The sequence below is a fragment of the Flavobacterium omnivorum genome (assembly GCF_900099915.1).
GTDB lineage: Bacteria > Bacteroidota > Bacteroidia > Flavobacteriales > Flavobacteriaceae > Flavobacterium > Flavobacterium omnivorum.
Map to the genome: position 1 here is coordinate 57672 of NZ_FNDB01000006.1, position 57671 is coordinate 115342.

Genomic DNA, 57671 nt, shown 5'->3' on the forward strand with positions numbered 1-57671 from the left:
GTAATCCACCAGGATTTGTTATTTCTAAGCGGTCTTGATATACTCTTATAAAAATATCGCCCGAAATGGTGTAGCTTTTGTGTGCTATTGCATTGATGAGTAATTCTCGAATTAATCGGGCATCATAATGCCTGATTTTATTCCGAAATAATCCCAAAGGAAATTCGTCGTAGTAAGTTAACTCGATTGCTTCTTTCTCAATTTCTAATAGTAATTCTTTAGGATTTTTAGAATAATCCTGCCAATCTTCCTTTCTTACCTTTTTTTCTAATTCATCATAAACAATGTATTGCACCGTTAAAGGATACACTAACCGGCTTCTTTGTGCCGCTGTTCCCAACCATAAAACACCTAAATTGGTTAACTTTCCTTTATCAATAAGATTGTAATGTTCAATTATTTCAATATCCGATAATTCTTTGATATTTTGTTTTACCCTGTCTGATTTTCTGATTTCATCTGCAAACCATTGTATATTCATTTCAGGAATTTCTGCATAAGAAAGGTTTCTAATTTGAAGTTCCCATTGAAAAGCATCTTTCTCACTTGCTAGACGAACTATGTCTTCGCTTCTTGCAGGTTGGCATTGGTCTCCAATTCGAATATAAATTTTCCCATCAGCGGTAGTAGCAACTGACTTTAAAGTAGGGTAAACCGTAATGCTAAAAAATTGACTTCCATTAGCATGGGTTTCAATTTCACCAAGCTGAAATCCAACATTGAAACACAAAGATTTTAAGCGAGTAACTGTTTCATTTGCAGTTTTAACATTGATGCTTTGATTTAATGGTGGTTGCTTGTCTTTGTCTTCAATACCAATAATAATTTTGCCGCCATGTACGTTCGCAAAAGCAACACTAGTTACTGCGAGGTCTCTTAATCCGTCGGATTTAATTTTCCCTACCGTATCTAATACTTTTTTTAAGCTTTTATAATCAATGCTTATTCCCTCTTCCATCAAAATTAACCAATTAGTTATAATTCATTTTCTAATTATTTTGTATTTCTTCTTAATGCACTTTTTATTTTTCCTGAATTTTCTTCATCAAAATGATTCATAACTTCAAAAGCGTCCGATTCTTCTGCTACCCATTTTCCGTTTTTAAATTTAAAAGAATAAGTGAATGGTTCGTGAAAATTTGGAGCATTATTATTAATAACAATTTCCAGAAGGTCTTTTGCTTTAAACGTTAGCGGAACATCAAAAGCATCGGGTTCATTTAAACGATTTAATAGAGTGTTTTGGTTTTCTTCAAAACTTGAATCCAACATGCTTGTTGGCATCATTGGTTCTCCCATACAAAATACATCTTTATCTTTAGAATATCGATATAGAACCCAATAATGTTTTAGCTTTTCAACTGAACCATTAGTACAAGTACAGAATTTGATTTTATCTGATATAATACACATTACGCTTTTCGGTACAATTCAATTTCTAATTCCTTTACTGCTTCAAAGTATTTTGCTTTGCTTCCAAATATTCCATTTACAATTTCATAAGCGGAACCATAGATATCAAATGGTTTTACTCTTAAAACATCAATGTTTTCAATATTTTCCACACCTTCATCGGCATATTTATCTAACAAAGTTTCCAAGACTTTTTTTGCTTGTTCTCCATATTTCGTGAAGTAGTTGCGTTTTTTAACGTTATTGGCACGTTCCTTTCTAGTTAATGGCGGTTGGTCGTAGGCTACATGGCAAATTAAATCAAATAAATCGACTTGTTTATCCACTGCATCATATAATGCTTCGACCATAATTCCTTGTTCCTCCAATTCTTTAATGATTGCTTCTTTTTTGTCAGCTTGGTTCCATGTCGACAGGAAATCATCTAAGGAAGCATATTTTCCATTGATTATTTCTTTGGTATGGTCTTTTAGACTGATGGTGATTGGTTTTCCGTTGGAATCAAAAAACAATTCTCTACTCACTAGTACAGATACATTCACCCCATTGATATATTGTTTGGGTCTTGCTTTATATTCGGAATCTGGTTCGTTTAACGGATTTCGTATTTCTGGTTTAACAATAATAATTTCAACTCCAGTTACTTCATCTATTATTGGAGTTTCGTCCTCAATCTCTTCATCCTCAATTCCTGTTAAGTCAATATCCTGAGTGATGGGTTTTACTCGTAATGGGTCTCCATCAAAAGCAGGGTCAGCAAAATTGTCAGTAGCATTTCTAAAATCTAAAATAGTAAAATAAAGTTTATCGAATTCTTCATTTATTCGGGTCCCACGACCTACAATTTGCTTGAATTTAGTCATCGAATTAATGTTGGCATCTAATACGATTACTTTGCAGGTTTGGGCATCGACACCAGTTGTCATTAACTCAGAAGTGGTAGCAATAACAGGGTATTTTTCTTCAGGATTAATAAAGTTATCTAGTTCCCGTTTTCCTTCATCATTGTCACCCGTTATTTGCATCACATATTTGTAATTCACGGCAACCAAATCGGCATTATGCCTCGAAATGGCATTTCTCATTCTTTCTGCGTGATCAATGTCTACGCAAAAAATAATAGTTTTTGCGAAGCGGTCTAAACCTTTTAAATATTCTGTTACTTTTTGAGCAATAATATCGGTACGTTCATCAATAACCAGTTTCCTGTCAAAATCTTTTCGGTTGTAGATACGGTCCTCAATTTCAACTCCATCTTTGTCTGTTTTCCCCTGTTGTGGTCGATACCCTTCGGAATCAATATTCAAAGCTACGCGAATCACTTTATACGGAGCTAAAAAGCCATCATCAATACCTTGTTTTAAAGAATAAGTATAAACAGGTTCTCCAAAATATTCTGTATTACTTGTTTCCTTCGTTTCTCTAGGAGTAGCGGTCAAGCCAATATGTGTTGCGTTCTTGAAATAAGTCAGGATTTCTCTCCAAGCACTTTCTTCATTGGCACTACCACGGTGGCACTCATCAATAACAATCAAGTCAAAAAAGTCAGGTGAAAATTGTTTATATGCATTGGCCTCTTCATCTGAGCCAGTTAAACCTTGATATAGAGCCAAGTAAATTTCATAACTCTTGTCAATCATTCGGTGTTTAACTACCGTCATTTTATCTTTAAAATGTTTGAAATCACCTCTTTTAGTTTGGTCAATCAAAGCATTTCTGTCAGCAAGGAAAAGGATTCGCTTTTTGGCTCCACTTTTCCAAAGTCTATGAATAATTTGAAAAGCAGTATACGTTTTTCCGGTACCCGTTGCCATTACCAAAATGATTCTGTTTTGTCCATTTGCAATAGCTTCAACGGTTCTATTTACGGCAATTTGTTGGTAGTATCTCGGTTTACGTCCTGAACCATCTGAGAAATATTTTTGTAAAGCTATTTTCTCTCCATTTGGAGTCACGATACCTTTGTATTGTTTGTATCTATCCCATAAAGCTTCGGGAGAAGGAAATTCATCGATCTGTAATTCCGTTTCAATTGTAGCGTCAGTAGCGGTTCTGTCATGAAATAGAAAACCATCTCCATTACTACTAAATACACAAGGAATATCTAAAGTAATTGCATAACCAAGAGCTTGTTGAATTCCAGCTCTAACAGAATGGTTATTGTCTTTTGCTTCAATTACTGCAATTGGATTATCCTGATAATACAGAATATAATCGGCTCGTTTACGTTCGCCTCTTGCCGTTAACTTACCTCTTACATAGATTTTACCATCTGTAAAGAAAACTTCTTCTAATATCTGTTTGTGTAAATCCCAACCTGCTTTCTGAAGAGCAGGAGTTATGAATTTAGTACAGATATCTCTTTCAGATAATTTTTTTTTACTCATTAGGTTTTATTTATTGTAAGACGTAATTGTCGCTAAGGTATTAAAAAATAAATCTTATAAAATGAGGAAAACCGTAAAGCGATTACTTATTTTGTATTTATCACATACCGTTCAACTGATTCGAAATTCATCTGTGTAAATAAACGATGTTTTGTAGAATTTTACCATACCCACTTTTGGTGATATTGCTAAAAAAACATGCATTACTTCCTAATGGATATTTAGACACGTTAACGTACACGTTCACGTGTACGTTAACGTACTTTTACGGATTCACGATGTAGTATTCTTACATATAACAATGATTTGACCATGTAAACCGAAAACCGTTAACGGGGATTTTTTTTCCGTTAACGTGATCCTAATTACCAACTGATATTATACCATTGAGTTTATAAGCATATATATTATCTGAATTAACAATTTGCTTTTTTTGCATATTGTTTTTTTCATACTATTTCATCGTCTAAATATATGGAAATAAAGCATTGATTTCTTTTAGATAGTTGCAAAGCTTTTGCGACGGCTTTATAAAGGCACTCTTAATATTTTGTATTTATAAACACATTTTTGGCCAATATTAATGTTGTTCGCAAAAATTTTTGCGAAAATATTCTATTCCTTTGCAAAGCTTTTGCAAATAGCTTTGTAAAATAAATAACTCAAAATTAGATCTAGTGTTTTACAAAATACCAATTGCAAAAGTTTTATATTCCTTAAAAATCAAGTTCAAGGAAATTAAAAATTTCTTTGATTTTTCTTACTGGAATAATCTTTTCTTTAAAGTCGGTTTCAGCATGAAACTGTAAATATTCCTTAAAAAAAACTTCACCTCTAAATGATGCTTCTTCAATAGTTAATTGATTGAAAATACTTTTATTCAAATCTGTATCAAAAGCATTTTCCAAATCTGTATTAGTCGGCACTTCTTTCTTGATGTTTGTTTTAAATCGTTTATCAAACTCTATTGCTCCAGTTATAAAATCTGAAGGATCCTTTTTCTCAATCATCGCAATTAGATCTGCTTTCAATTGGTTTTGAACGGTACTATTTTCAGAAATATTTAAATCTGATTTTTGTCTTGCCAAATCACAAATAATCAAGAATAATTGTTGCGCAATTTGTCTATTATTTATCAACCGGTTAAACTCTTTTAACTCTCGTTCATACTTTTTAACTCCTTTCTGAATAAATGCGTTTTGCTGTTGAGGCTTTAACGATAATGATTTAAGAAATAACCCCTTTATCATTCTATCATAAAAAGGTTCATTCTTAACTGGTTTTCGTCTTTGTCTCAACAACCCTGTACACAACAAATTGAATTTTGTAATAATTGCATAATTCAATAAATTATTACGTCTATGTCCTTTAATTATGACTTGATCCAAATAACCGTAATCATCATTTATGATTCTTTCCTGCATTAAGCAAAATAGGTCATAATAATTATTAGTAGTATTTACAATCTTTTCCGCTTCATTCCTTGCCAACAAAAAATCAAGTGTTTTCTTAAACACCATTAATTCAATAGTTCCATAATTTCTTTCTTTAATCGTAACCAAACAAGGTGAGTTTTCAAATTTAATAACCCTTAAGGACAAAGCTTTCACATTAAAAACATACTGACTATTTGCTCTAATATGTTGTAAAATGAGATATATGACTTCGGGTTTAGTTTGTTTTTTATTCAAAAACTTCAACGAACTTAACATTGTTTTTATTCTAAGAAGAAACGTGCTGTAATCCGCATTAAAATCATTTATATTAAAAACTGCATTAATATATTGATACATTTCTTTATAGAATATAAAACCATTTGCCACACCCTTAACTTCGGGTTTACTAGCTTCATGCGTCATAACCAAATTCAATCCCTTTGGAATACTGCTAACATATGCATACCTTAAACGTTTGTCAGACAAACTAAAACTTTCTCTATAAACGGGTCGATTTAGTTCCTTACACCCGAAATCACAATTTGGATTCACTTTAAAAATCTGCGGCTTTATTTTATTGTCAATAAACAACACTGCATCATGCAAACGTCCGCAACGCTTCAAATCATTAATAAAAATAAAATGCTCAATTGCCGCTCTTTCATACTCCGTCATAAACGAATAAAATTTTCTTTTCGGATTGTGTGTCAAAGTCAAAAGATGCTCACATTCAGTTCGAGTATATCCACAATCTACAAAGAATGCTTTAGTTTCTTCTTTGCTTTTGTACTTTCCGCTATTACAGACAGAAACAAATAATATTTTTGCTTTTCCCCTAGTTATTCCTTCAGACAACATCAAATTATTATAAATATGATCTTTTAATTTTGCGCCAGTTTCAATATCTAAAAATGTAGGGAACGCACTTTTTATATCACATTCAATAATTTTAAATGGCGCCAAACTCCTTAATTGTCGTGATGTTTTCGTGATTGGATTAAATTCTCTATTATCACTCTGTGAAACAATAAAATGTGATACTGGCAATTGCAGTTCCTTACATACTAGAAATAAAATCCCATAATACCACTGACTAACTAATGTAAAGCCATTAATAGGTAAGTTTTTGATCTTTGCTTTATCTATAGTATTGTACCTCTTATCTAGATAATCTTGATCGAAATTATATTGCTCAATTGGTAACTTTTCGCCTGTTGCTAAATAGTGATTTACATAGTCAATATGCTGATGGTGTCCAAAATACTCTGAATTAAAATACCAAGCACTCTGAATAATTAACCAACAATGTCTGAATAAGGATGCATCGTTTAATTTATAAAATTTTACATCAATTTCGTGAATTGCGGTGTATGATGTTAGGTTGTTTGCATCTAAAAAACCTTTTACCATTTCTACTGAATAGTAACTATCCTTTATTTTATCCCTGAAAATATCTGAGTAAAAATAAGCCAATGCCAAACGTACTATTTGTGAAAAGTTTTCGCCCGTTCCCATATCTCCTTTAATACCGTTTAAAGCTTTTTTAAAGTCGCTTTCGATAGTAACTGAAATACGATTTTGTATATCGGTTTTTAAATTAGAATTATTATCGAAATCTAATTTAGTCCATTCAGGTATGTAGTTTTTTGGCAGGGCTATTGGTGTAGCCGAATTCAAAACCGTTAATGATTAATTGGTCTAACGGCTTCCAAAACTTCATCCCGTTTGTAATATACGCGATTACCCAAGCCATAACTTTTCAGTTTACCACTCTTGGTATGCTTCCAGAGGGATGTCCTTTTACAAGATAAAAGTTTACATACTTCTTCCGGTGTAAGTAAATCATTTGGTAATTGTGATTGTCCCGCTGGTTGAAGATTTAATTTTGGAGCGAGTGCTTCGGCTAACTGTTCAAGTGTAATGCCGTTTAAGAAAATTTGATTCATTGTGAATTCATTTTAAATGAATTACAATGATATCTTGTCACTTACGGAGGCTACAATGGATCAAAATGGTATTTTTATGGTATAAAAATGGTATGTATGGTATATTGAATTATTTTAACTCTTTTTATTTCGAAAACTACTTTCAAGTGTGTTCAAAATAGACTTTTCATCGTCATGATATCGCTCCGATTTAGCAAATTTCTTTATTTCAATTTTAAATTTTGTTTTTATTATTTCCTTAAAATCAAGTTGCTTTATGTTGAAAATGTACAACTCCTTATTAGCATCATTTTTTAAATAGTGAAGTATGTTCACAAATTTTACGCTCGTTTTTTCATCAGGTCTATAATATTGGATTAAAAAATCGAATAGTTCATTTGCCTTTTCGTTTGATGATTGCCCTAAATAATCATAAGTAGTTGTTGAATCGTTTAAATCTATTTCTTCTGAGTCAAAAACTTCTAGTTGTACATTTTTAACTATAATTTCTAATGGTTTTGGATATAATTTTGCATGCAATATCTTAAAATTCGGATAGTCCTCCAAAGCTAAATTCCCGTAAACTTTAATTTCAAACTTATCAAATTCGTTTAACTCATAAACCATTGCATGAAGTCTTTCATGATTTGAAAATAATCTTAGGATTTGCCGAACGGCTTCTATTAATGCAACTTCTTTAATAAATTGATGATATGTATAATTGGCTGGAAGGTCCGCCGTATTAATTTTATCAAATTCAATTTTTATTTCATTTTTATAAATCTCTTGTACTTCATCAATGAAATAAATACTTCCACGTTTACCAAAAATCCGATATGCACATTCTAAATTTTCATTAGCGTATAAGTTATGCTTTTTAACAAAATCATTACTTAAATAATGGACCACCTCATTATATGAATTCCCAAACGTTTTTTTTTGGCTGTGTCTTTTGACTAAAAAATTTTTAATCAAAAATTCTACTTTAGAATAATATTTAAAATAATATCCCTCATATATACTCTCGTAATTCATTGTTGTATTGTTAATTTGCATAATAAATCAGTCCTTTAATTTGAGCTTTCAGTTACGGGTTTAAGTTTACTAAAATATTCTAACATTTGATACGCATTATCATAAGTAGATTTCCCGATATATGATAAAAACATTTTCTCGGTGCTATGAGCAGTTATATTCATCAAAACTGATGTTGGAATTTTTCCATAAAAATTAGTTGCAAAAGACCGTCTGCAAACATGAGAACTTATAACTTGCCATTTTTTATAATGTCCAGATGTTAAGGTTCTTTTATCATCGATACGCATCTTGCCTTTTACAATTGTATCAATTTCTGCAATTTCGCAAATATCTTTACTGTATTTATTGAAATGTTCTAAACTAATTTTATAAGGCAATCCGTCTTCAATGATTTCGAGTGCTTCAGGCAATAAGGGAATTGCAACTAGTTTACCAGTTTTTTGTTGCTTTAATTCTATTATTTTAAAACCTTTTATATCTTTTAGATTTTTCACGGTTATATTCAACAAATCCCCAGCTCTTTGCCCAATAAGACAACCAAGTAAAAGCCATTTCCGTGCGTTAATATGTGATTCACGTTTTAAGGTTGAATCTTTAATAAGCAACTGTTCAGCTTCAGTCAATACAATGATCTCATCAGGATCTTTGAGTTCTTTAATCGCTTTTATTTGTTTAAACTGTGGATGTATGGGAATACCGCTTAATGAGGCCTTATTAACAACTGCTCTTAATATTGAAATGTAAGTACCAACATAATTTATGGAACGTCCTTTACTCTTGTGATACTTTTTAAAAGCATCAATAAAATTTAAATCAATATTCCTAATCAGAACCTGCTTTCCATTCAAAGCATCGTTTTCATAGTTAACTATAAACTTTTTAAGATTGTCTAAGTTTTTTATCGAACCGCCCGTTAAATTATCGCCTTTATCAATGTACGCATCTATGGAGTTGGTTAATATATCCAAGTCAATAACAATAATTTTATTATTGAATAAATCAATTTGAAGCTGTAACCAGTCAGCGGTAAATTCTATTCCTGCGCTTATTCCATTATTATAAGCATCGTTAATGAAGACCGCTAATTTGTCTAGCTTGGATTTAATCGCTTTTAATTCTTCATTTCTCTGAATCGGTAGTGCTTTATCTTCACTCCAATCTTTTGGATTAATAACAAAACCTGTCTTACGTTTCCAAACTAAGTTTCTGTTTATTGAATAACGAACGTAAATATTTGAATTATCATTTTTACTTTGAAGTAAGTATTTTACTGTGGCCATTATTTTGCTTATTTGAATCATTCAAATATAAACAAAAATTAATTCTAGACAACCATTAGTCAACCAACTGCGAAAAAGAATAAAAACAAATAAACATGAATCATTCAAAAACCCAGTAAAATAAGGGGTTTATTGTTTTTCATGTTCATCTGTTTTCGTGTTTTTACATATTTCTTCTATATTGCCCACCTACTTCAAATAAAGCCGAAGTGATTTGCCCCAAAGAACAAACCTTAGTTGCTTCCATTAAATGTTCAAATAAATTTTCATTTTTAATGGCAGCCTCTTGAAGCGTATTTAAATGTTCATTTACCAAATCCTGATTTGCCTGATGTAAATGACTCAACATATCAATTTGATATTGTTTTTCTTCTTCTGTTGCACGAATTACCTCGGCTGGAATAACAGTTGGCGAACCTTTAGAGCTCAAGAATGTATTGACACCAATAATTGGGAATTCACCTGAATGTTTCAAGGTTTCATAATACAAGCTTTCTTCTTGAATTTTACTTCTTTGATACATCGTTTCCATCGCACCAAGTACTCCGCCTCGTTCGGTTATTCGGTCGAATTCTAGTAAAACTGCAGCTTCGACCAAGTCTGTTAATTCTTCGATGATAAATGCACCTTGAATTGGATTTTCATTTTTGGCTAGACCTAATTCTTTATTGATAATCAGCTGAATCGCCATAGCACGACGAACAGATTCTTCGGTCGGTGTCGTAATTGCTTCATCATACGCATTAGTATGCAATGAATTACAATTATCGTAAATAGCATATAAGGCTTGCAATGTGGTACGAATATCGTTGAAGTCGATTTCCTGTGCGTGCAAGGAACGTCCTGATGTTTGAATGTGGTATTTCAACATTTGCGCTCTTTCGTTAGCGCCATATTTATTCTTCATGGCTTTCGCCCAAATTTTACGTGCTACACGTCCAATAACTGCATATTCTGGATCAACACCATTCGAGAAAAAGAACGATAAATTAGGTCCAAAATCATTGATGTTCATTCCACGACTCAAATAATATTCCACGTAAGTAAATCCATTTGAAAGTGTGAAAGCCAATTGCGTGATTGGATTTGCTCCTGCCTCAGCGATGTGATAACCAGAAATAGAAACCGAATAGAAGTTTCTAACATTCTTGGTAATGAAATATTCCTGAACGTCACCCATTAAGCGCAACGCAAATTCAGTAGAAAAAATACAGGTATTTTGTGCCTGATCTTCTTTCAAAATATCCGCTTGAACGGTTCCACGAACTTGTGATAAGGTTCTTGCTTTTATTTCATTATAGATTTCTAAAGGTAATACCTGATCTCCGGTAACGCCTAAAAGCAATAATCCCAATCCATTATTTCCTTCTGGCAAATCGCCTTGATAATGTGGTCTTTCGACTCCTTTTCCTTTATATATTTTATTTATTTTAGACTCTATTTCTTTTTCAAGATGCTGTTCTTTAATATAAAACTCACATTGTTGATCAATCGCCGCATTCATGAAAAAGCCTAATAACATAGGCGCAGGTCCATTAATAGTCATACTAACCGAGGTCATAGCATGCACTAAATCGAAACCAGAATACAATTTTTTTGCATCGTCTAGACAACATATAGAAACTCCTGCATTACCAATTTTTCCATAAATATCAGGACGTACATGTGGATCGTTTCCGTATAAAGTTACGCTATCAAAAGCCGTTGACAATCGTTTTGCAGGCAATCCTGCACTCACATAATGAAAGCGCTTGTTCGTTCTTTCTGGTCCACCTTCTCCTGCAAACATACGAGAAGGATCTTCTCCTTCACGTTTAAAAGGATACAAACCTGCCGTAAAAGGAAATTCTCCAGGAACGTTTTCCTGCAAACACCAACGTAAAATATCACCCCAAGCTTTATACTTTGGTAATGCTATTTTCGGAATTTGAGAATGCGAAAGCGACTCTGTATGCGTCGCCATTTTTATTTCTCTATCGCGAACTTTGAACGTGTAAACTGGATTTTTGTACTTATTTACTTTTTCGTCCCAAGTCAAAATAATTTCCCAATTGTAGGGATCTAAATCCATCTTTACGTTATCGAATTGATTTAGTAAAAGATTGAGGAATATTCTATTTTCGGCTGCACCTGATTTTTCAGATTCTAAAGCGGTTGGTAAAATTGAATCGTCATCAATCCCAGTTTTATTGATTAAAGGTACTTTCCCCGAGACAGTTTCTAATGTTTTGAAAATCCCATATAATTTCTGAGCCACTTGTTCTTGACTTACCGCAGTAACATCATATTTTCGGTTGCTTTCGGCAATTTCAGACAAATAACGTGTTCTATGTGGTGGAATGACAAAAATTTTCTCGCTCATTTCACGAGTGATTTTAAAAGTCGATTTCAAATCTGAATCAGTTTTTTCAACAATCTTATCCATGATCGATTTATACAACGTATTCATTCCCGGATCATTAAATTGAGAGGCAATAGTCCCGAAAACTGGCATGTCATCTGGACTTGCATCCCATAAATTATGATTGCGCTGGTATTGTTTTTTGACATCACGAACGGCATCTAATGCACCACGTTTATCGAATTTATTTAAAGCGACCAAATCAGCAAAATCTAACATATCGATTTTTTCCAATTGAGTTGCTGCTCCAAATTCTGGTGTCATTACATACAAAGAAACATCAGAATGATCCATAATTTCGGTATCAGATTGACCAATTCCAGAAGTTTCAAGAATTATAATATCATATTTTGCAGCTTTTAACACTTGAATCGCTTCGGCAACATATTTAGATAAAGCTAAATTTGATTGACGAGTTGCCAACGACCGCATATAAACTCTAGGATTATTGATAGCATTCATTCGAATTCTATCTCCCAATAATGCTCCTCCTGTTTTACGTTTTGAAGGATCGACAGATATTAAACCAATGGTTTTTTCTGGAAAATCGATTAAGAAACGACGTACTAACTCATCTACTAATGATGATTTTCCTGAACCACCTGTTCCTGTAATTCCTAAAACTGGAATTTTTGAGGTTTCGTTATTTTTATGAATAGTTTCAAAAACTGGTTTTGCTATTTCAGGAAAGTTTTCTGCAGCAGAAATTAATCGAGCAATTGCTGTTGGATTTTTTTCTTCAATACGGGATAATTCTCCGTTTAGTTTGTCTCCAATAGGATAATCCGATTGTTGCACTAAATCATTTATCATCCCCTGCAATCCCATGGCTCGACCATCATCTGGAGCATAAATACGGGTAATCCCGTACGCTTGTAATTCTGCTATTTCTGTAGGTAAAATTACGCCGCCACCGCCTCCAAATATTTTAATTTGTCCCGCTCCCTTTTCTTGAAGCAAGTCGTACATATATTTAAAATATTCGTTGTGTCCACCTTGGTAAGAAGTTATTGCAATGGCATTTGCATCTTCTTGAATTGCAGTATTAACTACTTCTTCAACGCTACGGTCGTGACCTAAATGAATTACCTCAACACCTGTAGATTGAATAATCCTACGCATAATGTTGATTGCGGCATCATGACCGTCAAAAAGTGCAGCTGCTGTAACAATTCTTACTTTATTGTTAGGGATATACGGTTTTTGTTGTTCCATTTTTATTTAAATGTCGATTTTAGGACTGCAATTTACGAAAATAATAAAAATTAATTGTTGAAAATTTCAATTTTAAGACTGTATTTTTTGAATTTTATAACAGGCAACATAAATTATTTCTAATTTTTTTCAGCCCACTGGTTGCATCTGGTAGTCTGTTGCAATAAATCATATTATTTATCTGTACAACAGTTTAATTCCTCTTTTTAATTTAACACATAAATTAGATTTTTAATTTATTACTTGTTCAAATAGTCCTCAACTTTTTACCAATAGAAAAGGCGAGTTGGTAGCTATTTATAGTACGCCAGCGAAGTGCTTTAATTTAAAAAAACAACAAGGAAGTATTTCACGTAGCTCATTCTCATCCAATTCAAATTGGTATTCTTTAGAAAAAATAAGAGCAATAAGGTAAAAGAGAAATTTACGCACATTTTAAATATTTTTTTGTAATTTTAATACAGATTGTGTAATTCCAGATAGGGTAGCAATAATAGTTACCTTGAAAAGTTATGCAGTTGGAAATAAACTAATAATTGAAGTTAACAGGACTAATTTCTACAAAGTAATTTTTTATTTCTCAATTTAACTGATCCTATTTATCTAAGGAGTTATTTAGCTTAAGCGCAATTATCATTGGAACTGGAGCACACTCATTCATACTTCAAGAAAGAAAATCCGATGATTAAATTTCATCACAATAGTTTTCTTTTAGATCAATTTAGAAATACAGGCTCACTAGAATTAAAAACTAATACGACTTTTCGTTACTTAAATACACAACGCTGAACTATTTCACTTTAAAAATGAATCTATGCGAGTTCCTGTTATTCGAAAAAATATAAAATTTTTGCCTGATTGCAGTAGAGTCGTTGCCAGGTATTTTATGAATGGTGATTCTAGAACTCAAAAAATGGTAAGCCATATTATAGTTTTGAGCGAAAAACAAGTTCAAGAAACATTAGAGCATATATTGCGTCAGTTTGCTAGAAGACATCGAAACATTTCACAAACATTTTTTAGGCATTGCGAAAAAATTAGAGGTTTGATTGAGGCAATGCAAATTAATTATGACCAGTTATCCGATGAGCGAAAAATGCTTATTGGCTCCTATTGTACAATGGAGTATTCAATAGAATCTGCCGCCTTTTTTAATCCTTCTATGGTTGAAGATTTTGACCAATCCGATCTTCAAAATGGAGAAAAACGAATTATTATATCGTTTCGTGCCACAGGAGAAGGACATATTTCCTCCATTGTTTTTAGAAGAGGAATTCTTGATAAAAATAATGATCTCCAAGTGATGAAAATTGGAAATAACATTGACAAAGCAGAGGTAGTCCATAAAACCTTATATAGCAAAGAGCGATTTCTCGTTAAATTAGCAGAAATGCATACGTCAGATCAATATTCTGCCCAAATCATGGGAGAGTTACCGGATCAATTCGAGTATTTTGCCTTAAAAAACATACTCAATAAAGCCTTAAGCGATCAAAGAATCCTCCAAGAGAGAAGAACTGCACTCGAAGAAGTACTCTGGTTGGCGGATTCATTTTATGATTTACAATTCAAACATGATTCTGATATTACAGAACGTGTTATATTTCCAATATCAGATTCTGAAAGTCGCGGCATTGAAGATGCCCGTTTTGTGCGCTTTCTCGATGACGATGGGTCAGATAGAATAATTGCTACTTATACCGCTTACAACGGTCATGCAATATTACCAAAACTTATTTCTACGAAAGACTTTTACAACTTTCGCGTTGTACCTCTGTATGGAGCCGGTGCTCAAAATAAAAATCTAGCACTTTTTCCCAGAAAAATTAAGGGAAAGTATGCTATGCTTTCCCGGATTGATGGCGTTAATAATTACATCATGTATTCAGATCGCCGAACACAATGGGACAATCCAATTATTCTTCAAGAACCTCGTTTTTCTTGGGAATTTACCCAAATTGGTAATTGCGGATCACCACTTTGGACTAAAGAGGGCTGGTTAGTAATTACGCACGGCGTAGGTGCTATGAGACGGTATTGCTTAGGCGCTTCGTTGCTTGATCTTGAAGACCCTTCCAAGGAAATTGGAAGATTAAAAGAGCCCTTATTAGCACCACTCGAAGGGGAACGAGAAGGATATGTACCCAATGTAGTCTATTCTTGTGGTTCGATTATTCATAATAACAGTCTTATACTTCCCTATGCAGTGTCCGATTATTCATCTACTTACGGCGTGGTAGACCTGGAAGAATTACTAGATGCATTGAAGAAAAGCAAATAATAAAAATCCACTTTTTTGAAAAATTCTTGTTTTAAAAATTAGGACACCATCTACTTTCAATAATCTAAGCGGTTCATTTTTACTGTTTTTTTAAACTCTTTATCAATTAAATCCCCGATTATTCTTGAATAGCAATAAAATAGTTGCTACAAACAATAGCACGCAATGCCTTCTATTTTTGCTCCGATCTTTTGACAACGTAAAAAAAATCACTACTGAAAAACTTTTAGCTAAAAATGATTGTAGCGCTGCTATTTCCATCTATCTCATCCTCCCTTCCAGCCTTTCTTTTTGATCCTTATTTAAAAAATAGAGCGTGAAGACTAGATGGGTTTATAATAGGAATAAATCACTAGCAGGAAACCACTATTGTTCTCTAAAACAAGGCATTTGCGCTCTTTTGAGTCTTTTAAAAAACGGCTTACTATTTTCTTGCGGAATATTTTTACTACTAAAAGGCATAGTGTTTGCTTATCTTTGAAAAAACGAATTAAATATTAAACTTATGAAAAAAATTGTACTGCTTTTAACTGCCTTTTCCTTATTTGGATGTGCTGAAATGCAACAAGTTTTAAATCAATTTCCACAAACGCCAGGAATTGGTGGTATTGATATTGCTGGCGGACTAAAAGAAGCGCTGAATAATGGAATTTCAAAACAAGTGACAAAATTGACCGCTACTGATGGTTTTTATAGAAATGAAGCGGTAAAAATTTTGCTGCCGGAAGAATTGAGAAAAGTAGATGCTGGATTGCGAAGAATAGGACTAAGTTCGTTAGCTGACGAAGGATTGAAAGTATTGAATCGTGCCGCGGAAGACGCAGTTAAAGAAGCGACACCAATATTTGTTGATGCGGTCCGCAACATGACTTTTTACGATGCCAAAACAATTTTGATGGGTAATGAAAGTGCTGCTACTTCTTATTTACAAAATAGTACGTCGACTGCTTTGTACGGAAAATTTAGTCCTGTGATTAAAAATTCTTTTACAAAAGTGGGAGCCGATAAAGTTTGGACAAACATCATTACGAAATACAACAGTATTCCATTAGTGAATAAAGTGAACCCTGACTTAACTGATTACGTTACCAATCAAGCATTGAATGGTGTATTTAAAATGGTTGCCGTGGAAGAAAAAAACATCAGAACGACTTTGAGTGCGAGAACCTCTATCTTATTGCAAAAAGTTTTTGCTTTGCAGGATAAAAACTAGCTAGCAAGCATTTCTATTTTTAGAACATTAAACCGCTAAATTCAATTTTTTTATAGAAAATATAAGGTTATTTTTGATAAATAGTATTGATAAACGCAAGGCCCTAGCCCTGATAGAAGCGATATCCTTTCCTTATCTCTTTTTTTGGAAAGAGATAAGGAAAGATTTAGCGGATAGCAGGAAACAGCTCCTAAAATACATCAGGATAAAAACTAAAAATAGTAATATGCAAAAAATTACAATCCTAATTCATTGCCAAGATCAAAAAGCAATTATTGCCTCGGTTACCAATTACATTGCTTCGATTGAAGGAAATATTATTTATTTAGACCAACATGTAGATGCAGACGAGAATGTTTTTTTTATGCGTTTAGAATGCGAGTTCAGCGCCCAAAACTGGGATATGGACACCATAAAAAAGGACTTTCAGACTCATTTAGCTGCGCCGTTTAAGATGTCTTGGGAAATTTACACGCAGGAATACAAACCTAAAATGGCTTTATTTGTTTCTAAATACGATCATTGTTTGTATGATATTTTAGGACGCTACAGCGCTGGTGAATTACAGCTTGAAATCCCACTTATAATTAGTAATCACGAAGATTTAAGAGCCGTGGCGGAACGTTTTTCGATTCCGTTTCATTATGTTCCTTTTAGCAAAGAAATTAAGATGGAAGGCGAACGGAAACAAATGGATTTACTAAAAGAATACAAGGTTGATTTTATTGTTTTGGCGCGGTACATGCAAATTATAACTCCCGGATTAATTTCCCTTTATAAAAACAAAATCATCAACATTCATCATTCTTTTCTTCCCGCCTTTCCAGGAGCAAAACCGTATCATTCCGCTTTTAAACGGGGTGTAAAAATAATTGGTGCCACAAGTCATTACGTGACCGAAGGATTAGATGAAGGTCCCATTATCGAACAGGATATTTCGAGAGTTTCGCACAGTCATTCTATAGAAGATTTTATTATAAAAGGACGAGATCTAGAACGCATGGTTTTGGCTAGAGCAATAAAGTTGCATGCAGAACGAAAAACTATGGTTTATAACAACAAAACGGTCGTATTTTCATAGGCAATAGAAACGGTTTGTGCGACATTCAGATTTTGCATCGCAGTTTTCTCTATTGGAGTTATTTATGCAAATTATTAAATTCAATGCTGACGGTTAAAAGTTAACTTATGTCCAACAAAGTAATAACAAAATCTTAACAGCACAAGGTCCGCTTAAGTGTGATCTTTGCAGAGTAATAAACTGGTTATTTATTATTTTGGTTTTGGTTAGTTAAAGAATTGCCTGCATGTATAATGCGGGCATTTTTTTATTTGGCAGTTTTTATAAAAGAAAGAACAGCGTCATTGAAAGCAATAGGTTGCTCTACATTAACTACATGCCCACAATTTTCTATTACAAAGAGTTTTGACGATTTATAATGATTCTCCACTACTGTCCTAACGGATGGTAAAAACATATAATCTTCTTCACCCATCACGTACAGCGTAGGTATATTCAATTCAACTTGTCGGAACCACTTTAGGACGGGATTTATTTCAGCGGTTAGTTTAAACCATTTAATAAATTCTTTTTGGTATAATTTTTTAGCCTCATTGATAAAAAGTACGCGAGATTGCTTGTGACTTTTTTTTGGCATAATTACAAAAGCAAAAAACTTATATAAAACCAAATACGGCAAAACGTATTTAAACATATTCCCCAACCGCATTAATACTTGAGAGCGGAAATTCATTTTTAAGATTGCTCCACCTAGAATCATACTCTGAACCCGTTCTGGATACATTTCGGCCAACTGTCTTATCAAAATAGTCCCTAATGAAATGCCAACAAAATGCGATTTTTTAATTTTCAGAAAGTCTAAGACTTCCAGAATGTCATTGGCCAAAGCCGAAAAAGTATATTTCTGTTTGAATGCTGCTTTTAAAGTAGGTTTTGATTCCCCGTGACCTCGCAAATCCAATAACAATACATTATATTGTTTTTTAAAATCACGTATTTGTTTGAACCAAATAGAAGAACTTCCACCGGCACCATGAACAAAAGTTACCCATTGATCGCTGTTTTTATTTTCGTAAATGGTATAATTGATCACTTGCTTTTTTTTGTAAAAATAGGTCTTTAATTTTAAATCCCAATCTTAACAAAAAATAATGCTCGATTTATAATTGTATGCCGTAAATTTGCACCCATGAAAGGAATATTGAAAGAGAAAAGTGAAATAGAAAAGCTTAAAAAAGAATACCAAATGTTCTCTGAGTTGAATTTCAACTTCGAAAAAGACGCAGAGCAGTCAAGCATTACAAAAGAAGAATTGATTTTAGAAGAATGCGAATTATAATTTTTCGTGCATTTTTTTAAAATAATCAAACGCTTTTAGCAGCCTACTTCCATACCAAGAAAACATCTCGCCATCAACAAATACTGTTTTGGCGTGATGCGTGTGTCTTCCAATCTCAAAGGCATCTTCCTCTGCAAAAGGATAGGGCTCTGAGGAAAGGAATACCAAATCGGGATCGCCTTCTAAACGCATTTTTTTGAGTTCGATTTCAGGGTAACGTCCTTTGTTTTGGTATATATTTTCAAAATGATTTAGTTTCAATAACTCATTAATAAAATTATCCGAACCAGCTACCATAAAAGGTTTTTTCCAAATGAAATAGGCTACTTTCTTAATTTCTTTGTCTTGGATATAATTTTTAAAATCGGTCAAGGCAAATGCTAATTTATCATTCCATTTTTGCGATTCGGTTCTACAATTGAATAGCTGACCAAAGTCGGTTATCATCTGAAAATTATCTTCAATAGTTGCGATATTAGTCACCCAAACTGGGCAAATTTTTCGCAACTGCTCCACCATTTCCAATGTATTTTCCTCCTTATTACAAATGATAATATCCGGCTGTAGCAATCTGATTTTCTCAAAATGTACTTTTTTGGTTCCACCAACACTTTTCTTAGTTGATTTAAAATGATACGGATGCACACAGAATTTAGTAATTCCGATGATTTTATCCTCAAGACCTAAATCATATAATAATTCCGTTTGTGAAGGAACAAGTGAAATGATCCGGCTAGGCGAAGTTTCAAAAGTATGTGTTGTTCCGATTTGATCGATAAGTGTTTTTTGTTTCAAGTTGAAAGTTTAAAGTGTTAAAGCATCAATTGACCGCTTTTTTACCATTAAAAAATTAAGAAAAATTTAGTTTTACAAATAAGAACATTCTGAAAAAATAAATTGTTAAACATAATAGTCATTTAAGTTTTTAATTCACAATTAATTTATGCAGTCAAATAGTTCATTTAAGAAAGTCATAGCTTTATAAAGAACGCTTTTAACTTATATGCCTTCTTAAGTACTATTTAGCAAGCTAACAATCTTGCACTTACATGACTTATATGTTTCATAATTAAAGGCTGTATGCTTTATGTTTTGGTTACAACCTGAAACGTTAAACTTTAAAATTCAAATTCATTATTTCTTCCATTTCCTGTTGCATTTTAAACGCTTCGGCTCTTGCTTTTTGAGCAAAATCAGTTCCATTTGAAGCATAAATAATTGCTCTGGAGGAATTTACAAGCAAACCTACATTTGCATTCATTCCATATTTACAAACTTCAGCCAAGCTTCCGCCTTGAGCGCCCACACCAGGAACCAGCAAGAAACTAAGTGGAACTATTTTCCGAATTTCGGTGAAATATTCGGCTTTAGTAGCACCAACAACGTACATCAAGTTTTTACTATTTTTCCAAGATTTAGACGTCTCCAAAACTTGTTTGTACAATTCTTTTCCTCCCGCTACTTCTGGATTCGTAATTAAGGTCTGAAAATCAAAAGCGCCTTCGTTTGACGTCAAAGCCAACATGATGGTATGTTTATTTTTGAATGCTAAAAAGGGTTCCACCGAATCTTTTCCCATGTAAGGAGCAACAGTTACGCTGTCAAAATTCAAATCTTCAAAAAAAGCTTTGGCGTACATCGAAGATGTATTTCCAATATCTCCTCTTTTTGCATCAGCAATTGTGAAAATTTCAGGATAATTTTCGTTCAGATAATTAATTGTTTTTTGGAGTGACATCCAGCCTTTTATCCCATAAGCCTCATAAAAAGCAGTATTGGGTTTATAAGAAACCGCCACGTCATGAGTGGCGTCAATTATGGCTTTGTTGAATTCAAAAATAGGATCTTCAAGTGCTAATAAATGGCTTGGAATTTTTTCTAAATCAACATCTAGTCCTATAGTTAGAAATGATTTCTTGATTTTGATTTGGTCAATTAATTGCTGTGTTGTCATTTTTATGTAGTTATGCGACAAAATTACAAACATACAATTGATAACAGTTATGATAATACAATAAAATTTGAATATTTATAGTATGAAATCGTACTATAAATATCCTGTATTGTATGTCAAAAAAAAACAATAGTAATCTTCCGTCTACAAATGAACCCCGAAAAAAGAATTATAAAAAAGAGAAAGCCAAACTGAAAAATTAGTGTTTTATTCTGCATTAAACCACCAGCGACTTCGCAATTCTCGCATTCAATTCGGATTCAAAGAAGAAATTAAAAACTGCTGTCGGTGTTAAAATAATTATAAAATTAACGATTGTAGAGTCTTTAGAATACATGTTAATCTATTAAATTTTAAAAATATAGGCTATAAAAAAAACTCTTACAAGCTTAAAAATCAAAAGATATCATTTCGGAAGGGCTTGAAAATATGTTAAAAGTTCTTAGCTTTACGACGTCAATCAATAAAAATATTTTTTCATAACACTAATTGAAGTGCATTTAAAAAATACATTTTTATATCTTTACTATTAAACAAAAGTCTTATGAAGGTGTATTTAAAGTTTGATTATACTCAACTGACAAAAAAAATTGTTGAGGAAAAGTTATCCGAATTAGGATATAAATATAATAGTATCGGGTTTGGTGAATTTAATTTTTTAGAAAAAGTACCTTCAAAAAAAATAGAAGAAATAACTGGAATTTTTAGAGAATACGGAATCGAAATAGTTGAAAATCAGAAAAGTGTTCTAGTTCAGAAAATAAAAGATGCTATTGTTGAAATGGTCAATAGTGACATTCCTTTAAATATAAAAAGTTCAGTTTTTATTGCAGAAAAATTGAACCTGAGTTACGCCTATTTGTCTAATGTATTTTCAGAAGTCACCTATACTTCTATAGAAAATTTTATTATTATTCAAAAAATAGAATTAGCGAAACAATTGATGATCAACACGCCACTTAATTTGACTGAAATTTCTATTCAATTGAATTATTCCAGTGTTGCACATTTGAGCACGCAATTCAAGCATACAACTGGAATGACGCCTTCTGCTTTCCAGCGCATTATTTCCAAAAGAAGAGAATTATCCCATAAAAACAACACTTAAACCACTAGTATATGACTACTGATTTTATAAATATTTGCCTTGCAGACGATGACGAAGATGACAGATTGTTTTTTAAGGATGCATTTGATGAATTAAAAATAAACACCAAAGTAAGTACCTTCAACGATGGTGTTGAGTTAATGGATTTCCTGAACCATGAAGATTCTGTTTTGCCACACGTATTGTTTCTGGATTTGAACATGCCCAAAAAGAATGGCGTTGAATGTTTATTGGAAATAAAAAAAAATGAAAGACTCAACAATATAGCAATTGCCATCTATTCAACCTCATCATCGGAGGAACATATAGAAGAGACTTTTATAAACGGAGCCAATATCTACATTAAAAAGCCGAGCGATTTTGAGAATTTAAAAAAAATACTTTCAGAAGTAGTAACCATAAATTGGCAATACCACACTTCTGGTTTAAACAAAGATAATTTTTTAATGAGATTGTAAAATGAAATACGTTCCACTTCATAAATCACCGCTGTTTTTAAAAATAATTTTTATCGTTTCGGTAGCAATTATTTTTTTTATTGGCGGAATTACGTTTAAGCATATTACGGTTTTAAAAAAATCGTCGGATTACGTTAATAACAGTTATGAAGTAAATATTGAACTTGAGCGCCTAATTTCGTATATTAAAGATGCCGAAACTGGGCAAAGAGGTTATATACTAAGTAAAGATAAAATTTTTCTTAAACCGTATTACAATTCCAAAACCTTGGTCAAAAAATCTTTTAAAAGAGTTTCTGCACTGACGGCAAATAGTAGAACACAACAAAGCAATTTGAAAAAACTGCTGTACTTCATCAATAAAAAGCAAAACGGCCTTTCTAAAACACTGTATCTTCATGAATTGGGAATCAACAACGAAGAAACATTTAAAAGTAATTTAATTGTAGGTAGGCAAACAATGGATTCTATTCGGCTTAAAATAGAAGACATGATTAATACGCAGAAAAACTTGTTACAAAACAGGCAACAGGATTATAAAGCAACGATGAATTACACACCTTTACTCATCTATTTAACCCTAATAGTTACCTTAATTTTAATTACGATTGCATTTATTAAAATGAATCGGGATTTAGTACTCTTAAGAAAAACAATTAATACGCTCTCTGTCGCAAACGAAGCCAATAATCTTGCTGAAATAGTAGGTGGTTTTGGAAGTTGGCAATTAAATTTAGAAACAAACCAGTATAAATTCTCTGATAACGAATACCGATTAATAGGTTGTGATCCTCAATCTTTTGAGGCTAGTAGAGCGACTTTTTTGAAATTTGTACATCCTGATGATTTAGAATTTGTAAAACAAAACACCAGTAACATATTAAATGACAACGACCTTCCTCCTTTTACGTATCGAATTATCAGAAAAGACAGTGAGATTCGCTATTTTAGAAGCTTAGGTCGCATTGTTAATATAGCTTCCGGAAACAAGACCTTTATAGGTACTACTAGTGATGTAACCGAAGAAGTTTATGCTAAAAACCTTGTCGAAGAGCGGAACAGAGAGTTAGAAAGTAGTAATAAAGAACTAACTGCTTTCAACTACATTGCAAGCCACGACTTACAAGAACCTTTGCGTAAAATTGAAATTTTTATGTCAAGATTAGTTAGTAAGGATTACGCCAATTTATCCGCAGCTGGGCAACAATATGTTGGGAGTATTCAATCCTCTGCAAACCGAATGCGGGTTCTTATTAAAGATTTATTGCATTTTTCAAGAATAAATAAAGCAGAAAAGATTTTTGAAGAAGCCGATTTAAATTATCTGCTTGAAACTGCAAAACACGAATTAGCACCCACCATTGAAGACAAAAAAGCACGTATTGAAAGTAATAAATTGCCAACTTTAAACGTAATCCCATTCCAAATTCAGCAATTATTCATCAATTTAATAAGCAACTCATTAAAATATAGTAAAGAAAATAGCAGTCCAATTATTGAAATTAATTGCGAAATGATTGATGCTAATGAAGTAGAAATATTACCTGACAACAACATCAAATACTATAAGATTACGTTTAAAGACAATGGAATTGGTTTTGAGCAAGAATATGCCACCAAGATTTTTATACTCTTTAATAGACTCCACAACAAAAACGAGTACCAAGGAACCGGGATTGGCTTGGCTATATGCCAAAAAATAGTAGAAAACCATAAGGGATTCATTGTTGCAAAAGGAGAACTTAATGTAGGTTCAACGTTTACCGTTTACCTCCCTACTGAATAAAAACATCCGTTTTTTAGGATCAAATTTCTGATCCGCTACTTCCTTCTTTTTTTAATATGCGAAACTTAGGATGCGGTCTTACGGCAGGCATTATACAACAATGAAAGGATTTCCTTTTGTTTCTAGTCACACAGTATTTATAAATTACGATCGACACTCCAAAAAATGATGCCCATCTTTAAATTCTGTAATATAATTCGAAATTGATGTAACAGAAAACCACTAAGAGCTTTGCACCTTTGTCAAATAAGAAAAAAGAGTACAACATCGTAAAAATGAAACGCAAAAGATATAGTAGAACCATTCCGTTTTAAAGTTCGCTGTCAAAAATTTACAGCACAAAATATTTTTTGGAATTCTACTCCTATTTATTTTCAGAATTATAAGCATGTAAACGTCCAACAAACGATAGGGAATCTAATTTACGAAAAACAATTCGGAACACCGCTATTACAGAAAAAGACCAATTACACTATGGTTTGAATCCCATGCTAGCGAAACCAAAAAGCGCACTTTGCTCTTCATTTTGAATGGAGTACGTTTCACTAACGAACTAAAAAATTACATATAACACTCAAAATTATTTTTTGAAATTTAAAGAAAACACAAATAAATCATGCACAATTTACTATACCTAATGGCCGCGGTCTTAGTACTCCTCTGGACAATAGGCTATTTTTATTATAACGCAAACAGCATCATTCACTTTTTATTAGTGATAGCCGTACTCGTCATTTTAGTGCCTGTCATAAAGGAATAAAACAGTAAAAAAATTAAAAAAACAAGAATGAAAGAGAGCAATTTAGCAATAACAATACTTGGTAGCATAGCAGTAGGAGCAATTTTAGGAGTATTTTTCGCCCCAGCAAAAGGTTGTAAAACAAGAAGAGTAATCCGTGACAAAAGCACTGCTATTAAAAACAACCTTTTGAATTCATCTGAAAAAATAGCGAATGTCATTTCTCCAATTATAAGCGACCTCAAAAATGAATCCCGACAAATTAGTAGAAACAGCAAAGGGATCAACAAAGATGCAAAAATCAATTTAAATAATTTAAAAGACATCAATGAGGCTACAATTTTTGAATAAAATCACTTTAAAAATTGCCCTTTTAATAGGATATAATGTCGCAATCTATATTAGATAGTAATCCAAACAAAAACAATATGAAAAACTCCTTCAACAGCAAAGTAATACTTGTGATAGCAGCTGTAGCATTAGGAATTACAACGACCAACGCACAAGAAGTGAAAAATTATGATCAAGGATTTCGTCTTGGATTTGGTATAAACGGAGGACTTCCACTTGACAGTCCTTATGACTACAATTTGGGTGCCGATGCAAGAATCCAATATGATTTATCCAAAAAATATTCCATAACAGCTACCACAGGATTTAGTAATATGTTTGTGTCTGGTAAGGACAATGATCTTGGTTACATCCCTGCAAAAGTTGGTTTCAAAGCATTTGTTCTAAAAGATCAGTTGTATTTAATGGGAGAAGCAGGCGCCGCTTTTGCTGTAACAAATGGATACAACAAAACTTCTTTATTATTGAGTCCAGCCATTGGATATGCCACTGATAAAATTGACATTAGCTTGAGATACGAACATTTCAATGACTTTCAAGTATTAAAAAATGAAGTACTTAAAGACGGTTTAGGCCAAATATCCTTGCGATTAGCCTACGGATTTAAATTATAACACAAATAATATGATAAAGTTCAAATACTTAGTAGGAATTCTTGTTATCGCCACTGCGCTTAATTCTTGTAAAAGCAATAAAGAAAAAAGAGCTGAAGTAGTTACAAATAATTATATTCGTTTTATTGATTCCGTTACAACCAACGGTACAATTGATGCGCTGACCAATTGGAATGCAATTCAGAAATGTTATGAGCAAAAATCAAACGAACTCAATCTTCAAATTGACATGCTGGAAGACAATACAATATTTGATGAAAAAATTAATGCTGCCACCTCAAAATATGAGACTTTCAGAAACCTAATTGTGGAAAAAAAATTGAAACCAGAGGCAGGCAGTTTTTAATCTAAAAAAAAGATTGCTTCTTAGAATTATATAAAAAAACCAGCGGAAAATTATTTTCGCTGGTTTTGTGTATTTATTAGATTCTATTTTACTTTTTAGAAAGCCTCACTCGCTTCTTTCAGTTTCTCCATATTGTTGACCAATTGAAGTTCATCAATCAATTTTTGAATTTTACCATTCATTACGCCGTCCATATCAAAAACATCCATTCCTACCCTATGATCAGTAACACGACCTTGAGCATAATTATAGGTACGAATTTTTGCTGAACGGTCACCAGAACTTACTTGTGAGGTACGTTTTGTTGCATCTTCGGCTTGCTTTTTAGCTAATTCTTGTTCGTACAAACGGGAACGCAAAACACCAAAAGCTTTGTCTTTATTTTTGTGTTGTGATTTCTGATCCTGACATTGTGCCACCAATCCGGTAGGAATGTGGGTCAAACGCACCGCCGATTTCGTAGTATTCACCGATTGTCCACCAGGTCCTGACGAACAGAAGAAATCCACACGAACATCGTTCATATCAATTTGAACATCGAATTCCTCCGCTTCCGGAAGCACCATAACTGTCGCTGCTGATGTGTGTACACGTCCTTGCGTTTCCGTTTGTGGTACCCGTTGCACACGGTGAACACCAGCCTCAAACTTCAAAGTTCCGTAAACATCTTCGCCCGTAACTTCAAAAATTACCTCTTTGAAACCACCCGAAGTACCTTCATTCATATCTACCACTGAAGTTCTCCAACCTCTGTTTTCACAATATTTGGTGTACATACGGAACAAATCTCCGGCAAAAATACTGGCTTCATCCCCACCGGTTCCGGCGCGAATCTCGACCATCACGTTCTTAGCATCTTCCTCGTCTTTCGGAATCAACATAAACTTGATTTCATCCTCTAGTTCCGGCAATCTTCCCTTGGCTTCGTCGAGTTGCATTTTGGCCATTTCGGTCATATCTGCATCACTGTTATCAGCAATTATTTCGTTTGCTTCTTCGATATTCGCCATCAAAATAACGTATTCATCGCGTTTTTCAGCCAAAGCTTTTAAACTTTTGTACTCTTGATTCAATTGCACATAACGCTTCTGATCCGAGATCACATCCGGCTGAATGATCAAATCCGAAATCTCATCGAAACGTTGTTTTACTATTTGAAGTCTATCTAACATTTTCTTAGTCCTTTATTTAGAATGCAAAATTACGAAAAAAGTATCCAGTTTGCAAGATTCGTTTTTGGTGTATTCTCTATCAACTGAAAACTTCCCGAAGACAAAGCCATCAGTAACACAAATAGTACTATTGTAGAAACTTTAAACAGTAAACTTTTAAACATTTAAACATTTAAAGTCTTTTTAGGAGCTATTTCCTGCTATGCGCTGCAATCTTTTTTTCGGCAAAAAAAGCCTTAAAAAAGGATTTTCACTGCTATCAGGGCTAGAGAATTTGAATAATTAAAGGTCGTTTGCGGTTTTCCGTAAAGTTCTTGAATGAAAAGGAATTAGTTTTGTTGAAGATGATTTTTTATAAGTTTTTTCAGATTTAAATTATATATTTGTGAAGGACTACTGACCTTTATAATTTTCAAATTATAGACGACACTTAAAATTGAGTGATATAAAAACATCAGACTTTTACTAAAAAATAGACTTATTTATGAAACTATTGACTTATTTATTTTGTCTTTTCGCATTACAAACCTTGTACTCTCAGCAAGTTTATAAATTTGATTGTGAAGTTATTTACCAATTCTATTATAAGCACAAAAACTTAAGAGATACTAGATCCTATCTAGTCAATTCCAAGGACAATAGCTATTATGCTCTAAAAATACCGGTAGGTAAAAGAAAGTACAGAATAAAACTAATGGATTATAATGGTTTAGTTGCAAATCAAGTTTTTAAGAAAGAAGAATTAGAAAAGCAAAGTGTGCTTATAGCGCTATTTAACGCCAACTCGTACATTAATCCGCACAAGTATCAGATTAACAATTATGATTTTCAAAAACAAAGTGACACCCTAGTTGATGGTAAGCTATTTAAAAAAATCAAATTAGAGACCACTAATGAAGAATTGAAGAAAAATAAAAACATTGGTCACAATTTATATATTGTGGACCAAAGTTTCAATTTTTTACCAACATTCGATTTTGCAACCGCTTATGAAATTTGGAAAGCTCGCAAAAATTTTCCAAATGGATTACTAACTCAATTTTATATGTACAACAGCAAGAACGAGGTTGTACATGAACTACAATTTAAAGAGATTGTATATCGGGACTTCAAAATTTCATATTTTAATTACACACCGCAAAAACCATAAAAAACAATTTAAAACATCGGCTTATTAGGATGATTGGTTTAAAAAAAAATTGAGAAAGACCAGCAATAAAAATAACTATATCCCAATCTCACAGTTATGCAAAAATGCGCTTTTTAAAAAATTTTGATTCCTGCTTAAATTGTATAAATTTACTCATCACATAACACGTTCCTATAATTAGCTTAATAAGGTCATTAGGCATTTTATGAAAACAAAAATTAGAATTGATTATGAAAAAAAAATTACTATTACTTTTACTTACTATCTTAACTTTTGATGCGTCGTCACAAATTTCCTTTGAAAAAGGATACTTTATTACAAATGATGGAGAAAAAATTGATTGTCTCATCAAAAATATCGATTGGAAAAACAATCCCGTGGATTTTGAATATCAGCTGGTACAAAACGGTACTTTGATAAATGAAAATATCAAATCCGTACAAGAATTTGGAATTTACAACAACTCAAAATACATTAGGAGGACCGTTAAAATAGATAAATCTGGAAATAATATTAACAATTTTAGCGATGACAAAAATCCAATATTTATTGAAGAACAACTTTTTTTAAAAGCATTAATTGAAGGCAAATCTAATTTATACCAATATGAAAATAAAAACTTACGACGATTCTTCTACAATAAAGATAATGGGATTATTGAACAGTTAGTTTTTAAAAATTTTAAGAATTATGAAAACAAAACAGGGGAAAACAATCAATTTAGACAGCAGTTATGGAATGATCTAAAATGTCCTAGTTTTACACTTAATAAAATGACAAATTTAAAGTACCAAAAAAATAGTCTAATTGCTTTTTTTACGGAGTACAATAAATGCAACAATTCAGAATTCATAAACTATGAAAATAAAGTTAAAAAAGATTTATTTAATTTATCCATTAGACCGCGGTTGAACAACTCCTCTTTCTTTGTAGAGGATCTTGTTTCTAATTCTCCTGATATAGATTTTGGAAATAAATTAGGATTTGGCCTTGGTATTGAAGCGGAATTTATACTACCCTTCAATAGGAATAAATGGGCTATAACGATTGAACCAACTTATCAGAATTTCAAATCCGAAAAAGAAGTTAATGGAAGCTTCTTTTCTAGTGGAGAACAAATTGTAACTGCTAACTATAATTACATTGAGATTCCAATAAGTGTAAGACATTACTTTTTTCTCAATAAAGATAGTAAGGTCTTTATCAATGCATCATACATAATCGCTATCAGTTCAAATTCATCATTAGAATTTACAAGTCCTCCCTATATCTTTTCAAAATCTGTAGAACTTATAACTCGACGCAATTTTGGTTTGGGTGTAGGATATAAATTTAAGAATAAATACAGCTTGGAAATGCGTTTACAAACTAGCAAAAACATTATGGCAAATTATAGTTATTGGGATTCAAATTATAAAACATCATCATTAATATTTGGATATACCCTGTTTTAAAAATTACCAGATCGCTCAGATAGACCTAATCCCCACTAGCACTAGCGTCCCGCTCGTGAACACAAACAAAAGCAAATACATTATAAATTGTAATTAGCACGAGCGGGACGCTCGCATTAGCCTTTGCGTAACAAGCTACAAAAGAAACACGAAGAATGAAATTCGACAGAAAAGATAAAATAGAGATTTTTGAAAATGCAATTAGTTGGATTGTAGTATTTGCACTGTTTGTTTATGGTGGAGGTAAAATAGTACAATTTGATGGAGCTTCTGAAATTAACAAAAGTGTTTCAGACTTGACTGGAATGGAATTGATGTGGGCTTTTTATGGTTACTCCAAATCATATGCATTAACTTTAGGACTTTTTGAAATAATTGGAGGAACATTAATTTTAATGAAAAGAACTAGAATTATTGGTTGTTTGTTTACATCCACTATACTTGTAAATGTGATTTTACAAGACATATATTTTGAAGTGCATCTTGGAGCTTTGAAAGCAGCGATTCTATACCAAGTATTACTTCTAATAATTTTGTGGTTAAATAAAGATAAAGTTATTCAAAGCATAAAGGCTTTAATCAATTTCAATACATCTCAACAACCAAAATATAAATTTATAATCAAATTAGGCATTGCTTTTGTTTGTTTTGTACTACTGAGAATAACAGAATACTATATAACCATTAAATTATAAAACCCAATCGCTCCGACATCCACAATCGTTAGCACAGTTTTGCAAACTGCGCCCACAAAGAGAAGCAAATAAAATAATAGCCAAACTGGATGGGATTGCTTCGTTCCTCGCAATGACACAACCCAGCTCTGCGAAGTGTAAACAAGACGAACGCTTAAATACAATTGGAATTGCGCCGCGAAGTAAGGAGACTTCGTACCAAACTCGCACGAGCTTTACAAATTAAACAGTTCACGTATCAATAACAAAGAACATTATATTTGAGCAAAAAAAATTACTTGATACTAATATTAAATAAAAAGTTTCCTTTTTTAAAACACCAACAATACAGTACAACCAAACATATGAAATTACTACTTCCTATAAATAGCGTTTGCTGTGCGAAATCCTAATTCAAAAAAGCATTCTATCTTGGAAATTGTACGTGGAGAGGGTATTCTACTAGCTCAGTACCTTATTGAAGAAACTGTAAATCATCATCTATAATACTCAATAAAAACAGCCTTTCAGGAAACAAAAAGCAACACAAAGCCCCTGAAAAATACAGAACCAAAATTTAATTTGACTAAACTAAGCAATAAGAATAAAACAATGTTACATTTTTTTTACCATATAAGTCATTTAAGTTTCATTTGTTAGGCTCGTATAACTTAAACAACAATAAGGACATTTAAGGTTTAATGCTTATATGACTCCTATGTTAAATAGTATTTCACTCATTTTATAGTACGACATTAAATAGGTTCAACTGCTTATAAAAGCAAATAGTAACAGTTACCGTGTTAAAAGATATCACTACACTTCTAGTACATACTAGATGTACTTTCGAAAAAGAGATAATAAAAAAGAAGGTGATATGATATTTTAAGCCATCCTACTAAGCATCGTGAGCTGCTACTTACTCTGTTTTTGTAGTTGAATTTAATTACCTATTTAAAACCACATTCCCCATAAAAGGTTACCGATAATATATGCGTTACTTTCGATCTTTTTTATAAATTTGTATTGCTGTCACTACGCACCTTAAAAGAAACTATTATGAAAAATACAATAAGCTTGGGCTGTTTAATTTTGGTGCTAGCTTCCTGCAAAGAAGATAAATCACGAACATACGAAAAGATCAATGCTGCTAATTGGCTCCTGGGCAATTGGGAAAGCAAGTCTTTTGAAGGAAACCTAACCGAATCTTGGAAAAAAGCAAACGACAGCACTTTTCAAGCAACTTCCTACTTCATAAAAGAAAAAGACACGCTACATTTTGAAACGATTATCTTGGAACAAAAAGGAGAAAAGGTAACCTATTATGCTACGGTGCAAGGGCAAAATGAGGACAAACCGATTGCGTTTAAATTAAAGACAGCATCCGAGAAAGAATTACTATTCGAAAATCTACAACACGATTACCCGCAAATAATTAATTATACTCCAATTACTGCAGACAGTTTAGTTGTAAAAATTTCCGGAATGCAACAGGGGAAACCTAGCTCAGAGCAGTTCTCAATGAAAAGAATCAAGTAAAAACTAATTTCTCGACTTCATAAACAGCCTTACTCCATAAAAGTAAGGTTTTTTTATGCTCATAAAATACTGTTTTTCAAATTACTATATAATAACTTTAAAATACTATTCATATTTAGTCTAAATAAGTTTTGTTAATAACAAAAGCAATCTTATATTTGCGACTTATTTTTAATTAATCTAAATAAATGAATAAGATACCTACCCTCTACCTGTTAGTTTTACTTTTTGGAATAACTGTTACTGCTCAAGAAAAAAAAGAGCAAGAAAAAGATTCCTTAAAAACACTGAAAGAAGTAATCGTTAACACCAACCAATACAAGTACAAAAGAGAAAAAAGCACTACAGTCTCAAAGATGCCTTTGAATAACATAGAAAATCCTCAGGTATACAATACCGTTACCAGTGAGTTAATGAAAGAGCAAGTGGTTACTAATTTTAGTGATGCATTAAAAAATGCAACTGGAATCACCCGCCTTTGGGAATCAACTGGGCGTGGCGGAGATGGCGCTGAATTTTTTACAATGAGAGGTTTTTCTGTTCAGCCAACTATGATCAATGGACTTCCCGGAATCAACAATGGAAGTATTGATCCTGCCAACGTGGATAACATTGAAATAATCAAAGGACCTTCAGGAACTTTATTTGGCAGCAGTTTAATTTCATACGGCGGCTTGATAAACATTGTGACTAAAAAGCCCTATTCAAGATTTGGCGGTGAAATTAGTTATAATGCAGGATCGTATGGTATGGATCGCCTTACTGCAGATGTGAATATTCCACTAAACACGGATGTTTCTGTAAGAATCAATACAGCCTACCAAAAAGAAAATTCGTTTCAGGATGCCGGTTTTGGAAAATCCTTTTTCTTTGCTCCTTCCTTGAGTTATAAAGTTAGTGATAAACTTTCGTTCTTGGTTAATACCGAATTCACCAACAGAAATTCAGCAAATGCCCCAATGCTTTTCTTGAGTAGATATGCGCCTCTTTCATTTAATTCAATGGAGTTATTCGAAAAAAACTATAAAAAATCATTCACCTCAAACGAGCTGTCCATCAGCAATCCTACTTATAATTTACAAGCTCAAATGTTTTATAAAATATCGGATCAATGGACTTCACAAACGGTACTATCCAGAAGCAGCAGCAGCACAAATGGGTATTATTCCTATTTATTTGATGCATCAAACGGAAATGATTTTACTCGATTTATCTCTAAAAGAAACGGAGAAACATTAGCAAATGATATTCAACAAAATTTTATTGGAGACTTTAAAATAGGAAAATTAAGAAACCGATTGGTCGTAGGGGTTGATTATTATAAATCCGATATTCAAAATGGAAGCAGCGGTTGGCGCGGAAACGGTGTTGTTTCTCTGACTGATGGATCGGATACCGGAGATTTAACTCAAGCTGGTGTTGACAATTTATTAGTGGGCTCATTCGAAGGAAATACAATAGCAGAAACGAAAGTTCTAAGTGCTTATATTTCGGATGTATTAAATATTACCGATAAACTTTCGGTTATGGGAAGTCTGCGTATAGATAATTTTGAAGGAAGTATTAATTATTGGTCAACAGACAAAATTAAAAGTCAAACCTCTTTTTCTCCAAAATTTGGTGTAGTTTATCAAATAATTGAAAATAAAGTTTCTGTTTTTACAAATTATATGAATGGTTTTATTAATAAGGCACCAGTATCCGTTTCAGATGTTGATGGTACAAATTCCAGATTGCAAATTTTTGACCCAGAGCAGGCCAATCAATATGAATTTGGTCTAAAAACTAACTTATACAAAGACATTATTTCGGCATCGATCAGTTACTACAATATTGATGTGAAAAATCGATTAATGACAGATCCCAACAATATCAACAATGCAATTCAGGGTGGTGAAGTCAACAGCAAAGGAGTGGAAGTTAGTTTTACGGCTAATCCAATGAAAGGATTCAATGTGATTGCCGGATTCAGTAATAACAAAAGTGAAGTTACAAAAGACAATCCCGGTGATGGTTATTTAGGCTTAAGACCTGAGGAAGCCGGACCGGAAACCCTAGTCAATTTTTGGGCAAATTACACCTTGACTTCTGGGAAATTAAAAGGATTTGGTCTTGGATTTGGTGGAAACTATGCCAGTGAATACAAAACCTTGAATAGAGCGAATATCGGAACGTTTGCTTTACCAAGTTATACAATTTTAAATTCGGCTTTGTCCTATTCAAATGATAAATTCAATCTTGCTTTGAAATTGAATAACGTATTAAACGAAAAATATTATTCTGGTTGGTCCACTGTAACTCCTCAACGATTGAGCAGTCTAACAGCAGGTTTGACCTATAAATTTTAAGATTCTTAATTCGTTTTATTTAACTAAACTCCTCCTTAGTGGGGAGTTTTATCCATTTTTAATGAAAAATAACACCCTAAAAAAAGCAATCCTAAAAATCCATCTTTGGCTTGGATTGTCCTCTGGAATACTTGTTTTCATAATTGCAATCACGGGATCCTTATATGCCTTTCAGGAAGAAATACAAGATTATACCGATGAATACAGGTTTGTAATAAAACAAGAAAAGCCATTTCTATTCCCAACACAATTAGAAGAAATTGCCCGAAAGGAAATACCAAACAAAGTACTTCATGCTATAAAATACAATGGTTCAACGAAATCAGCGGAAGCCATCTTTTTTCATTACGAACCTTCCTATCATTATATTGTATACCTCAATCCATATACAGGGGAAGTCCTTGAAAAAACCAATATGGAAGATGGTTTTTTTAACTTTATTCTTGATGGTCATTTTTACCTTTGGTTGCCCCATGAAATTGGACAAACCATTACAGCATCGGCAACATTGGTATTTTTGATCCTACTGATTACTGGCTTTATTCTTTGGTATCCAAAAAATAAAAATGCCGCAAAACAACGGTTTTGGTTTAAATGGAAAAAAGGATTAAAATGGAAACGCAAAAACTACGACTTGCATAATATTACTGGCTTATACGTGCTTATAATTGCCATAATTTTTGCAATTACGGGTTTAGTCTGGGGTTTCCAATGGTTCGCTAATTCTTATTATACTGTTCTTGGCGGCGAAAAATCTTTAGTTTATGAAGATCCAATTTCGACTATAAAAAGCAAAACAGTAGATAAACCGCTGGATCAAATTTGGACTTTGATGCAAAACGAATATCCAGAAGCAAAATCTATAGAAGTGCATCCCCCGGAAAGTGCCAGCTCTTCTATTGCGGCAAATGCAAATCCTGAGGAAGGTACCTATTGGAAAATAGACTACCGTTATTTTGACCAATATGACTTAGAAGAACAAAAAGTAGAGCATCTTTACGGAAGGTATAAAGAAGCTAAAATTGCCGACAAACTGATGCTCTTGAATTACGACATACATACGGGTGCCGTTTTTGGAATAGCCGGAAAAATATTTGCTTTTTTAATCAGTTTACTTATTGCGAGTCTTCCTATAACTGGATTCTACATCTGGTGGGGAAGAAACCGAAAATCAAAAGTTAAAATTTAACATTTAACGCTAAAATCAAAAATCCTTGTCTAAAAGCAAGGATTTTTTGGTTATAACATTAAATTTCAATACATTAAAAATGTTAAAATTGTTATCAATATTTAGTCTAAATAATTTTGTTAAATCAGATTCAGATTATATATTTGCACCGTTATTTTTATTCAATCCAAATAAACAAAATGAAATATAGTTTAACAGTCCCATTTGCATTATTATTTTGTCTCTCTGGACAAGCTCAAGAAACAGCGAACGCCTCAGAAAACCCAACTACTTTAGAAACATTTGATTCAGTTTCCGATACTGTTAGAAATAAAAAAGGAGGTATTCTTAAAGAAATTATAATCACACCAAATCAACACAAAAAACCAGTTTCTGCCATTCGATCCGGCTTGAAACCAATGGACGTTCCACAAAGCATTCAAATCATAGGGAGCGAGATAATTGAACAACAACAAGCCATTCGCTTAAGTGAGGTTGTAAAAAACATTAATGGTGTGTATGTAGGATCTGCTCGCGGTGGTGCTCAGGAATCCTTTTTTTCACGTGGCTATGATATGTCAGCCAACAATATGTTTAAGAATGGATTTCGTTTTAGCGGTGGTTCGATTCCCGAAGTCTCTTCCTTAGAAAAAGTTGAAGTGCTCAAAGGAAGTGCCGCTCTACTCTACGGAAATGTTGCTCCCGGAGGAATATTAAACATGGTTACGAAAACTCCTTCGTTCAAAAAAGGCGGCGAAATAGCCATGCAAATGGGTAGCTATTCTTTTTACAAACCATCTATTGATATTTATGGTCCATTGAATGATATTATCGCTTACCGCTTCACGGGTTCCTATGAAAATTCTAAAAGTTTTAGAGATAATGTATCCAAAGAAAGATATTATATAAACCCTTCTTTTCTTTTTAAAGTAAGTAACAAAACTGAAATTATACTGCAAGGAGATTACCTAAAGGACGATTGGACACCCGATTTTGGATCAGGAATAATCGGAAAAGAAATCCTGGCGCTACCTATAAGCACCTATTTAGGGGCCAATTGGTCTACTGGAGAAACTAAACAAGCTACTGTTTCAGGATTAGTAAACCATAATTTCAATAAAGACTGGACATTAAACTTTAATACTTCTTTTCAAAATTTTGATAGAACATCAAAAGGAACAGAACGAATTCAACCCGCAGCCAATGGAGATTGGAAAAGACCATTGGGACAAAATAAAAACCAAGAACAAATTATTGCTGAACAATTAAGCATTCAAGGAAAATTCAAAACAGGGCAACTAAAACATCAATTATTTACAGGTGTTGATTTGGAAAACTCCTTTACAGAAGCCAATACCTTCACCTTTAGCCCTTCAACATACGGTAGTGGAAACGTTTTTGATTTCGAGAATTTTGATCAAGGTGGCGCTATACCAAACGCAACAAATACCCGAATTGTAAAAACAGATACCAATCGTTTTGGTATTTATGCCCAAGATTTAATTTCGCTTACCGAAAAATTTAAAGTTTTGGCAGGAATTCGTTGGTCATGGCAAGAAGCTCTGGTAGAAACAACTGATTTAGTTAAAAATACAATTACAGAAGGTCAGAAACGTAAAGACCAAGCTTTCACTCCAAAATTGGGACTCGTCTATCAACCGACAAAAGACATGTCCTTGTTTGCCAGCTACTCGAACTCGTTTACACCAAATACAGGAACAACAGTGGATTTAAAGGCGATTAAACCTTCCATTATTGACCAGTACGAAGTGGGAATAAAAAAAGATTTTTGGAGAGGAATACTAAGTACAAATGTTACGGTATACCAAATTACAAATAGTAATTTAGCACAAACAGCCGAATTTAAAGCAGATGGATCAAGCAATACAGATACTTCTCTAAAAATTCTAAGCGGAGAAACCACAAGTAAAGGCGTAGAATTTGATATTGTTGCAAAACCTATAAAAGGTTTAAATATTATTGCTGGATACAGCTACAATGATATGCGCTACACAAAAACTTCTGGTTTAAAAGGAAGCTTTATAGAAGGGGATCGTTTGGCAAGAACTCCAGCAAAAACTGCTAATTTAAGCTTTTTCTACACCTTGCCATCCGGGGCGTTACAAGGAGTTTCAGTAGGAGCTTTAGGAAATTATATCGGTAAAAGAGTAGGTGGATGGAACAATCAAATTGATGCCTCACTACCTAACGGAATATATGACCGAGAAATTCCTTTAGAAGGTTACACTACAATAGATGCGTCAGTAGGTTACAGTTGGAAACAATTCTCCATTTTATGCAGAGTTTCAAATATTACGAACGTTTTAAATTATACTGTTCATGAAAACTACAGTGTAAACCCAATTGCACCGCGTCAAGTAATGACGAGTTTAAAATACAAATTCTAATTAAACCTTTTGTCAAATAAATCATCTGATTTATAATTAATTTCACAAAATTCCAACCATGAAAAAAATAAAAGCAAGAAATTTACACCGTGATTTAGGATATTTCTATATCGGATTAATTGTTTCGTTCGCCTTCTCAGGCCTTATGATGAATCATAGAGATTCTTGGCATCCGGAAAAATACACTACCGAAACAAAAGTCATTCAAGTAAAACTGCCTGCTGAAAGTGAAATTAATGAAAAATTTGCTGAAGATTTAGGAAAACAATTGGGCATCGATGATAAAATGAGACGTCAAATGGTAAAAAAAGGAACCTTTAAGATTTCTTTTGAAAAGCACGATCTCGAAATTGACATGAAAACTGGAAAAGGAGAACTTGTTTCTTTCTTTAAAACGCCTATTATCAGTCAATCCATGAGCTTACACAAAAACACTTCCAATTTCTGGATTTATTATTCTGATATTTTTGCGATAAGTTTAATCATTATAGCATTAACAGGAACGGTAATGATCAAAGCCGGAAAATTTAGTTGGAGGAACAGAGGTTGGAAACTGGCCGTTGCTGGAATTATATTTCCGTTGATCTTCTTGTTTTTGTTGGGATAATATCTAATCTTCAAAAGAAAACAGTACCCTCGTTTAGAAATAAACGAGGTTTTTTATTTTGACAAATAAAATCACGTTTTTTACATATATTTGACTTAACAATTGATTTATAAATACTTACTAAATTTTTTACAATGAAAAAACCACTATTATTATTTGGGACATTTTTATTACTGATAATTACTTCTTCTTGTAAAGATGAAAAAAAGGATGAAAAGGCACGAATTCCAGAACAATATGCTTTAGAGGATTTGTACAACACGAAAGACGTAAGTGCATCAGGATTTAATGTTGATGAGACAAAAATACTGATAACGAATAACGCAACGGGAATCTATAACGCCTATGAGTTAAACATTTCAGATACTACAACAATCACGTTGACAAAATCGACAAATGAAAGCATTTTTACAATAGATTATTTACCTGGAAGTTCTAAATTTATTTATTCTGCTGATGAAGGTGGAAATGAGAATTCCCATCTGTTTTTAATGGATCGCAATAACTCTATTCCAAAAGATATTACTCCGTGGGAAAATAGTGCCAATAGTTTTTTTGGCTGGAGCCAAGATAAAAAAAACATGTATATCTCTAGCAACAAAAGAGATGTGAAATATTTTGATTTATTAAAACTAGACACTATTTCTTGGAGACCAACTGTTTTATACCAGACAAATTCTGACTTATCGCCTTCCTTAATAAGCAAATCCGAAAGATACATTGCATTAAACAAGTCAATTACGACGGATAAAAACGAAATGTATTTGTATGATCGAAAAAACAAAACAACAAAACGAATCAGTACTGATAAAGAAGCCAACTGGAACCCAATGGCTTTTGAGAAAAATGATAGTATTATGTATTATTCGAGTAATGAGGATACAGAATTCAGCTATTTAGTTAAGTACAATATCAATACTGGAAAATCAGAAAAAATATTCGAAGACAAATGGGATATCAATTATATGTATTTAAGTAAAAATGAAAAATACCATGCTATATTCATTAACAATGACGGAAAAAACAAAGTCTTACTTTTTGACCATGTCACTGGAAAACAAATTAATCTCCCTGCATTTAATGATGGGGATGTTACTAATATAATAATTTCTAATAGCGAAAACAAACTATTGCTCACCGTAGGCAGTAGCACGAGTCCTGCAAACCTTTATTTTTATGATATTCCTTCTAAAAAACTGAAACAACTCACCTCTGTTTTAAACAAAAAAATAAACCAAAACGATTTAGTAACAGCACAAGTAGTTCGTTTTAAATCTTTTGATGGGAAAGAAATCCCTGCTATTTATTACAAACCAATACAAGCATCCAAAGACAATAAAGTACCCGCATTAATATGGGTACACGGTGGTCCTGGAGGGCAAAGTCGCATTGGGTATTCAAACAGTATTCAATATTTAGTAAATCGCGGCTATGCCGTTTTAGCTGTAAATAATCGCGGAAGTAGTGGCTATGGAAGAACTTTTTACAAAATGGACAACAAAGACCATAGCAATGGAGATTTAAAAGACTGTATTTGGGGTAAAAAATGGCTTGTAGAACAAGATTATATTGACTCAAATGCCATAGGTCTCTATGGAGGAAGTTATGGAGGATCTATGGTTCTTGGCGCATTAGCATTTCATCCAGAAGAATTTAAAGTAGGTGTTGATTTATTTGGTGTTGCCAATTGGCCGCGAACACTAAAAAGCATCCCTCCATTTTGGGAATCTTTTAGAAAAGCGTTGTATGATGAAATGGGAGATCCTTATACTTCAGATAGTATTAGACTAAAAAAGATTTCACCCCTTTATAATTATGATAAAATAAATAAACCGCTACTGGTTTTTCAAGGCTCAAATGATGTCAGAGTACTTCCTATTGAAAGTAATGAAATCGTAGCCGGTGTAAAGAAAAACGGAGTTCCCGTGGAATATATCGTGTTTCCAGATGAAGGGCACGGTTTCCAGAAAAATGAAAATCAAATTACTACCACAAAAACAACTTTAGCTTTTTTAGAAAAATATTTAAAAACGCCTAAAAAGTAATCGATATCTAAAAGAAAAATCCCATCTCAATTTACATCGAGATGGGATTATCTATTTTAAAAAGCAATTGGCACTTTATTTTAAACCCGACAAACTGTGCTCGATAGTTTCAATTTTTGCCAAAGCATCCGCTTCTTTTTGTCTTTCGTTAGCCAGTACTTTCTCTGGCGCACCAGCCACAAATTTCTCATTTGCTAGTTTGTTTTGAACGGATTTCAAAAAACCTTGCGTGTAAATTAGCTCCGCAGTCAATTTAGAAACCTCTTCTTCCACGTCAATATTTCCAGTTATTGGGATAAAATATTCATTCGATTTTACCCTAAAAGACAAGGCACCATCCACTTTATCCGAAACATATTCTAACGAAGTGATATTCCCTAATTTGGTTACAACCGAATCAAAATAAGTAGAAGCTGAATCGTTATTAATCGCTTTCAATTCGATCGCATCTTTGAATGGAATATTTTTGTCCTTACGAATCGTTCTAATTCCGGAGATCACTTCAATTGTGTTTTCGAAATCAGCAATTAAAGCTGCGTTAAACGGTTTCATCTCTGGCCAAGTCGAAACAATTAAGGCTTCTTCTGGAGATCTTTCTGCTAAAATTTGCCAAATTTCCTCCGTTAAAAAAGGCATAAATGGATGCAATAATTTCATGTTATTTTCGAGCATTTCTATAGCTTTCGCCAAAGTAACGCTGTCGATTGGTTGCTGATAAGCTGGTTTTATCATTTCCAAAAACCAAGAACAGAAATCGTCCCAAACCAATTTGTAAATTGCCATCAACGCATCAGAAATTCTATACTTTTCGAAATTATCTTCAATTTCTAGAAGTGTTTGCTGCAACTTCGCTTCATACCATTCTATTGCCACTTTAGACGATTCCGGTTGTGAAATAGCATCTGAAACTTCCCATCCTTTGATTAGTTTAAAAGCATTCCATATTTTATTAGTAAATCCTTTTCCTTGATTACATAATTCTTCATCAAACATAATATCGTTCCCTGCAGAAGCGCTCAATAGCAAGCCTACTCGAACTCCGTCGGCACCAAATTTTTCAATCAAATCTAGTGGATCAGGTGAATTTCCTAGTGATTTAGACATTTTACGTCGCTGTTTGTCACGAACTAAACCGGTTAAATAGACATTTGTAAATGGTTTTTTTCCGGTGTATTCATATCCTGCAATTATCATTCTGGCTACCCAAAAGAATAAAATATCTGGACCTGTAACTAAATCATTCGTAGGATAATAGTATTTGAAATCTTCACTTTCTGGATCCATAATTCCACCAAAAACAGACATCGGCCAAAGCCAAGAGGAAAACCAAGTGTCTAAAGCATCTACATCCTGTCTAAGGTCTGAAGCAAGAAGGGAAAAGTTAGAAGTTTTTTCTTTGGCTAAAGCCAAAGCATCCTCAATATTTTCAGCAACTACAAAATCTTCTTTTCCATCACCATAGAAATAAGCAGGAATTTGTTGTCCCCACCACAATTGACGCGAAATATTCCAATCTCGAATATTGTTTAACCAATGGGCATAGGTATTATTAAATCGAGCAGGATGTAATTTAATATCGCCATCAACCAATACCGATTGGATCGCTGGTTTTACTAAATCTTCCATTTTCAAGAACCATTGATCTGATAATCGTGGTTCAATTACGGCCTTTGTTCTTTCAGATGTTCCTACTTTATTAAGGTGAATTTCTGTTTTTGCTAAAGCTCCAATAGTTTCTAATTCTTTGGCAATCGCCTCCCGAACCACAAAACGATCTTTTCCTTGGTAGTGCAATCCAAAGCTATTTAAAGTGGCATCTTCATTGAAAATATCAATAATTTCAAGATTGTGTTTCTCACCTAATGCTTTATCATTCATATCGTGCGCCGGAGTGACTTTTAAACACCCTGTTCCAAATTCAACATCTACATAATCATCTTCGATAATAGGAATCACGCGACCGCAAATAGGAACAATGGCACTCTTCCCTTTCAAGTAAGCAAAACGTTCATCATTTGGATTGATACAAATCGCGCTATCTCCAAAAATTGTTTCTGGACGCGTAGTAGCAATGGTCAGAAAATCTTCACTTCCTTCTATTTTATATTTTAGGAAATATAATTTTCCTTGTTGTTCTTCATAAATTACTTCTTCGTCTGACAAAGTTGTTTTCGCTTCAGGATCCCAGTTCACCATTCGGTATCCTCTATAAATCAGTCCTTTGTTGTATAAATCTACAAAAGAACGAATTACAGATGCCGACATATCTGGATCCATTGTAAATTTAGTTCTTTCCCAATCGCAAGAGGCACCTAGTTTTTTTAATTGGTCTAGAATAACCCCACCATATTTGTCTGTCCATTCCCATGCATGGGCTAAAAACTCTTCGCGGGTCAAATCATTTTTATTTATTCCTTCGGCTTTTAATTTGGCTACCACTTTAGCTTCAGTTGCAATCGAAGCATGATCGGTTCCCGGAACCCAACAAGCGTTGAATCCTTTCAATCGCGCTCTTCTTATTAAGACATCCTGAATAGTGTTATTTAACATGTGACCCATGTGCAGAACTCCCGTCACATTGGGTGGCGGAATTACTATGGTGTAGGGTGTTCTATGGTCTGGTTCTGAGTGAAAATAATTATTTTTCATCCAGTAGTCATACCACTTATTTTCAATAGTTTGAGCGTCAAATTGTGCAGGAATCGTCATTTTATTTTGGATTTTAAGATAGGCTAACTAGGTTCATCGATTCAATACGAAATCCACTCCACAGCTTGCCGTAAATCTTTGGTCTGATATTTGTAATTGATATTGAGAACAAAAGTAAATAATTAAGTACACTATAAAAAGAGAAATAAATATTTGTGCGTTAATTAAAACGAAGTATATTTACTTTAATGATTAAAAATAAAAATAAAAATGAAAAAAACTATAATTCTATTCGCATTCGCATTGATCAGTAGTATCGGTTTTGCTCAAAACGGACCTAAAATCGTATTTTCTGCTAAGGACAATACCATCGATTATGGACGGGTTACTAAGAATGAAGATGGCAGTCGCGATTTTACCTTTACCAACACCGGTAATGCACCACTAATAATCACTAATGTATTATCAACTTGTGGCTGTACCGTTCCTACAAAACCAAATGAACCAATTATGCCAGGAAAAACAGGAAAAATTACAGTGAAATACAACATGGCTCCAGGACCTATCCGAAAAACAATAACTGTGGAATCGAATGCAGTAAATTATGAAGGCGGAAGAGTCGCTCTGAAAATTAAAGGAGAAGTAATTTCCAATTAATACATTATTTATCAAACTAAAATGCTTCTGAACTATTTTTCAGAAGCATTTTTTTTTACAAAATATCATCTAATTGAAAACTGAACTTCAAAATTTGTTTTTGACGTTCTACTTCTAAAGTAATCCACTTCTGGTCTATCGATTTAAAAAGGGTATTAATTTCTTGCAACGTATACTTGTAAGGAACGATAGTATTAATGCTAATAATTAAATCCCCTTTTTGTAACCCTGCTATAGCGGCTGGAGAATTTATCCTAACATTAGCAATTTCAAAAATAGGCTTTAGTTTAAATTTATATTTAAAATCCGTCTTTGGTCCTATGCCTCCAGACTCGCCATATTTACTAGCTAACGGAACTGTTTCCATTCGCACAGTTTCCTGAATCCATTGCAAGCCATTGTGTTGAATCTCTACACCACTTTTATTATAACTAAAAGGAGTTGAAAATTCACTGTTCTTTTTCAAATGCAATCGTTGGTTTTGATAATCAAAAACCACATTAAATCTTTTCATGATTTCGCCACCTACAGATCCCATTCGATCAGGCACCATCGTTACATTTCTGATCGAAACAGAGTCTGGAAAAGCCGCAACTGGAGCACTAAATTCAAAATCAGCCATCTTAAATTTTTGAAGTCGCCCTCTTTTACCTTCAACGTCCCCGCTAAATCCCCTTCCTAAAAAATCATCAAAATTTTTCACGGGAACTTTTATAAAAGCGGAACGATCTTGAAACAACCAAACAGCATCACTGTTACCAATGTCAATCAACAACTTTACCGCAACTTCATGATTATTTAGCGTAACGGTGCTATTTACATAAGGCTTGAATTTTTCAATAGTGATGGGAATCGTGTTAAATTTCTTTTCAAATTTAGTACGGTTTCTTTCATTGTTCTGGTGAATTATAATCCTTTTTTTGTGGTAATTCACTTCGACTAAATTATTTCGAAAAAACTGATAACCAATAATCCCGTTCACAGGAATCCCAATATGAGAAGATAAATTAAACTCAGGATCCAAAACAATATAAAGCATGTGATTCTTAATCATTAAATCACTAAATTCTAACGTATTATTCGTAGACTTTAATCCTTCGACAGCGGCTTGATTTCCTAAACCTTTTAGTAATACCTTTTCAGCATTAAAAAAACGGACTTCTTTTTTTTCTTCTAAACTAAACAATATAGTCTCAGCGACTCCTGTATCTAACAAAAAATTTAGTTCAATTCCATTGACTTTGATAGGTACAAAAACTAAATTATTAATCAATTTAAAAGGTACGCTGGTTTTATATACCCCTTTTTCGAACTGAAATCCTTCTTGTGCAAAAACAGACACAACATACAGATAGGTAAATAGTAAAAATAGTACTTTTTTCATTACAATAGTTTACATAAAAATACTAAATTAATTCAATCAAAAATGCAGATTTAACACTATATACGTCTAATGATTGTAATAAATTCGAAAAAAAAATCGCAAATTTGCAATTCAATAATTAAGACTATGCCAAAAATATCAAACAAAGGCAAACAAATGCCTGAATCACCAATACGAAAATTGGTGCCATACTCTGAAATAGCTAAGAAAAAAGGACATAAAGTATATCATTTGAACATTGGTCAACCCGATATAAAAACACCGGAAGTTGCTATGAATGCGGTTAAAAATATTGATTTAACCATTCTGGAATACAGCCATTCTGCAGGAAACGAAAGTTACAGAAAAAAACTAGCCAACTACTATACAAATCAAGGTATTTCCGTAAATATTGAAGACATCATTATCACAACAGGAGGATCTGAAGCGTTAATGTTTGCCATGGGAAGCACGATGGATCAAGGTGATGAAATTATTATTCCAGAACCCTTTTATGCAAATTATAACGGATTTTCAACGGCGTCTGGCGTGAACGTTATTCCTGTTATCTCCACTATCGAAACGGGTTTTGCGCTTCCAGCAGTGGCCGATTTTGAAAAACTGATTACTCCAAAAACAAAAGCTATTCTTATTTGTAATCCAGGAAATCCTACTGGATATTTATACTCCAAAGAAGAAATCATGCAGTTAGCAGCTCTGGTTAAAAAACATGATTTATTCTTAATATCTGATGAGGTGTATCGCGAATTCACTTATGACGGCGACATACATTATTCTGTTATGAGCGTTCCTGGACTTGAAGAACATGCCATTATGATCGATTCGGTTTCAAAAAGATATAGCATGTGTGGTGCGAGAATAGGGTGTATTGTTTCTAAAAATAAGGAAGTGATGACTACAGCGATGAAATTTGCGCAAGCAAGATTGAGTCCTCCTACTATTGAACAAATTGCAAGTGAAGCAGCACTGGACACACCGCAAAGTTATTTTGACGAAGTAATTTCAGAATATAGAGAACGTAGAGATACTTTAATTGAAGAATTAAACAAAATAGATGGTGTAATTGTGAGCAAACCTAAAGGTGCTTTTTATTGCATTGCGCAATTGCCAGTGAACAACGCCGACGCTTTCGCTCAATGGCTTTTAGAAAGTTATGACTTAGATGGCGAAACCATAATGGTTGCACCAGCAGCAGGTTTTTACTCTACCCCAGGAATGGGATTGAATCAGGTTCGAATTGCTTATGTTTTAAAGAAAGATGATCTGATTAGTGCAGTTCGCATTTTAAAAGCAGCAATTCCAGTTTACAATGCAACACAAAATCAAGCATAAGCAACTAAATTCTTCAGATTTAAAACTGGACTAAACTGGATTTAATATAAAAAAGGCAATAGCGAACTCGTTATTGCCTTTCTTTTTAGGCCTAAAAAAGAAACAAAAACACCTTGAAGAAGCGATAAAGTGCGTTTAAATAGTAGGAGCGATAGAAATTCTTTAATTTTTATTATTTATCTTTACCCCTTAAATAATTACACCCACTATAATAGTTGCTTTTAATGATAAATAAAGAAGAATTTCAAGACGAAATAGGAGACAATCATATTAGTTTATCCGCAAAGAATCCAATTAGAGATGACGCTTTCACCATTTCTGATGATGATAAAATCGAAAAAATAAAAAAAGACGTTGAGAACATCCTGCTTACACTTGGAATGGACTTGACTGATGATAGTTTAAAAGGCACACCCAATCGTGTGGCTAAAATGTTTGTAAAAGAAATTTTTGGAGGTTTAAATCCTGCAAAAAAACCAAAAGCATCCACTTTTGACAACAATTACAAATATGGTGAAATGTTAGTTGAGAAAAATATCATCGTCTATTCTACTTGTGAACACCATTTATTACCCATTATAGGAAGAGCTCACGTAGGTTATATTTCTAACGGAAGAGTTATTGGTTTATCTAAAATGAACCGCATCGTAGAATATTATGCCAAAAGACCTCAGGTACAAGAACGCTTAACGATGCAAATTGTGCAAGAATTACAAATTGCTTTAGGCACTGAAGATGTTGCTTGTGTGATAGATGCTAAACACCTTTGTGTTAATTCTAGAGGAATCAGTGATATCGAAAGTAGCACTGTAACATCCGAGTTTGGAGGAAAATTTAAAGACAGCGTTACTCGCAGAGAATTCTTAGATTATATCAAACTAGAAACAAAGTTCTAAATCTTATTCACCCGCAGTGCGGCACGAAATAAGAAGGATATTGAACAATAAAATTACATTTTTTTAATGCAGAAATGCCCTAGCCCTGATTGAAGTGAAAATCCTTTTTATCGCCCTTGCGAATAAAAAGATTGAAGCGGAAAGCAGGAAGCAGCTCCAAAAAAAACAATTGAAATGCCTTTATACAAGAGTCAGACTTTAAAAATATACAATTCACTTTCGGGAGAGAAAGAAACATTTACACCTATTCATGAAGGAAATGTGGGAATGTATGTTTGCGGACCAACTGTTTACAGCAATGTGCATCTTGGAAATGTGCGAACATTCATGTCTTTTGACGTGATTTTTAGGTATTTTTTGCATTTGGACTACAAGGTTCGCTACGTTCGTAATATTACTGATGTAGGTCATATTGTGGATGATGTAGATGAAGGTGAAGATAAAATTGCAAAAAAAGCACGCTTAGAGCAGCTAGAACCCATGGAAGTGGTGCAACGATATACCGTAGATTTTCACGATATTTTGAATGCTTTCAACTTTTTACCGCCTAGTATTGAGCCAACGGCAACGGGTCATATTATTGAACAGATTGAAATTATCAAGACCATTATTGATAAAGGAATAGGTTACGAAGCCAATGGATCAGTTTATTTTGATGTAGTTAAATTCAATAAAACAAATCATTACGGGCGATTAAGTGGTCGAAATATCGAAGATATGCTTACCAATACGCGAGATTTAGACGGTCAAACTGATAAAAGAAATCCCCAGGATTTTGCGCTTTGGAAAAAAGCAGAAACACAGCACATCATGCGCTGGCCTTCGCCATGGAGTGATGGATTTCCGGGTTGGCACGTAGAATGTACCGCAATGAGTACTAAATACTTAGGCAATCATTTTGATATTCACGGTGGAGGAATGGACTTAAAATTCCCGCATCATGAGTGTGAAATTGCTCAAAACGAGGCTTGCACGGGTCAAACTCCGGTTAATTATTGGCTACATGCCAATATGTTAACTTTGAACGGTAAAAAAATGGCTAAATCTACCGGAAATAATATTTTACCCCGAGAAATATTAACAGGTGAAAATACTGTTTTAAGTAAAGCTTTCTCAGCATCTGTAGCCCGATTTTTTATGTTGCAAGCGCATTACCGCAGTATTCTTGACTTTTCAGATGACGCGATTGTTGCTTCTGAAAAAGGATATAAGCGATTGATGGAAGCAATAAATTCGTTAAAAGAGATCACTGTCGCTGCAAAAAGCACTATTAATATTCCAGCATGGAAGCAATTGTGTTATGATGCAATGAATGATGATTTTAATACGCCTATCCTAATAGCACAGTTGTTTGAAGGCGTTCGCTTTATCAATTTGCTAAAAGAGGAGAAAGAGAGTTTGGATGCAGAAGACTTAGATTGTTTTGCAAAAACAATGAATGCATTTGTTTTTGATGTGCTAGGACTAGAAGAAGAGAAAATTTCTGACAGCACTAACGATAAATTACAAGGAACAGTAAATATGTTAATCGAAATGAGAAAACAGGCTAGAGAAAACAAGAATTTTGCTTTGTCTGATCAAATTAGAGACCAGTTGATCACATTAGGAATCCAACTTAAAGATGGCAAAGAAGGTACTACTTTCTCGATTTAATTTCAATGCAAGTTCGATGCTTCTTAACTCTATCAAAAAAAAAGACCTCAAAAAAGGAATTAATGATATTTTAAGCTTTATAATTCCCAAGTGAAACTATGAAAATAACTGCACCATTTATCATTTTAGTTCGGTTTTATCAAGTAGCGATTTCACCGTTCACACCTTCAGCTTGTCGATTTGAGCCCACTTGCTCCTCTTACATGATTGAAGCGCTGCAAACTCATGGGTTATTTTATGGAGGATATCTGGGAACAAAACGAATTTTAAGTTGTCATCCTTGGGGGAAAACAGGATATGATCCTGTGCCTAAAAAATCTTGCCTTCATAAACATTAGTTTTTATAGTACAAATTTTACTTTTAATCTTTATTTTTACCTAAAATAACAAAATTACAATACATGACACATGCTTTAAACATTGTTTGGAACCCATCAGAAGGAATTGATTTAGGCTTTTTTATAATTCGGTATTACAGTTTAATGTTTGTCATTGCTTTTGGATTAGGCTGGTATATCATGAAAAATATTTTCGATCGCGAAGGAGAATCGATAGAAAAATTAGACTCTTTATTTATCTGGACTGTATTGGCGACTTTGATTGGTGCTCGTTTAGGACATGTTTTCTTTTACGATTGGGAGTATTACCGCAATCACCGACTGGAGATATTCTTACCTATAAGAGAAAATCCAAACGAAGCTCTATTTAGCATTATTAAAGGCTGGGAATTTACTGGTTTTCAAGGATTAGCAAGTCACGGAGCTGCAATTTCTATCATTATTGCTATGTACTTCTACAGTAAAAATATATTAAAAAAACCGCAGTTATGGATTTTGGATCGCGTGGTTATTCCTGTTGCGAGCGGTGCTATTTTCGTCAGATTGGGTAACTTTTTCAATTCGGAAATCATAGGTCATGAAACGACTTCTCCCTTTGGAATAAAATTCATAAAAGACCACTTTAGTCCTATGGATGCTGTAAATGCTACTCAGATACCTAATCCTAAAGAAGCTTACACCGCCATTGCAACAGACCCTAAATTTGCTGTATTATTAGAGCAAGTGCCAGTAAGACATCCTACACAATTGTACGAAGCAATTTGTTATATTTTTGTATTTGCAGTCTTATTTTTCTTGTATTGGAAAACTGAAAAAAGAAAATATACAGGATTTATTTTCGGAATGTTTCTAGTGTTGTTGTTTACGGTACGTTTTATCGTAGAATCCGTTAAGGAAAGCCAAGGCGGTTTTGAAAGTGCTCTCGGTTTGTTTTCAACAGGACAATGGCTTAGTATTCCTTTTGTACTTATAGGATTGTATTTTATATTTACTGCTGAAAGAGAAATTACGAATTAAAAAAAATAATTTGAAAGCAAAAAAAAGCGTTATCTGAATCAAAACAGGTGACGCTTTTTTTATAATGCAAACAATAATCCAAAGTCGATATTTTTAGTAGTGTAACCCGAATTCTTATTTTGTAACCCGGCGTTAGATACGTGCCGGATACTTGGCCTAAAATCAATCGTTATTCGATTCATTTTAAAAGTAACTCCTAAAGCAATAACGTCAGCAAAGGCAAAACCTTTAGATAAGCGCTCTGTTTCTGTATCGGTAATCATTGGTCCCACACTACCCAAAGCATAGAGACTGGCTTGATTAGAGAGTGGTTTCCGGACCAAAAATCCTAAATTCAAGACGTACTCTTTTATATCCTTTAACTTTGTGTATCGTTCTCGTTTTTCTATGTAATCCGGTTCGTCCGGTTCAATAAAAAACAAATTCAAGAGTTGATGCGTTGCAAAATTAAGTTCTGGCTGGACAAGGATTTGATAGCTGACTTTTTTTGATTCTTTTACTCCAAAATAAAATTGCAACTAATAATAATGATTTGTGTAAGAGTAATTTTTATTTTTAAATTCAGCACCTAACCCATAAGCAAAACCCACTTGGACTTCCCTGTTTTTGACTTGAGCAAAAGACAGCATTGAAGGATAACAAATAAACAAAATAAAAAAAACACTCTTAAACATAACTATTAATTTAAAAACAGACTATAATTTTTGAAACTCTTTGTTACTTTACTAAAAAAAGTATTGGAATTCAGGTAAAAAAAAAGAGATTCAACTTTCGCTGAATCTCTTTTTGTAAAATTATATAAAAGCTCTTTTAACTTTCTTGATGTGCTTTTTCTACCTTGTTTTTATCTTCTTTTGAAATTGTATCAACCAATACTGGTGTGGCAATAAACAATGAAGAATAGGTTCCTACTATAATACCAACCAACATTGCAAAGATAAATCCTCTAATAGATTCTCCACCAAAAACGAACATGATTAATAAAACAACAATCATAGTTAATGATGTATTGATTGTTCTAGACATCGTTGTATTAATAGATTGATTTACAATTTCAGCAAAAGTACCCTTAGTTTTACCGGCTAAATACTCTCGAACTCTATCAAATACAATAACTGTATCATTCATAGAATATCCAATAACCGTTAAGATTGCAGCGATAAAATGCTGATCGATCTCCATACCAAAAGGCATGAATTTATAACACAAAGAGTAGATTCCTAATACAAAAATAACATCGTGCGCAACTGCAGCAATCGCACCTAAACTATATTGCCATTTTCGGTAACTAATCATTAAGTATAAGAAAACAATGGCCATTGCTCCAAGTACTGCCCAATAAGCGTTAGTTTTAATATCTTCCGCTACTGTTGGTCCCACTTTAGAAGCTTGTAGAATTCCTACTTTCTTTCCTTCATAAGCGTTTACAAATTTATCGTACGTAATGTCTGACGAATAATGCTTTTTCAAGGTGCTAAACAATAATTTATTCACCTCTTCATCAGCTTTAATTCCTGACTCTTGCACCTTATATTTCGTTGTAATTTTCAATTGGTTAGTATTACCAAATACTTTTACTTCGGCACTACCTTCAAAAACTTGCGCTAATTCTGCTTTAACAGTTTCTGTCTCTATTGGTTTTTCGAAACGCACTTGGAATGTTCTTCCTCCTACAAAATCAACTCCCTGATCTAGACCATTTGTTGCTAAAGAAACAACGCTGATGATAACCACAATACTAGAGAACAAATACGTCCATTTTTTCATCCCTAAGAAATCAAAATGAAAGTTGTTAAACATATTCTTAGAGAAGTTAGTAACAAACGTCAAATTATTCTTTTTGCTAATGTTCCAATCAATAAAGATTCGCGCAATAAAAATAGAAGTAAATAATGAAGTTATAATACCAATTAACAATGTAGTGGCAAATCCTTTAATTGGTCCTGAACCAAAAATAAATAAAACGGCACCAGTTAAAATGTGCGTAACATTCGCATCTGTAATTGATGACATAGCACCCCTCCAACTATACGATGTCTTAACAGCTTCTTCTAGCGTTTTACCTGCTCTTAATTCCTCTTTTGCTCTTTCATAGATAATAATATTCGCATCTACCGCGGTACCCATTGTCAAAACGATACCGGCAATACCAGGTAAAGTAAGAACAGCTCCAAGACTTGCTAAAATTCCAAATAAGAATAGTAAATTTATGGCTAGTGCAATATTAGCATACCAACCCGCTTTACCATAATAGATCATCATCCAAAGGGATACAATAAGCAATCCTATCAAAGCGGAGCTAGTACCGTGATCAATTGCTTCCTGACCTAAGGATGGCCCAACAACTTCTGACTGAACAATATCAGCAGTAGCTGGCAATTTACCTGCTCTTAAAACATTAGCTAAATCTTTAGTCTGTGTTACATCAAAAGCTCCTGAAATTTCAGATCTACCACCTGAAATTGGGCCACTTGAAACACCTGGCGCAGAGTAAACTACATCATCAAGAACAATAGCGATATTGCTTTTTTGAGTATAAGCTCTACCTGTTAATTCTTCCCAAGATTTTGCTCCTTGACCATTCATTTGCATAGAAACTGCTGGCTTACCTGATTGATCAAAAGTATCTTTTGCATCAGTAATAACACCACCAGCCATTGCAGGTACATTATCTCTATTTCCTTTTAAAGCATATAATTCTAAAACTTCAACATCTTTAGCTTTAGCATCTTTAATAGTAGTTGGTATACCCCAAACAAATCTGGCATAACGTTGCTCAGCTGGCAAAAGAATTCGGATGTCAGCTCTTTTCAGGTAACCATTAATTGTTGCCGTATCTTTTGGAGAGAAAAGCCCTAAAACTGGACCTCCACCTTGACCAACAATTTTATCAAATAAAGGATTTTCCCCTTTTTTTGCAGCTGTAGAATCTTTTGAATCTGTAAGTAAAGCACTTAAAGAATCCTTTACCACTGGTTTAACCTCAGTAATTTTGATTTCTGTTTTTTTCAATGACTCATTAGCCGCCATTAAGAAATTACCAATTTCCTCGATTTTGTATGTTTCCCAAAACTGCAATTGAGCAGTGCTTGATAATAATTTCTTAGCACGATCTACATCTTTTGCACCTGGAAGTTCAACAAGAATTTGACCTGAATTTCCTAATTTTTGAATATTAGGCTGTGTTACACCAAATTGATCGATACGTTTTCTTAAAACGCCAAAAGCACTTTCTACCGATTCATCAACTTTTCTTTTGATAATTTTTTGAACCTCTGAGTCGGTCATTTGAAAATCAACACCACCTTCACCTTGCAAACTTCTATTTGCAAAAATATCTGGAGATGCTAATTTTACAGTTCCTTTTGAATTAGCTTCAAAAGCATCAAAAAACTTGTCTAAATATGGTTTATTCCCTTGCAAATCAGCAGTTGCATCAGCCAAAGACTTATTAAAAACTGGATTTTTAGAATTATTCGATAATCCTTTTAAAATATCTTTAACAGATATTTGAAGTATAACATTAATACCACCTTCTAAGTCAAGACCCTTGTTGATTTGCTTATCACTTACTTCATTAAAAGTAAAATTGGTAAAACCAAGGTTAAATACTTTTTCTTTACCGATTGAATCTAAATATTTTGCTTCTTTTTCAGGATTTCCACCAGCAAAAGATTTGGCATCGCTTTTTACTTTACTTGCGACAAAAGTGAAAGAAAGTTGGTAAATACTTACCAATGCAAATAGAATTGCGAAAAATTTAATAAGTCCTTTATTCTGCATTATTACTAAAAATTAATTATTTTTTATTTATTTATTTTTGCTTTAAACCTTATAGAATAACACTTTACATTCATTTTTAACATTAAAAAAGAATATTTCGGGCTACCTCATTTTTTTTAAACCGAGCAAATATATAATTAACGTTAAGATTAACCAATTTATTTATAGATTAATCTCAAGAAAAAGACTGCAATGATGCAGTCTTATCTTTTTATATGTGAATTTTTATACCAAAATCGATTTTAAAGCGTCATTCATTTGTCTGACAGCATCTGCACTTTTAGCAAATAAGGCCTTTTCAGCATCATTCAGTTTAATATCAAGAATTTCTTCTACTCCATTTTTACCAATAATGCATGGAACACCAATACAGATGTCATTTTGTCCATATTCTCCCTCAACGAAAACAGAACATGCAATCATTTTCTTTTGGTCATTCAAAATACTGTCCACCAAGAAAGCAACGGAAGCTCCAGGAGCATACCAAGCTGATGTTCCAAGAAGCCCTGTAAGTGTCGCTCCTCCAACCATAGTATCTGCAGCGACTTTTTGCAATTCTTCTTCCGATAAAAATTGAGAAACTGGGATTCCGTTATAAGAAGCTAATCTTGTCAAAGGAATCATCGTTGTATCACCATGTCCACCAATAACCATAGCTGAAATATCATTAGCCGGTTTGTCTAAAGCCAAAGACAAATACGTTCTGAAACGAGAACTGTCTAACGCTCCACCCATACCAATAATTCTGTTTTTTGGTAATCCAGTAGATTTCAATGCCAAATAGGTCATGGTATCCATCGGATTAGAAACCACAACAATAATAGTTTCTGGTGAATGTTTCAATACATTTTCAACAACCGTTTTCACGATTCCTGCATTGATTCCTATTAATTCTTCACGAGTCATTCCTGGTTTTCTTGGAATTCCTGATGTAATCACCACCACATCACTTCCTGCTGTTTTGGAATAATCATTAGTAACGCCTGATACTTTGGTATTAAAACCTGTATTAGTAGCACATTGCATGATATCTAATGCTTTACCTTCAGCAAAACCTTCTCTAATATCCAATAATACTACTTCACTGGCAATTCCTCTATAAGAAATCACATCGGCACATGTCGCTCCTACATTTCCTGCTCCTACAATGGTAACTTTCATATTTTAAAGTTTATTCGGTTAATTGTTAATTTGGTTACTTGTTATTGTGTTAATCTATTCCAATGAAAACGAATGATTACATTAAGTTACGCATCAATATTTGCGTAAACTGCATTTTTCTCAATAAATTCTCTTCTTGGTGGCACCTCATCACCCATTAACATAGAGAAAACTCTATCGGCTTCCGCCAAACTGTCAATAGTTACCCGACGCAACGTTCTGAAACTCGGATCCATAGTTGTTTCCCATAATTGCTCCGCGTTCATCTCTCCAAGACCTTTATAACGTTGAATTCCTGCGCTACCACCCATTCTTTCATTCGCTTGATCGCGTTGTAAATCATTCCAAGCGTATTCTTTTTTATTTCCTTTTTTAACTAAATACAAAGGTGGCGCTGCAATATAAACATGACCTTCTTCGATTAATTCTTTCATAAAACGGAAGAAGAATGTCAAAATCAAAGTAGAAATATGACTACCATCGACATCGGCATCACACATAATAATTACTTTATGGTATCGTAATTTTGAAATATTTAATGCCTTACTATCCTCTTCTGTACCAATGGTTACACCAAGTGCCGTAAATATATTCCGAATCTCTTCATTTTCAAAAACTTTGTGATGCATCGCTTTTTCTACGTTCAAAATCTTACCACGTAATGGCAAAATAGCTTGAAAAGCACGATCACGACCTTGTTTTGCAGTTCCGCCTGCCGAATCTCCCTCGACAAGATATACTTCACATTTTGCCGGATCTTGCTCTGAACAATCCGATAATTTTCCTGGCAATCCACCGCCACCCATTACGGTTTTGCGTTGCACCATTTCACGTGCTTTTTTGGCAGCGTGACGTGCTTGTGCTGCAAGAATTACTTTTTGAACAATGATACGGGCATCATTTGGATTTTCTTCCAAATAATTTTCAATCATTTCACTCACCGCTTGACTTACCGGAGAAACAACTTCTCTATTTCCAAGTTTCGTTTTTGTTTGTCCCTCAAACTGTGGTTCTTGAACTTTTACCGAAATAATAGCAGTCAATCCTTCACGGAAATCGTCCCCTGAAATATCAAATTTCAGTTTATCCAACATTCCAGAAGCATCCGCATATTTCTTTAACGATCTGGTTAGACCGGTTCTAAAACCTTGCAAGTGCGTTCCGCCTTCGTGTGTATTAATGTTATTTACGTAAGAAAAAATATTTTCAGTGTAACTGGTATTGTAAATTAATGCCACCTCAACCGGAATTTCTCCTTTTTCATGATCCATGGAAATAACATGTGCAATAATTGGCTCACGGTTTCCGTCTAAATAGCGGATGTATTCTTTTAAACCTTCATCAGAATGAAAAATTTCCGAAACAAAATTTCCGTCTTTATCCAATTCTCTTTTGTCCGTAAAAGTGATCGTAATACCTTTGTTCAGATAAGACAGTTCGCGCATACGAGCAGATAAAGTATCATAAGAATACTCTATTGTTTGTGTAAATATGCTTGGATCCGGATAAAAAGTAACGATTGTCCCTCTTTTTGTCGTTTCACCAATTTGTTTAACTGGATATAATGCTTTTCCTTTTTCGTATTCTTGTTCGTATATTTTACCATCACTACTGTGAACGGTAGCTCTCAAATGATTCGATAAAGCGTTTACCACAGAAACCCCAACACCGTGAAGTCCTCCAGAAACTTTATAAGAATCTTTATCAAATTTTCCACCGGCACCAATTTTGGTCATTACAACCTCCAATGCCGAAACACCTTCTTTTTTATGAATACCTACCGGAATACCACGCCCATTATCTTCAACAGTAACGGATCCATCTTCATTAATATCAACTATTATGGTATCACAATGGCCTCCCATTGCTTCATCGATCGAGTTATCTACAACCTCATACACTAAATGATGCAGTCCTCTAACACCCACATC

At 33.5% G+C, this 57671-nt stretch carries 44 protein-coding genes (2 of these 44 cut by a window edge); 26 read left to right on the forward strand and 18 right to left on the reverse strand.

Annotation, left to right across the window (positions count from 1 at the left end):
• The 8 genes from BLS90_RS08275 to BLS90_RS08310 form a co-directional block, all read right to left on the reverse strand.
• Window positions 1–958: the 5' portion of an ATP-binding protein gene (locus tag BLS90_RS08275; protein WP_091257196.1), read on the reverse strand. Its footprint begins 698 nt before the window's first position; only the first 958 of its 1656 coding nucleotides appear in the window; the start codon lies at window positions 956–958; the stop codon falls past the left edge of the window.
• A 35-nt stretch (window positions 959–993) separates the two neighbouring features.
• On the reverse strand, window positions 994–1413 hold the full coding sequence (locus BLS90_RS08280; RefSeq protein ID WP_139171398.1) for a hypothetical protein: 420 nt from the start codon (window positions 1411–1413) through the stop codon (window positions 994–996).
• Window positions 1413–3800 (reverse strand): EcoAI/FtnUII family type I restriction enzme subunit R, encoded by a 2388-nt coding sequence (hsdR, locus tag BLS90_RS08285; RefSeq protein WP_091257198.1) that lies wholly within the window; start codon window positions 3798–3800, stop codon window positions 1413–1415. Before hsdR ends, BLS90_RS08280 begins: the two co-directional genes overlap by 1 nt.
• A 716-nt stretch (window positions 3801–4516) precedes the next feature.
• A complete protein-coding gene (locus BLS90_RS08290) occupies window positions 4517–6913 on the reverse strand; it encodes a hypothetical protein (protein ID WP_091257199.1) in 2397 nt (798 codons plus the stop codon).
• Window positions 6914–6918: 5 nt separating this feature from the next.
• Window positions 6919–7182, reverse strand: coding sequence for a helix-turn-helix domain-containing protein (locus BLS90_RS08295; RefSeq protein WP_091257200.1), 264 nt, complete (start codon window positions 7180–7182; stop codon window positions 6919–6921).
• Window positions 7183–7296: 114 nt separating this feature from the next.
• Window positions 7297–8196 (reverse strand): hypothetical protein, encoded by a 900-nt coding sequence (locus BLS90_RS08300; RefSeq protein WP_139171399.1) that lies wholly within the window; start codon window positions 8194–8196, stop codon window positions 7297–7299.
• A gap of 35 nt (window positions 8197–8231) precedes the next feature.
• Complete coding sequence (locus BLS90_RS08305) at window positions 8232–9479, reverse strand: phage integrase SAM-like domain-containing protein (protein ID WP_175455450.1); 1248 nt, start codon at window positions 9477–9479, stop codon at window positions 8232–8234.
• Between the two features lie 163 nt (window positions 9480–9642).
• Window positions 9643–13095, reverse strand: coding sequence for a methylmalonyl-CoA mutase family protein (locus tag BLS90_RS08310; RefSeq protein ID WP_091257203.1), 3453 nt, complete (start codon window positions 13093–13095; stop codon window positions 9643–9645).
• Between the two features lie 814 nt (window positions 13096–13909).
• On the opposite strand from BLS90_RS08310, the gene BLS90_RS08315 reads away from it, so the two are divergent.
• From BLS90_RS08315 to purU, 3 genes are all read left to right on the forward strand, one after another.
• Window positions 13910–15376: a glycoside hydrolase family 130 protein gene (locus tag BLS90_RS08315; protein WP_091257204.1), complete on the forward strand. Its 1467-nt coding sequence runs from the start codon at window positions 13910–13912 to the stop codon at window positions 15374–15376.
• Window positions 15377–15881: 505 nt separating this feature from the next.
• Window positions 15882–16589 carry a DUF4197 domain-containing protein gene (locus BLS90_RS08320; protein ID WP_091257205.1) on the forward strand — a complete coding sequence of 236 codons (708 nt, stop codon included), beginning with the start codon at window positions 15882–15884 and terminating at the stop codon, window positions 16587–16589.
• Between the two features lie 226 nt (window positions 16590–16815).
• The gene (gene purU / locus BLS90_RS08325; RefSeq protein WP_091257277.1) at window positions 16816–17670 is read left to right on the forward strand and encodes a formyltetrahydrofolate deformylase; all 855 of its coding nucleotides are present in this window, start codon (window positions 16816–16818) and stop codon (window positions 17668–17670) included.
• Window positions 17671–17917: 247 nt separating this feature from the next.
• On the opposite strand, the gene BLS90_RS08330 is transcribed toward purU, so the two are convergent.
• A complete protein-coding gene (locus tag BLS90_RS08330) occupies window positions 17918–18703 on the reverse strand; it encodes an alpha/beta fold hydrolase (protein ID WP_091257206.1) in 786 nt (261 codons plus the stop codon).
• 96 nt (window positions 18704–18799) lie between these two features.
• Between BLS90_RS08330 and BLS90_RS16835 the strand changes: the two genes are divergently transcribed.
• Window positions 18800–18949, forward strand: coding sequence for a hypothetical protein (locus tag BLS90_RS16835; RefSeq protein WP_175455451.1), 150 nt, complete (start codon window positions 18800–18802; stop codon window positions 18947–18949).
• Here BLS90_RS16835 and BLS90_RS08335 read toward each other — a convergent pair.
• Window positions 18944–19744 carry an ABC transporter substrate-binding protein gene (locus tag BLS90_RS08335; protein ID WP_175455452.1) on the reverse strand — a complete coding sequence of 267 codons (801 nt, stop codon included), beginning with the start codon at window positions 19742–19744 and terminating at the stop codon, window positions 18944–18946. The genes BLS90_RS16835 and BLS90_RS08335 overlap by 6 nt on opposite strands.
• 316 nt (window positions 19745–20060) lie before the next feature.
• Window positions 20061–20903, reverse strand: coding sequence for an orotidine-5'-phosphate decarboxylase (gene pyrF / locus BLS90_RS08340; protein WP_091257207.1), 843 nt, complete (start codon window positions 20901–20903; stop codon window positions 20061–20063).
• Window positions 20904–21447: 544 nt separating this feature from the next.
• On the opposite strand from pyrF, the gene BLS90_RS08345 reads away from it, so the two are divergent.
• The 7 genes from BLS90_RS08345 to BLS90_RS08370 all read left to right on the forward strand — a co-directional run bounded on the left by BLS90_RS08345 (window position 21448) and on the right by BLS90_RS08370 (window position 26305).
• Complete coding sequence (locus BLS90_RS08345; RefSeq protein WP_091257208.1) at window positions 21448–22011, forward strand: helix-turn-helix domain-containing protein; 564 nt, start codon at window positions 21448–21450, stop codon at window positions 22009–22011.
• A gap of 11 nt (window positions 22012–22022) precedes the next feature.
• Entirely contained in the window at window positions 22023–22469 is a 447-nt protein-coding gene (locus BLS90_RS08350; RefSeq protein WP_091257209.1) for a response regulator, read from the forward strand.
• 1 nt (window position 22470) lies between these two features.
• Complete coding sequence (locus BLS90_RS08355; protein WP_091257210.1) at window positions 22471–24255, forward strand: sensor histidine kinase; 1785 nt, start codon at window positions 22471–22473, stop codon at window positions 24253–24255.
• 637 nt (window positions 24256–24892) lie between these two features.
• A complete protein-coding gene (locus BLS90_RS16655) occupies window positions 24893–25015 on the forward strand; it encodes a lmo0937 family membrane protein (protein WP_245705072.1) in 123 nt (40 codons plus the stop codon).
• A 27-nt stretch (window positions 25016–25042) separates the two neighbouring features.
• The gene (locus BLS90_RS08360; RefSeq protein WP_091257211.1) at window positions 25043–25345 is read left to right on the forward strand and encodes a YtxH domain-containing protein; all 303 of its coding nucleotides are present in this window, start codon (window positions 25043–25045) and stop codon (window positions 25343–25345) included.
• 35 nt (window positions 25346–25380) lie between these two features.
• A complete protein-coding gene (locus BLS90_RS08365) occupies window positions 25381–25959 on the forward strand; it encodes a hypothetical protein (RefSeq protein ID WP_245705067.1) in 579 nt (192 codons plus the stop codon).
• Window positions 25960–25969: 10 nt separating this feature from the next.
• Window positions 25970–26305: a hypothetical protein gene (locus BLS90_RS08370; RefSeq protein WP_091257212.1), complete on the forward strand. Its 336-nt coding sequence runs from the start codon at window positions 25970–25972 to the stop codon at window positions 26303–26305.
• A gap of 95 nt (window positions 26306–26400) precedes the next feature.
• On the opposite strand, the gene prfA is transcribed toward BLS90_RS08370, so the two are convergent.
• Window positions 26401–27477: a peptide chain release factor 1 gene (prfA, locus tag BLS90_RS08375; protein WP_091257213.1), complete on the reverse strand. Its 1077-nt coding sequence runs from the start codon at window positions 27475–27477 to the stop codon at window positions 26401–26403.
• Window positions 27478–27961: 484 nt separating this feature from the next.
• Between prfA and BLS90_RS08380 the strand changes: the two genes are divergently transcribed.
• From BLS90_RS08380 to BLS90_RS08420, 9 genes are all read left to right on the forward strand, one after another.
• Window positions 27962–28627: a hypothetical protein gene (locus BLS90_RS08380; RefSeq protein WP_091257214.1), complete on the forward strand. Its 666-nt coding sequence runs from the start codon at window positions 27962–27964 to the stop codon at window positions 28625–28627.
• 230 nt (window positions 28628–28857) lie between these two features.
• Complete coding sequence (locus BLS90_RS08385; RefSeq protein WP_091257215.1) at window positions 28858–30081, forward strand: porin family protein; 1224 nt, start codon at window positions 28858–28860, stop codon at window positions 30079–30081.
• Window positions 30082–30236: 155 nt separating this feature from the next.
• A complete protein-coding gene (locus tag BLS90_RS08390; RefSeq protein ID WP_091257216.1) occupies window positions 30237–30776 on the forward strand; it encodes a hypothetical protein in 540 nt (179 codons plus the stop codon).
• A 1038-nt stretch (window positions 30777–31814) separates the two neighbouring features.
• Complete coding sequence (locus BLS90_RS08395; protein WP_091257217.1) at window positions 31815–32294, forward strand: DUF6265 family protein; 480 nt, start codon at window positions 31815–31817, stop codon at window positions 32292–32294.
• 188 nt (window positions 32295–32482) lie between these two features.
• Window positions 32483–34642, forward strand: coding sequence for a TonB-dependent siderophore receptor (locus BLS90_RS08400; RefSeq protein WP_091257218.1), 2160 nt, complete (start codon window positions 32483–32485; stop codon window positions 34640–34642).
• Window positions 34643–34703: 61 nt separating this feature from the next.
• A complete protein-coding gene (locus BLS90_RS08405; protein ID WP_091257219.1) occupies window positions 34704–35831 on the forward strand; it encodes a PepSY-associated TM helix domain-containing protein in 1128 nt (375 codons plus the stop codon).
• 179 nt (window positions 35832–36010) lie between these two features.
• Window positions 36011–38218 (forward strand): TonB-dependent siderophore receptor, encoded by a 2208-nt coding sequence (locus BLS90_RS08410; protein ID WP_091257220.1) that lies wholly within the window; start codon window positions 36011–36013, stop codon window positions 38216–38218.
• 58 nt (window positions 38219–38276) lie between these two features.
• Complete coding sequence (locus BLS90_RS08415) at window positions 38277–38825, forward strand: PepSY-associated TM helix domain-containing protein (protein WP_091257221.1); 549 nt, start codon at window positions 38277–38279, stop codon at window positions 38823–38825.
• A 134-nt stretch (window positions 38826–38959) separates the two neighbouring features.
• Complete coding sequence (locus BLS90_RS08420) at window positions 38960–40870, forward strand: S9 family peptidase (protein WP_091257222.1); 1911 nt, start codon at window positions 38960–38962, stop codon at window positions 40868–40870.
• A 75-nt stretch (window positions 40871–40945) separates the two neighbouring features.
• Here BLS90_RS08420 and BLS90_RS08425 read toward each other — a convergent pair whose 3' ends face one another.
• Window positions 40946–43579, reverse strand: a complete 2634-nt coding sequence (locus tag BLS90_RS08425) for a valine--tRNA ligase (protein ID WP_091257223.1) — start codon at window positions 43577–43579, stop codon at window positions 40946–40948.
• A 210-nt stretch (window positions 43580–43789) separates the two neighbouring features.
• On the opposite strand from BLS90_RS08425, the gene BLS90_RS08430 reads away from it, so the two are divergent.
• Entirely contained in the window at window positions 43790–44176 is a 387-nt protein-coding gene (locus BLS90_RS08430; protein ID WP_091257224.1) for a DUF1573 domain-containing protein, read from the forward strand.
• A 55-nt stretch (window positions 44177–44231) separates the two neighbouring features.
• Here BLS90_RS08430 and BLS90_RS08435 read toward each other — a convergent pair whose 3' ends face one another.
• Window positions 44232–45560: a PDZ domain-containing protein gene (locus BLS90_RS08435; protein ID WP_091257225.1), complete on the reverse strand. Its 1329-nt coding sequence runs from the start codon at window positions 45558–45560 to the stop codon at window positions 44232–44234.
• A gap of 126 nt (window positions 45561–45686) precedes the next feature.
• On the opposite strand from BLS90_RS08435, the gene BLS90_RS08440 reads away from it, so the two are divergent.
• From BLS90_RS08440 to lgt, 5 genes are all read left to right on the forward strand, one after another.
• Window positions 45687–46892 carry a pyridoxal phosphate-dependent aminotransferase gene (locus BLS90_RS08440; RefSeq protein ID WP_091257226.1) on the forward strand — a complete coding sequence of 402 codons (1206 nt, stop codon included), beginning with the start codon at window positions 45687–45689 and terminating at the stop codon, window positions 46890–46892.
• Window positions 46893–47116: 224 nt separating this feature from the next.
• Window positions 47117–47788 (forward strand): GTP cyclohydrolase I FolE, encoded by a 672-nt coding sequence (gene folE, locus BLS90_RS08445; RefSeq protein WP_073353927.1) that lies wholly within the window; start codon window positions 47117–47119, stop codon window positions 47786–47788.
• Window positions 47789–47962: 174 nt separating this feature from the next.
• Entirely contained in the window at window positions 47963–49441 is a 1479-nt protein-coding gene (gene cysS / locus BLS90_RS08450; RefSeq protein ID WP_091257227.1) for a cysteine--tRNA ligase, read from the forward strand.
• Window positions 49442–49539: 98 nt separating this feature from the next.
• Window positions 49540–49779 (forward strand): membrane protein insertion efficiency factor YidD, encoded by a 240-nt coding sequence (gene yidD / locus BLS90_RS08455; protein WP_073353924.1) that lies wholly within the window; start codon window positions 49540–49542, stop codon window positions 49777–49779.
• Window positions 49780–49842: 63 nt separating this feature from the next.
• Window positions 49843–50796, forward strand: a complete 954-nt coding sequence (lgt, locus tag BLS90_RS08460; RefSeq protein WP_091257228.1) for a prolipoprotein diacylglyceryl transferase — start codon at window positions 49843–49845, stop codon at window positions 50794–50796.
• Between the two features lie 59 nt (window positions 50797–50855).
• Here the strand turns inward: lgt and BLS90_RS08465 are convergent, their stop codons facing one another.
• The 4 genes from BLS90_RS08465 to gyrB all read right to left on the reverse strand — a co-directional run.
• Window positions 50856–51314: an acyloxyacyl hydrolase gene (locus BLS90_RS08465; protein ID WP_245705068.1), complete on the reverse strand. Its 459-nt coding sequence runs from the start codon at window positions 51312–51314 to the stop codon at window positions 50856–50858.
• Between the two features lie 292 nt (window positions 51315–51606).
• Window positions 51607–54579: a protein translocase subunit SecDF gene (gene secDF / locus BLS90_RS08470; RefSeq protein WP_091257229.1), complete on the reverse strand. Its 2973-nt coding sequence runs from the start codon at window positions 54577–54579 to the stop codon at window positions 51607–51609.
• A 225-nt stretch (window positions 54580–54804) separates the two neighbouring features.
• The gene (gene mdh, locus BLS90_RS08475; RefSeq protein ID WP_091257230.1) at window positions 54805–55740 is read right to left on the reverse strand and encodes a malate dehydrogenase; all 936 of its coding nucleotides are present in this window, start codon (window positions 55738–55740) and stop codon (window positions 54805–54807) included.
• Between the two features lie 86 nt (window positions 55741–55826).
• A protein-coding gene (gyrB, locus tag BLS90_RS08480; RefSeq protein WP_091257231.1) for a DNA topoisomerase (ATP-hydrolyzing) subunit B crosses the window boundary here: on the reverse strand, window positions 55827–57671 show its 3' portion. 99 nt of this gene lie beyond the right edge of the window; only the last 1845 of its 1944 coding nucleotides appear in the window; the start codon falls outside the window, past its right edge; it ends in the stop codon at window positions 55827–55829.

Excerpts from the sequence above, each read along its gene's own strand:
- BLS90_RS08280 (WP_139171398.1), bottom strand. The coding sequence starts at position 1,413 with ATGTGTATTATATCAGATAAAATCAAATTCTGTACTTGTACTAATGGT.
- hsdR (WP_091257198.1), bottom strand. The coding sequence starts at position 3,800 with ATGAGTAAAAAAAAATTATCTGAAAGAGATATCTGTACTAAATTCATA.
- BLS90_RS08295 (WP_091257200.1), bottom strand. The coding sequence starts at position 7,182 with ATGAATCAAATTTTCTTAAACGGCATTACACTTGAACAGTTAGCCGAA.
- BLS90_RS08300 (WP_139171399.1), bottom strand. The coding sequence starts at position 8,196 with ATGAATTACGAGAGTATATATGAGGGATATTATTTTAAATATTATTCT.
- BLS90_RS08305 (WP_175455450.1), bottom strand. The coding sequence starts at position 9,479 with ATGGCCACAGTAAAATACTTACTTCAAAGTAAAAATGATAATTCAAAT.
- BLS90_RS08310 (WP_091257203.1), bottom strand. The coding sequence starts at position 13,095 with ATGGAACAACAAAAACCGTATATCCCTAACAATAAAGTAAGAATTGTT.
- BLS90_RS08315 (WP_091257204.1), top strand. The coding sequence starts at position 13,910 with ATGCGAGTTCCTGTTATTCGAAAAAATATAAAATTTTTGCCTGATTGC.
- BLS90_RS08320 (WP_091257205.1), top strand. The coding sequence starts at position 15,882 with ATGAAAAAAATTGTACTGCTTTTAACTGCCTTTTCCTTATTTGGATGT.
- purU (WP_091257277.1), top strand. The coding sequence starts at position 16,816 with ATGCAAAAAATTACAATCCTAATTCATTGCCAAGATCAAAAAGCAATT.
- BLS90_RS16835 (WP_175455451.1), top strand. The coding sequence starts at position 18,800 with ATGAAAGGAATATTGAAAGAGAAAAGTGAAATAGAAAAGCTTAAAAAA.
- pyrF (WP_091257207.1), bottom strand. The coding sequence starts at position 20,903 with ATGACAACACAGCAATTAATTGACCAAATCAAAATCAAGAAATCATTT.
- BLS90_RS08345 (WP_091257208.1), top strand. The coding sequence starts at position 21,448 with ATGAAGGTGTATTTAAAGTTTGATTATACTCAACTGACAAAAAAAATT.
- BLS90_RS08350 (WP_091257209.1), top strand. The coding sequence starts at position 22,023 with ATGACTACTGATTTTATAAATATTTGCCTTGCAGACGATGACGAAGAT.
- BLS90_RS08355 (WP_091257210.1), top strand. The coding sequence starts at position 22,471 with ATGAAATACGTTCCACTTCATAAATCACCGCTGTTTTTAAAAATAATT.
- BLS90_RS16655 (WP_245705072.1), top strand. The coding sequence starts at position 24,893 with ATGGCCGCGGTCTTAGTACTCCTCTGGACAATAGGCTATTTTTATTAT.
- BLS90_RS08360 (WP_091257211.1), top strand. The coding sequence starts at position 25,043 with ATGAAAGAGAGCAATTTAGCAATAACAATACTTGGTAGCATAGCAGTA.
- BLS90_RS08365 (WP_245705067.1), top strand. The coding sequence starts at position 25,381 with ATGTCGCAATCTATATTAGATAGTAATCCAAACAAAAACAATATGAAA.
- BLS90_RS08370 (WP_091257212.1), top strand. The coding sequence starts at position 25,970 with ATGATAAAGTTCAAATACTTAGTAGGAATTCTTGTTATCGCCACTGCG.
- prfA (WP_091257213.1), bottom strand. The coding sequence starts at position 27,477 with ATGTTAGATAGACTTCAAATAGTAAAACAACGTTTCGATGAGATTTCG.
- BLS90_RS08380 (WP_091257214.1), top strand. The coding sequence starts at position 27,962 with ATGAAACTATTGACTTATTTATTTTGTCTTTTCGCATTACAAACCTTG.
- BLS90_RS08385 (WP_091257215.1), top strand. The coding sequence starts at position 28,858 with ATGAAAAAAAAATTACTATTACTTTTACTTACTATCTTAACTTTTGAT.
- BLS90_RS08390 (WP_091257216.1), top strand. The coding sequence starts at position 30,237 with ATGAAATTCGACAGAAAAGATAAAATAGAGATTTTTGAAAATGCAATT.
- BLS90_RS08395 (WP_091257217.1), top strand. The coding sequence starts at position 31,815 with ATGAAAAATACAATAAGCTTGGGCTGTTTAATTTTGGTGCTAGCTTCC.
- BLS90_RS08400 (WP_091257218.1), top strand. The coding sequence starts at position 32,483 with ATGAATAAGATACCTACCCTCTACCTGTTAGTTTTACTTTTTGGAATA.
- BLS90_RS08405 (WP_091257219.1), top strand. The coding sequence starts at position 34,704 with ATGAAAAATAACACCCTAAAAAAAGCAATCCTAAAAATCCATCTTTGG.
- BLS90_RS08410 (WP_091257220.1), top strand. The coding sequence starts at position 36,011 with ATGAAATATAGTTTAACAGTCCCATTTGCATTATTATTTTGTCTCTCT.
- BLS90_RS08415 (WP_091257221.1), top strand. The coding sequence starts at position 38,277 with ATGAAAAAAATAAAAGCAAGAAATTTACACCGTGATTTAGGATATTTC.
- BLS90_RS08420 (WP_091257222.1), top strand. The coding sequence starts at position 38,960 with ATGAAAAAACCACTATTATTATTTGGGACATTTTTATTACTGATAATT.
- BLS90_RS08425 (WP_091257223.1), bottom strand. The coding sequence starts at position 43,579 with ATGACGATTCCTGCACAATTTGACGCTCAAACTATTGAAAATAAGTGG.
- BLS90_RS08430 (WP_091257224.1), top strand. The coding sequence starts at position 43,790 with ATGAAAAAAACTATAATTCTATTCGCATTCGCATTGATCAGTAGTATC.
- BLS90_RS08435 (WP_091257225.1), bottom strand. The coding sequence starts at position 45,560 with ATGAAAAAAGTACTATTTTTACTATTTACCTATCTGTATGTTGTGTCT.
- BLS90_RS08440 (WP_091257226.1), top strand. The coding sequence starts at position 45,687 with ATGCCAAAAATATCAAACAAAGGCAAACAAATGCCTGAATCACCAATA.
- folE (WP_073353927.1), top strand. The coding sequence starts at position 47,117 with ATGATAAATAAAGAAGAATTTCAAGACGAAATAGGAGACAATCATATT.
- cysS (WP_091257227.1), top strand. The coding sequence starts at position 47,963 with ATGCCTTTATACAAGAGTCAGACTTTAAAAATATACAATTCACTTTCG.
- yidD (WP_073353924.1), top strand. The coding sequence starts at position 49,540 with ATGAAAATAACTGCACCATTTATCATTTTAGTTCGGTTTTATCAAGTA.
- lgt (WP_091257228.1), top strand. The coding sequence starts at position 49,843 with ATGACACATGCTTTAAACATTGTTTGGAACCCATCAGAAGGAATTGAT.
- secDF (WP_091257229.1), bottom strand. The coding sequence starts at position 54,579 with ATGCAGAATAAAGGACTTATTAAATTTTTCGCAATTCTATTTGCATTG.
- mdh (WP_091257230.1), bottom strand. The coding sequence starts at position 55,740 with ATGAAAGTTACCATTGTAGGAGCAGGAAATGTAGGAGCGACATGTGCC.